This is a genomic window from Deltaproteobacteria bacterium HGW-Deltaproteobacteria-18 (assembly GCA_002841885.1).
Lineage (GTDB): Bacteria > Desulfobacterota > Desulfovibrionia > Desulfovibrionales > Desulfomicrobiaceae > Desulfomicrobium.
Genome location: PHBE01000013.1, coordinates 1 through 57,413 on the forward strand (window position 1 = coordinate 1; position 57,413 = coordinate 57,413).

Annotated in this window: 50 protein-coding genes (1 of these 50 running past the window's edge); 36 read left to right on the top strand and 14 right to left on the bottom strand. The window is 60.0% G+C overall.

The window, feature by feature from the left end:
• Positions 1–375 precede the first annotated feature (375 nt).
• On the top strand, positions 376–870 hold the full coding sequence (locus CVU60_12550) for a rubrerythrin (protein PKN41032.1): 495 nt from the start codon (positions 376–378) through the stop codon (positions 868–870).
• Positions 871–991: 121 nt separating this feature from the next.
• Here the strand turns inward: CVU60_12550 and CVU60_12555 are convergent, their stop codons facing one another.
• Together CVU60_12555 and CVU60_12560 are read right to left on the bottom strand one after the other, a co-directional pair.
• The gene (locus CVU60_12555; GenBank protein ID PKN41033.1) at positions 992–2,584 is read right to left on the bottom strand and encodes an RNA helicase; all 1,593 of its coding nucleotides are present in this window, start codon (positions 2,582–2,584) and stop codon (positions 992–994) included.
• A 295-nt stretch (positions 2,585–2,879) separates the two neighbouring features.
• Positions 2,880–3,911, bottom strand: coding sequence for a tRNA (N6-threonylcarbamoyladenosine(37)-N6)-methyltransferase TrmO (locus CVU60_12560; protein PKN41034.1), 1,032 nt, complete (start codon positions 3,909–3,911; stop codon positions 2,880–2,882).
• Positions 3,912–4,080: 169 nt separating this feature from the next.
• Here CVU60_12560 and CVU60_12565 point away from each other — a divergent pair, with 169 nt between their 5' ends.
• Both CVU60_12565 and CVU60_12570 read left to right on the top strand, forming a co-directional pair.
• Positions 4,081–4,932, top strand: a complete 852-nt coding sequence (locus CVU60_12565) for a universal stress protein (protein ID PKN41035.1) — start codon at positions 4,081–4,083, stop codon at positions 4,930–4,932.
• A 344-nt stretch (positions 4,933–5,276) separates the two neighbouring features.
• Positions 5,277–7,397 carry a sodium-independent anion transporter gene (locus CVU60_12570; GenBank protein ID PKN41036.1) on the top strand — a complete coding sequence of 707 codons (2,121 nt, stop codon included), beginning with the start codon at positions 5,277–5,279 and terminating at the stop codon, positions 7,395–7,397.
• A 66-nt stretch (positions 7,398–7,463) separates the two neighbouring features.
• Here CVU60_12570 and CVU60_12575 read toward each other — a convergent pair whose 3' ends face one another.
• Positions 7,464–9,638 (bottom strand): DNA helicase UvrD, encoded by a 2,175-nt coding sequence (locus tag CVU60_12575; GenBank protein PKN41037.1) that lies wholly within the window; start codon positions 9,636–9,638, stop codon positions 7,464–7,466.
• Positions 9,611–10,951, bottom strand: a complete 1,341-nt coding sequence (locus CVU60_12580) for a phosphodiesterase (GenBank protein ID PKN41038.1) — start codon at positions 10,949–10,951, stop codon at positions 9,611–9,613. The genes CVU60_12575 and CVU60_12580 overlap by 28 nt, the downstream gene beginning before the upstream one ends.
• Positions 10,952–11,208: 257 nt before the next feature.
• Between CVU60_12580 and CVU60_12585 the strand changes: the two genes are divergently transcribed.
• Positions 11,209–12,027 (top strand): hypothetical protein, encoded by an 819-nt coding sequence (locus CVU60_12585; GenBank protein ID PKN41039.1) that lies wholly within the window; start codon positions 11,209–11,211, stop codon positions 12,025–12,027.
• Positions 12,028–12,098: 71 nt separating this feature from the next.
• A complete protein-coding gene (locus CVU60_12590) occupies positions 12,099–15,587 on the top strand; it encodes a hypothetical protein (GenBank protein PKN41040.1) in 3,489 nt (1,162 codons plus the stop codon).
• An 8-nt stretch (positions 15,588–15,595) separates the two neighbouring features.
• Here the strand turns inward: CVU60_12590 and CVU60_12595 are convergent, their stop codons facing one another.
• A complete protein-coding gene (locus CVU60_12595; protein ID PKN41041.1) occupies positions 15,596–16,852 on the bottom strand; it encodes a hypothetical protein in 1,257 nt (418 codons plus the stop codon).
• Positions 16,761–17,258 (bottom strand): Appr-1-p processing protein, encoded by a 498-nt coding sequence (locus tag CVU60_12600; GenBank protein ID PKN41042.1) that lies wholly within the window; start codon positions 17,256–17,258, stop codon positions 16,761–16,763. The genes CVU60_12595 and CVU60_12600 overlap by 92 nt, the downstream gene beginning before the upstream one ends.
• 274 nt (positions 17,259–17,532) lie before the next feature.
• Between CVU60_12600 and CVU60_12605 the strand changes: the two genes are divergently transcribed.
• The 16 genes from CVU60_12605 (at position 17,533) to CVU60_12680 (ending at position 31,990) form a co-directional block, all read left to right on the top strand.
• The gene (locus CVU60_12605) at positions 17,533–18,048 is read left to right on the top strand and encodes a thiol peroxidase (GenBank protein ID PKN41043.1); all 516 of its coding nucleotides are present in this window, start codon (positions 17,533–17,535) and stop codon (positions 18,046–18,048) included.
• A gap of 29 nt (positions 18,049–18,077) precedes the next feature.
• Positions 18,078–18,584 carry a ferritin gene (locus tag CVU60_12610; protein ID PKN41044.1) on the top strand — a complete coding sequence of 169 codons (507 nt, stop codon included), beginning with the start codon at positions 18,078–18,080 and terminating at the stop codon, positions 18,582–18,584.
• Between the two features lie 180 nt (positions 18,585–18,764).
• Complete coding sequence (locus CVU60_12615) at positions 18,765–19,274, top strand: DUF2062 domain-containing protein (protein PKN41045.1); 510 nt, start codon at positions 18,765–18,767, stop codon at positions 19,272–19,274.
• Positions 19,216–20,100, top strand: a complete 885-nt coding sequence (gene rsmA, locus CVU60_12620; GenBank protein ID PKN41046.1) for a ribosomal RNA small subunit methyltransferase A — start codon at positions 19,216–19,218, stop codon at positions 20,098–20,100. The genes CVU60_12615 and rsmA overlap by 59 nt, the downstream gene beginning before the upstream one ends.
• Before the next feature lie 258 nt (positions 20,101–20,358).
• Complete coding sequence (locus CVU60_12625; GenBank protein PKN41047.1) at positions 20,359–20,631, top strand: HU family DNA-binding protein; 273 nt, start codon at positions 20,359–20,361, stop codon at positions 20,629–20,631.
• An 18-nt stretch (positions 20,632–20,649) separates the two neighbouring features.
• Entirely contained in the window at positions 20,650–20,823 is a 174-nt protein-coding gene (locus CVU60_12630; protein PKN41048.1) for a hypothetical protein, read from the top strand.
• Between the two features lie 154 nt (positions 20,824–20,977).
• Positions 20,978–21,178, top strand: a complete 201-nt coding sequence (locus tag CVU60_12635) for a 30S ribosomal protein S21 (GenBank protein PKN41123.1) — start codon at positions 20,978–20,980, stop codon at positions 21,176–21,178.
• Positions 21,178–21,624 (top strand): glutamyl-tRNA amidotransferase, encoded by a 447-nt coding sequence (locus tag CVU60_12640; GenBank protein PKN41049.1) that lies wholly within the window; start codon positions 21,178–21,180, stop codon positions 21,622–21,624. Before CVU60_12635 ends, CVU60_12640 begins: the two co-directional genes overlap by 1 nt.
• 4 nt (positions 21,625–21,628) lie before the next feature.
• Positions 21,629–23,926 (top strand): endonuclease MutS2, encoded by a 2,298-nt coding sequence (locus tag CVU60_12645; GenBank protein PKN41050.1) that lies wholly within the window; start codon positions 21,629–21,631, stop codon positions 23,924–23,926.
• 20 nt (positions 23,927–23,946) lie between these two features.
• Positions 23,947–25,650, top strand: a complete 1,704-nt coding sequence (gene dnaG, locus CVU60_12650) for a DNA primase (protein ID PKN41051.1) — start codon at positions 23,947–23,949, stop codon at positions 25,648–25,650.
• 55 nt (positions 25,651–25,705) lie between these two features.
• Positions 25,706–27,472 carry an RNA polymerase sigma factor RpoD gene (locus CVU60_12655; protein ID PKN41052.1) on the top strand — a complete coding sequence of 589 codons (1,767 nt, stop codon included), beginning with the start codon at positions 25,706–25,708 and terminating at the stop codon, positions 27,470–27,472.
• Positions 27,462–28,184 carry a nuclease gene (locus CVU60_12660; GenBank protein PKN41053.1) on the top strand — a complete coding sequence of 241 codons (723 nt, stop codon included), beginning with the start codon at positions 27,462–27,464 and terminating at the stop codon, positions 28,182–28,184. Before CVU60_12655 ends, CVU60_12660 begins: the two co-directional genes overlap by 11 nt.
• Before the next feature lie 24 nt (positions 28,185–28,208).
• Positions 28,209–29,567 (top strand): Trk system potassium transporter TrkA, encoded by a 1,359-nt coding sequence (locus CVU60_12665; protein ID PKN41054.1) that lies wholly within the window; start codon positions 28,209–28,211, stop codon positions 29,565–29,567.
• Positions 29,567–31,012 (top strand): potassium transporter, encoded by a 1,446-nt coding sequence (locus CVU60_12670; GenBank protein PKN41055.1) that lies wholly within the window; start codon positions 29,567–29,569, stop codon positions 31,010–31,012. The genes CVU60_12665 and CVU60_12670 overlap by 1 nt, the downstream gene beginning before the upstream one ends.
• 19 nt (positions 31,013–31,031) lie before the next feature.
• Positions 31,032–31,223 carry a hypothetical protein gene (locus CVU60_12675; protein PKN41056.1) on the top strand — a complete coding sequence of 64 codons (192 nt, stop codon included), beginning with the start codon at positions 31,032–31,034 and terminating at the stop codon, positions 31,221–31,223.
• Positions 31,223–31,990, top strand: coding sequence for an HD family phosphohydrolase (locus tag CVU60_12680; GenBank protein ID PKN41057.1), 768 nt, complete (start codon positions 31,223–31,225; stop codon positions 31,988–31,990). The genes CVU60_12675 and CVU60_12680 overlap by 1 nt, the downstream gene beginning before the upstream one ends.
• Here CVU60_12680 and CVU60_12685 read toward each other — a convergent pair.
• On the bottom strand, positions 31,956–33,200 hold the full coding sequence (locus CVU60_12685; GenBank protein ID PKN41058.1) for a biotin--protein ligase: 1,245 nt from the start codon (positions 33,198–33,200) through the stop codon (positions 31,956–31,958). The genes CVU60_12680 and CVU60_12685 overlap by 35 nt on opposite strands.
• Before the next feature lie 144 nt (positions 33,201–33,344).
• On the opposite strand from CVU60_12685, the gene CVU60_12690 reads away from it, so the two are divergent.
• From CVU60_12690 to CVU60_12710, 5 genes are all read left to right on the top strand, one after another.
• Entirely contained in the window at positions 33,345–36,008 is a 2,664-nt protein-coding gene (locus CVU60_12690; protein ID PKN41059.1) for a valine--tRNA ligase, read from the top strand.
• 210 nt (positions 36,009–36,218) lie between these two features.
• Entirely contained in the window at positions 36,219–37,727 is a 1,509-nt protein-coding gene (cobA, locus tag CVU60_12695; protein ID PKN41060.1) for a uroporphyrinogen-III C-methyltransferase, read from the top strand.
• A 4-nt stretch (positions 37,728–37,731) separates the two neighbouring features.
• The gene (locus tag CVU60_12700; GenBank protein ID PKN41061.1) at positions 37,732–38,400 is read left to right on the top strand and encodes a phosphoribosylglycinamide formyltransferase; all 669 of its coding nucleotides are present in this window, start codon (positions 37,732–37,734) and stop codon (positions 38,398–38,400) included.
• A 12-nt stretch (positions 38,401–38,412) separates the two neighbouring features.
• Positions 38,413–38,964, top strand: coding sequence for an AmmeMemoRadiSam system protein A (locus CVU60_12705; GenBank protein ID PKN41062.1), 552 nt, complete (start codon positions 38,413–38,415; stop codon positions 38,962–38,964).
• An 84-nt stretch (positions 38,965–39,048) separates the two neighbouring features.
• Positions 39,049–39,531: a peptidylprolyl isomerase A gene (locus CVU60_12710; protein ID PKN41124.1), complete on the top strand. Its 483-nt coding sequence runs from the start codon at positions 39,049–39,051 to the stop codon at positions 39,529–39,531.
• A 74-nt stretch (positions 39,532–39,605) separates the two neighbouring features.
• On the opposite strand, the gene CVU60_12715 is transcribed toward CVU60_12710, so the two are convergent.
• The 3 genes from CVU60_12715 to CVU60_12725 form a co-directional block, all read right to left on the bottom strand.
• A complete protein-coding gene (locus CVU60_12715; GenBank protein PKN41063.1) occupies positions 39,606–40,880 on the bottom strand; it encodes a C4-dicarboxylate ABC transporter permease in 1,275 nt (424 codons plus the stop codon).
• Positions 40,881–40,882: 2 nt separating this feature from the next.
• Positions 40,883–41,377, bottom strand: a complete 495-nt coding sequence (locus tag CVU60_12720; protein ID PKN41064.1) for a TRAP transporter small permease — start codon at positions 41,375–41,377, stop codon at positions 40,883–40,885.
• Positions 41,378–41,446: 69 nt separating this feature from the next.
• Positions 41,447–42,418, bottom strand: coding sequence for a C4-dicarboxylate ABC transporter substrate-binding protein (locus tag CVU60_12725; GenBank protein PKN41065.1), 972 nt, complete (start codon positions 42,416–42,418; stop codon positions 41,447–41,449).
• Here CVU60_12725 and CVU60_12730 point away from each other — a divergent pair.
• On the top strand, positions 42,417–42,620 hold the full coding sequence (locus CVU60_12730) for a hypothetical protein (GenBank protein PKN41066.1): 204 nt from the start codon (positions 42,417–42,419) through the stop codon (positions 42,618–42,620). The genes CVU60_12725 and CVU60_12730 overlap by 2 nt on opposite strands.
• A gap of 8 nt (positions 42,621–42,628) precedes the next feature.
• On the opposite strand, the gene CVU60_12735 is transcribed toward CVU60_12730, so the two are convergent.
• Both CVU60_12735 and CVU60_12740 read right to left on the bottom strand, forming a co-directional pair.
• Positions 42,629–43,312, bottom strand: coding sequence for a two-component system response regulator (locus CVU60_12735; GenBank protein PKN41067.1), 684 nt, complete (start codon positions 43,310–43,312; stop codon positions 42,629–42,631).
• Positions 43,309–44,931 carry a sensor histidine kinase gene (locus CVU60_12740; GenBank protein PKN41068.1) on the bottom strand — a complete coding sequence of 541 codons (1,623 nt, stop codon included), beginning with the start codon at positions 44,929–44,931 and terminating at the stop codon, positions 43,309–43,311. The genes CVU60_12735 and CVU60_12740 overlap by 4 nt, the downstream gene beginning before the upstream one ends.
• A 259-nt stretch (positions 44,932–45,190) precedes the next feature.
• On the opposite strand from CVU60_12740, the gene CVU60_12745 reads away from it, so the two are divergent.
• The 8 genes from CVU60_12745 (at position 45,191) to CVU60_12780 (ending at position 55,125) form a co-directional block, all read left to right on the top strand.
• Positions 45,191–45,571: a hypothetical protein gene (locus CVU60_12745; GenBank protein PKN41069.1), complete on the top strand. Its 381-nt coding sequence runs from the start codon at positions 45,191–45,193 to the stop codon at positions 45,569–45,571.
• Positions 45,572–45,760: 189 nt separating this feature from the next.
• On the top strand, positions 45,761–46,168 hold the full coding sequence (locus CVU60_12750) for a DUF2177 domain-containing protein (protein PKN41125.1): 408 nt from the start codon (positions 45,761–45,763) through the stop codon (positions 46,166–46,168).
• Between the two features lie 23 nt (positions 46,169–46,191).
• The gene (locus CVU60_12755; GenBank protein PKN41070.1) at positions 46,192–47,004 is read left to right on the top strand and encodes a steroid 5-alpha reductase; all 813 of its coding nucleotides are present in this window, start codon (positions 46,192–46,194) and stop codon (positions 47,002–47,004) included.
• Complete coding sequence (locus CVU60_12760; GenBank protein ID PKN41071.1) at positions 47,001–48,275, top strand: amine oxidase; 1,275 nt, start codon at positions 47,001–47,003, stop codon at positions 48,273–48,275. The genes CVU60_12755 and CVU60_12760 overlap by 4 nt, the downstream gene beginning before the upstream one ends.
• Positions 48,272–50,248, top strand: a complete 1,977-nt coding sequence (locus CVU60_12765) for a DUF1365 domain-containing protein (protein PKN41072.1) — start codon at positions 48,272–48,274, stop codon at positions 50,246–50,248. Before CVU60_12760 ends, CVU60_12765 begins: the two co-directional genes overlap by 4 nt.
• 407 nt (positions 50,249–50,655) lie before the next feature.
• Positions 50,656–52,701: a hypothetical protein gene (locus tag CVU60_12770; protein PKN41073.1), complete on the top strand. Its 2,046-nt coding sequence runs from the start codon at positions 50,656–50,658 to the stop codon at positions 52,699–52,701.
• A gap of 12 nt (positions 52,702–52,713) precedes the next feature.
• Entirely contained in the window at positions 52,714–53,394 is a 681-nt protein-coding gene (locus tag CVU60_12775; protein PKN41074.1) for a flagellar hook capping protein, read from the top strand.
• A gap of 42 nt (positions 53,395–53,436) precedes the next feature.
• On the top strand, positions 53,437–55,125 hold the full coding sequence (locus CVU60_12780) for a flagellar biosynthesis protein FlgE (protein ID PKN41075.1): 1,689 nt from the start codon (positions 53,437–53,439) through the stop codon (positions 55,123–55,125).
• A gap of 75 nt (positions 55,126–55,200) precedes the next feature.
• Here CVU60_12780 and CVU60_12785 read toward each other — a convergent pair whose 3' ends face one another.
• A complete protein-coding gene (locus tag CVU60_12785; protein PKN41076.1) occupies positions 55,201–55,584 on the bottom strand; it encodes a hypothetical protein in 384 nt (127 codons plus the stop codon).
• A gap of 201 nt (positions 55,585–55,785) precedes the next feature.
• On the opposite strand from CVU60_12785, the gene CVU60_12790 reads away from it, so the two are divergent.
• Positions 55,786–56,712, top strand: a complete 927-nt coding sequence (locus CVU60_12790; GenBank protein ID PKN41077.1) for a flagellin — start codon at positions 55,786–55,788, stop codon at positions 56,710–56,712.
• A gap of 97 nt (positions 56,713–56,809) precedes the next feature.
• On the opposite strand, the gene rnc is transcribed toward CVU60_12790, so the two are convergent.
• Positions 56,810–57,413, bottom strand: partial view of a ribonuclease III gene (gene rnc, locus CVU60_12795; protein PKN41078.1) — the 3' portion only. The gene runs 125 nt beyond the window's last position; only the last 604 of its 729 coding nucleotides appear in the window; its start codon lies off the right edge, out of view; the stop codon is at positions 56,810–56,812.

Here is a 57,413-nt window from a genome sequence, read left to right on the forward strand (position 1 = left end):
GGCCCGCTGTCGTCATGGCCTTGAGACCCGCCGGAACTCCTTCGCTGGCCTCGTAGAGTTGAGTCGTTGCGTGCAGGGCGGATACTTCAGGCAGCGCACGGGCAACGACTCAACAAACGATGCCTGGCTCAGTCAGACAGCCGACGCGCCTCAAGACCATGCCGACAGCGGGCCTTGAGATCTGCCGAAATGCTCTCAGAATTCTTATTGGCTTGAGTCTCTATGGATAAAGTGCAATAGGCAAGTCGCGGGGAATTAAAGCGTAAAACCTAACACTTAAAACCTAAAACAAAAAAAGTGCTTGCACTTTGAGCCTTCATTTATTAGCAAGATGAGAATTATTCCTGATAACAAAAACATCAAAGGAGAATACCGATGAGCAAGACAACTGATAATTTGAAAGAGGCTTTTGCCGGAGAGTCCCAGGCCAACCGCAAGTATCTGGCTTTCGCCAAGAAGGCTGAAGAAGAGGGACTGCCCCAGGTTGCCAGATTGTTTCGGGCTGCGGCTCACGCCGAGACCATCCATGCCCATGCGCACCTGCGTCTCATGAAGGGCATCGGTTCCACGGCCGAGAATCTCAAAGAGGCCGTGGCTGGTGAAACGCATGAATTCAAGTCCATGTATCCGGGCATGATCGCCGACGCCCAGGCCGAAGGTGAAAAGGCTGCCGAAAAATATTTCGTTTTCGCCAACCAGGCCGAGGAATGCCATGCGAACCTCTACTCCAAGGCCGCGGATCAGATGGGCGAGCTGGCGGCAGTGGATTACTATGTCTGCAGCATCTGCGGTCATATCCACGAAGGCGAGCCCACCGAAAAGTGTCCGATCTGCGGAGCAATGCCCAAGGCATACGGCGTTGTAGCCTAGGGGATTTGAGCCCTGCCGATACTGATGGAAAAAGCCGCGCTCCCTTTTTAGGAAGTGCGGCTTTTCAAATGAAAAAGGCCATGCATCGCTGCACGGCCTTTTTTGCGTATTTTTTCCGGCGCTATCTTCTGGGAGCCGGGGCGCTCGGACGGGCCTTGGCCTTGGTGAAGGCCAGTTCCGTGCCTTTGCCCTTGTTGAACATGGCCAGGACCCTCTCGGCATCATGGAAAGGCAAGGAAACAAAGGCGAAGGTTTCCATGATCTGGATGTCCCAGATTTTCTTGGGCGGAATGTTGCACTTGTCGCCAAGGAAGGTCAGCAGGCGCTTGGGCGTCATGCCATCCTTGCGGCCTTGGGTTACGAAAAGTCGGGACTTGCCCGTCTTGTCGACCACAAAGGCGTCTCCGATTTCCTTGTAGTTGGAGGCGTCCAGCTCTTCCTGAAACATGTACTGGAGCAGGGCGGCCAGGGTTTCGCGGGGCTTGCTCTGGTCGAGGAGTTCCTGCGCCATGCCCATGAACTCGAGCTCCGGCTCCGTGGTCATGATCTCCTGCAGCTCCGCCCGGATGCGTCCCTTCTTCATGTCGATGACATCGGAGACCTTGGGCAGCCGCGCCTTGCGAATGTCCGTGCGGGCGTGCTTGCTGATGAACTGCAGGCGGCGATACTCGGATGGCGTGATGAACGTGATTGCGATGCCCTGCTTGCCGGCCCGGCCGGTGCGGCCGACACGGTGCACGTAGGCTTCCGGATCGTGGGGCAGATCGAAGTTGATGACGTGGGTCAGGTCGTGCACGTCGATGCCGCGCGCGGCCACGTCGGTGGCGACCAGGATCGTGACCAGCTTCTTCTTGAACTTGATCAGGATTTTTTCGCGCAGGCTCTGGGACATGTCGCCATGCAGGGTGTCGGCGTCGTAGCCGCGCTCCATGAGACGCTGGGACACGGCGTCGGCGTCGACCTTGGTGCGGGTGAAGACCAGTCCGTAGAAGTCCGACTCCATGTCGATGATCCGGCACAGGGCCTCGAATTTGTCGCTCATGGCGACTTCGAAGTAGATCTGGTCTGTCTGGGGGGCGGTCAACTGGTTGGATTCGGCCCTGATGACCTGATAGTCGCCCATGTATTTCTTGGCGATGCGCAGGATTTCAGGCGGCATGGTCGCGGAAAAGAGCATGGTGCGCTTTTCGGTGGCCGTCTGCTCCATGATCTCCAGCACGTCGTCCAGAAAACCCATGTTCAGCATCTCGTCGGCCTCGTCGAGGATCAGAAAGCGGATGCCCGAGAGATTGAGGCTGCCCCGGCGCAGATGGTCGAGCACGCGGCCCGGTGTGCCGACAACCACGGATACGCCCTTCTTGAGGCTGCGGAGCTGAATTTCCATGGACTGGCCGCCGTAGATGGGGGCGACGTTGATGGTCCGGCCGCCGCGCAGGGAGTTGATCTCCTCAGCCACCTGGATGGCCAGTTCGCGGGTGGGGGCCAATACGAGTGCCTGCACGGTGCGGACGTCCGGGTCCAGCATTTCGAGCAGCGGCAGACCAAAGGCGGCGGTCTTGCCCGTGCCGGTCTGGGCCTGGGCGACGATGTCGTTTTCGCCGGTCATTACGGCCGGAATGGTCTTGATCTGGATGGGGGTCGGCTCTTCGAACCCCTTGCGGGACAGAGCCTGGAGAGTCAGTTCGGATAAGCCTAGATCAGAAAATGTAGTCATTGTAATACCTTGCGGGCAAGGGCCTCGCGGTCAAAAGAATACCCGGCTCTGGAACCGGGCCCTTACCGTGAGGCCGACTGTCCAAGGCGGGAAACAAGCATTTCGAAAACGTGTGGAACCGGATCGAAGAGCGAACATGCTCAAGAAAGGTCGTGCGGAAAAGGAGGGATCTCCCCAAGAAATGCTCGGGGTATATATATTGTAGTTTCGGGCTTGGCAAGAGATTATTTTGAAATATTGGCAGAAATGAAAAAGAGGGGCGAATTTCGACTCGCCCCCGATTCGGACATCTGGCTCAGCGCTGCATCGCGATTCCGGCCAGGCTCTCCAGTTCTTCGGAGAGGCCCAGCGCCTGGATTATGGATTCCCCGCGGCAGACGAGGCCGTGGTTGTCCATGAACACTGCCTCGAATTCCCGGCTGGCCAGTCCTACGGCCTGTCCCAGTTCAGGCGTGCCGGGGTGATGGGCGGGCACGCGGGTCAGCTTGTCGGCGAAGACCCGGCCTTCGAAGAGTGGCAGATCAAGAAGAGGGATCTCGCCGCGCAAAGACAGGGCCAGCAGCTTCGGCGGGTGGGTGTGCACGATGGCCTGCGCCAGGGGCTGATTGCGATACACTTCGAGGTGCACCGCAAGCTCCGAGGATGCCCGCGCCGATGTCAGCGGCGCGCCAGTGGCCAGGTCGACCACTGCCAGATCCCGGGGGGCGAGATGCCCCTTGGCGCTGCCGGTGGCCGTGATCACGACGCGTTCTCCCTGGCGCATGCTCACGTTGCCGTTGAATCCGGCGAAGAGTCCGCGCAGCCAACCGTCGCGCCCGGCGTCGAGAATGGCCTGGCCCGTTTCGGGGTTTACCAGGGACGAGAATTCGGCCTTGGCCGGGGAAGGCGCGTTGTCGGGCTTTATGTCTATGACGGGAGTCCCGTTGATGACCTCAAGAGGATGTACCTTGAGGCGCAGCCCCTCGCGACCGATGATGCGTACCGCATGCAGGCCGATGGGCGTGGGACGATCGGGGGAGCGGGTCGAGAATATGCCGCGCATGGGCAAATCGCGGTTTCCCTGGGGGTGGCAGCGCAGCACGCTCTGGTCGCCCTTGTGCATCCAGGTCAAAACCAGGATGGCGTCTCCGACCTGAAGATCCGTGGCCGCAGGCTCGAAATCCGGGTTCAGCTCGATCCAGACCGGAGGCATGGAGGCGTCACCGTATTTTGGGCATTGATCGCGACTGACGAGATGGGAACGGACGGTGCCGATGACGCGAGGGAGCATGAGAATATCCTTGCTGCGGTTTTTTGACCTTGGAAGAGCATGCTTACCGCCCGTCATTTTGCCCGTCAAATGCAGGGTGTTTCCGAATTATCCGTTCCATGCCTTCTGCTGCTTCTCGGGCAAAAATTTCAGGGATGTTCCCTAGTGAATTTTGGGGCGATGCTTGTATTGAAATTGCGAAAAGGGTAGCACTTGAGACGTTTTCAACCATAACATCGGAGCGCGCATGAACCGCTTCTCCACCAGTCTCCTGGGTGAAGCCAAGACCCTGCTTCTGGCCACGGACGGCTCCATTTTCAGTGATGGGGCGCTGCAGGAGGCCATTTTTTTCGGCCAGGCCTGCGGTGCCCGACTGATCGTCCTGCACGTGGTCAAGATCGATGTCGAATCTCTCAAGTCCGCCAACTCCAAGGTCACCCGCGCCCAGCAGGAGATCGCCCCGTACATGGAGGACGTCCGCAAGATGGCCAGGGACAGCGGAGTGGAATGCGAGACCGTGGTGGTCGGGTCCTCGGTGCCCGAGCACGCCATCGTCGAACAGGCCAGGATGCGCGAGGCCGATGTCATCCTCATGGGTCGACATGGCCGGGCCGGAAGGTTGTTTCTCATGGTGGGCAGCATGACGTCGAAGGTCATCGGACTCGGGTTTCCCATGGTGCTCATGCTCCCCAAGGATTTCACGATGACCGGGGCCCATGTGCTGGTGGCCGTGGATGATTCGGCAAACAGCCGCCTGGCCGTCGAGGAGGCCCTGAGCCTTGGGCTTTGCTGCGTGACCCTGGAGCGGCTGATCTTCGTGGCTGTCGCGCGGCGGGAGAGCGGTCTGGTTGAGGCCAGGAAAATGGTCGAGGACATTTGCGCCCGAGGCCGGGAAAAATGGCCGCACGTTCAGTTCGAGGCCGTGGCCGGAGTCGGGCATGCCTCGAACATCATCGTGCGGGCCGCCGAGGAGCGCCATGTGGATATGATCATGATCGGCGGCATGGTTTCGGGGCCTCTGCCCAGGATGTTCGGAGGCCGGGTGACCAAGGAGGTTTGCGGTTGGGCGCACTGCGCCGTACTGGTAGTCACCGCCTAGGAGCCCGTCCAAAATCCGTTCTGGACTGCGTTGCTCCCCGATTCTGAAGGGCTCATGTAGGCCGCTACACATCGCCCTTCAGAATCGGCTCGCGCCTTGCCAGAACGAATTTTGAACGGACTCCGGCTTCAATGGAAAATTTAACTGAGCGGCAGGTGCTTTCTTTGTTCCTCGCATCTCACCGTTGTGGAACAGCCTGGGCGTTGTAATTATTGAACAGTCAGCCAAGCGTACCTCCCAGGACGAATTTTGAACGGACTCCGGTTTCAATAGGAAAATTTGACTGAGCGGCAGGTACGGCCTTGGGGTTTTCTTTTTCGAATCTTCTGACAAGGAATGGTCTCATGTCGGTCAGGCTTTTGCGATTCTTTCCCTTTCTCGCGTGGTTCCCGTTCGGCGCGCTGGTGGTGCGGGCCGATCTGATGGCCGGGATCACAGGCGCTCTGGTGCTTGTTCCCAAGGCCATGGCCTACGCCCAGCTGTCGGGCCTGCCCCTGTATTTCGGGCTGTACACGGCCTTCGTGCCGGCCATCGTCGGGGCCCTGTGGGGATCGTCCAGACAGCTGGCCACGGGGCCGGTCGCCATCGTCTCGCTCATGACCGCAGCTGCGGTAGCTCCGCTCGCAGTCTCAAACACGCCTGAATACATCGGTTTCGCCCTTCTTCTGACCCTTCTGGTTGGTCTCGTGCAGCTCTTTTTGGGAGTGGTCAAACTCGGGACCATCGTCAATTTCGTGTCCCACCCGGTCATCCTCGGGTTCATGAACGCGGCCGCCATCATCATCGGGCTGTCACAGCTGGACCTGCTGCTGGGCATCCCCAAGGGCCGCAGCGATTTTTTTCTGGGAGATGTCTGGGAGATGCTCCGGCTGATCCCGCAGACCCATTTGCCGACCCTGGCCATGACCTTCTTTGGACTGGCCCTCATTCTCGTTATCAAGAGGATTCCGGCGCTGTCCAAGGCCAGCGTTCTTGTCGCAGTGGTCATCACCATATTGGTCAGTGCTGCCGTCGGTTACGATCAGCGCGGAACCGCCGTGCTGGACGATCTGGCAACTCCCCGGGCCCGGGAGCTGGTGGTCCAGTACGAAGAGAGTCTGCGGCGGATGGAACATCTGGGCGGCGAGGTGACCGATCTTTCCGCGCGGCAGCGGCAGGCGGAAAAGGAAGGCTCCGTGTGGATGGCCGCAGGGCTGCGGCATCAGACCGAGTTGGCCCGTCTGGACATGCGCTCCCTGGAGCGGCGACACAACGAGCTTCTGCGTGGCGTGCGGCAACTGCGCTTCGTGCGCCCCGAGGGCGAGATGACTGGGCGTCTGTACCTGCTGGGCGAAATCCCGGCGGGCATGCGGACCGATGATCGCGCCTGGCACATCAAAAGCGTCGATCATGGCGTCATGAAGCTGATCGGCGGAGGGGATGTTGTCGGACCGGTCCCGGCGGGACTGCCGGCCCTGACCATCCCGACGCTCAGCCTCGACGCCGTGATGCAGCTGCTGCCTTCGGCCCTGATCATCGCACTGGTCGCCTTCATGGAGTCCATCTCCATGGCCAAGGCCCTGGCCAGCAAGGCGCGGCAGCATGTCGACCCCAACCAGGAACTCATCGGTCAGGGCCTGGCCAACATCGGCGGGTCTTTTTTTCAGGCCTATCCTGCCTGCGGATCCTTCACCGGCTCGGCCATCAACATGCAGTCTGGGGCCAAAACGGGACTGGCCATGGTCTTCAACGGCATTTTCGTGGCCGTGACCCTCATGTTCTTCACGCCCCTGCTTTACCATCTGCCCAAGGCCGTGCTGGCCGTGATCATCGTCATGGCGGTCACCAGCCTGATCACGCCCCATGCCTTCATGCACACCTGGAGGGCAAACCGCGGAGACGGAGTTGTCGCCCTGGTGACCTTTGCCGTGACGCTGCTCGCCGCACCGCATCTGGACAAGGGCATCATGGCCGGCGCGGCCCTGTCCATCGGCCTCTATCTCTATCGCACCATGGCTCCGCGCGTGGCGGTGCTCGGGCGCTATACCGACGGAACCCTGCGGGACGTGAGCGTGCACCATGCCCTGGCCACCTCGACCCTGGTCACCGTGATGCGTTTCGACGGCTCCTTGTATTTTGCCAATGTGACGTATTTCGAGGACATGGTGCTGAAGGCCGTGGCCGATCACAAGGAATCGAAATTTCTGCTTGTGGTCGGGGACGCCATCAATTCCATGGATTCATCGGGGGAGGAGATGCTGCAGAATCTTGTGGGGCAACTGCGCGAGACCGGAGTGCAGATCGTCTTTTCGGGGCTCAAGAAGCAGGTTCTCGACGTGATGCGGGCCACCGGGCTTTATGATCGCATCGGGGACGAAAACGTCTTCGCCACGGAATGTCAGGCCCTGAAGGCCATCTTTGCCCGGCTTGGTCAGGAAGTGGAGGACGACGCGCTTTTCGCCTATGTCAAGGTCATGGTCTGCTGACGGGCATCCGAAAGTTCCGGCCACGAGATCAAAGCGGGGCGCATCCGACGGATGCGCCCCACTTTTTTATTCCAGCTCAACAAAATCCTCGATGATCAGCTTGAGCCCGAATCCGGGGAAGTTGATCTTGTATTTGTTGGGCTCCACGCGCTGGACGACCTTGCCGCGGCCGAAGATCTTGTGCCGGCAGTAGGTGCCCTGCACCGGGGTTTGGGTGCTGGATGCGGATCTTGGCGCTGGGGCCGCGAAATCGTCGCCCAGCCCCGGGCGGGAGATCTGGGGCGATGCGCTCTCGGGTGTGCGGCGGGGCGTGGGCAGAGTCTGCAGGCCGACGCCGCCCGTGAACTGCTCGCGGTAGCGGGACAGCAGGTGGGCCGGGATGTCCTGCAGGAAGGGGCTGACCCTGGCCGGGGTGGTGGCCGAAAGCTCACGGCTGTAGAGGGTCTCGGGGGAGAAGAGGGTCAGACTGTCGCGGGCGCGTGTGCAGGCCACGTACAGAAGGCGCCGCTCCTCCTCGAAGTCGTCGTTGTCGTTCATGGCGTGGCGCGAGGGGAAGCGGTCCTCCACCAGATCGATGACCAGCACGGCATCCCACTCCAGGCCCTTGGACGAATGGACCGTGGACAGAGTCACGGCCTGGCCCCGGTCCTCTTCCGCGTCGGGGCTGTCCAGGCTCAGGTCGCCCAAAAACGCCGGGATATCGTCATAGCTCAGGGAAATCTGGGTCAGCTCCTCGAGCCCTGCCTCGCGGCGCGGGTAGTCGTCGGGAAATTTTTCGCGCAGGACCGGCAGATAGTATTCGAGCACGAAGGTGATGGCCGTGGAAGGGCGCATGACCTGGGTGCGCAGGGTGTCGAGCACGCGCAGGAGGTCGTCGAGGGCCGGACGCTTGGTGCGCTGTGCCTTGATAAAGGCCTGGTCGTTGATCATGGCCGCGTGATGGATTTTCTGCGCGCTCTTGGGGCCAATGCCCGGCACATTGCCCAGTATCCGCTGCCAGGCCGGGAGGTCCGAGGTGTTCTGGCTGAGCCTCAGACAGGCCAGGACATCCTTGATGTGCGCGGCGTCCGAGAATTTTATTCCGCCGAATTTGCGAAAGCCGAGCCCGATCTTGTTCAGCTCCACTTCCACATGGTACGATTGATACCCCGCCCGGAAAAGAACGGCGATCTGGTCGAGGGGGTAGATGCGCGAAAGCTCCACCACCTTGGCCGTGACCAGGCGGGCCTGGCTGCGGTCCGAGAAGGGCAGTATGTGTTCGGGCAGGCGGGTGTCGGTGCGCTCGGAGAAGAGGCGCTTGGCGAACTTGTCGCGGAAGCCGTCCAGGATGGCGTTGGTCAGTTCCAGGATGGGCTGGGTGGAGCGGTAGTTCTGCTCCAGCTTGATGACGCGGGTATCCTGAAATATCTTGGGAAAATCGAGAATGTTGCGCACGTTTGCGCCGCGAAAGGCATAGATGGACTGCGCGTCGTCGCCCACGGCCATGACGTTGGGGCTGGTGTCGCCGGGCTTGGTCAGAAGTCGCACCAGCCGCGCCTGTACGAGGTTGGTGTCCTGGTACTCGTCGACCATGATGTGGGAGATGGACGAGGTCACCGCTTCACGGATGTGCGGGTGCTCGGTCAGCAGGCGCTCCAGCAGGAAGAGCAGGTCGTCGTAGTCGAGGAGCCCGCATTCGCGCTTGATGCGCTCGTACTCTTCGAGGAGACGGGTCAGGTCGTCCTCGTAGGCCCCGAGATGATAGGCCTCCTGGCGCAGCACCTGTTCGAGGGTCAGTTCCTTGTTGCGGCTCTTGCTGTAGAGCCCCAGCACCGTGGCCCGCTTGGGAAATTTGCGGTCGCCCTTGCCGATCTTCAGACGGTCTTTGGCCTGGCTCAGTATCTCCTCGCCGTCGGAGCGGTCCATGACCGTGGCTCCGCGTTCGAATCCCAGCAACCCCGCATGCTGCTTGAGCAGGGAATAGGCGAAACCGTGGAAGGTTCCGCCGCGCACGTGCCCCAGACCCTGGTTCCCCAGCAGGCCTTCGGCGCGGTGCAGCATCTCCGAGGAAGCCTTGCGGGTGAAGGTCAGGAGCAGGATCTCGGCCGGGGACACGCCGGATTCGACCAGCCGGGCCAGGCGGTAGACGATGGTGCGGGTCTTGCCCGAGCCGGCTCCGGCGATGACCAGAATCGGTCCGTCCAGGGTGGTCGCGGCTTCGTATTGGGCTGGATTCAGATCGTTTTGATAGTCGATGCGCATGATGTCTTTAAGGCCCCAAAGGTGGCGGCGGGGATGTCGAAGTGGTCCAGAATTGCCTGGCCGACCTCTGTCGGTGTGCGGGCGGATGCGCCCATGGAATCGTAAAAAAACACGTCGTCGGCCGTATGCATGCCCTGGCGGCCGAAATGGCCGAACATGCCGGTGCGGCCGAACTTGCCCTTCAGGTCGAACCCGGGCTCCGGGACCAGCACCAGGTCCGGGGCGAGATGGGCCATTGAGCCATGATAGAGGTCCCGGCCCAGGTGCGCGTGGCGGATGATCTTGCGGCCGTCGTGGGTCAGGCCGGACAGGGCGCGGATCAGGTTCCGGCCGAGTTGGTCCGCCTCGGCGCAGGAGAGGCTGCCGCGGGCAAAACGCTCCTTGGTGTGCAGGTAGATGCGCCCCGGGTCAAGGGCAAAGGCCCGCGTGGAATGGGCCATGGCCTGCGTGTCCCACTCGCTGGCGGGCTGGCGGGAGAGGTGCAGAAGCCCCTGGTCGCGCAACCACACATTGAGGTCCACCTCCTGCGTGAGGGTCGTGAAGCCGTGATCGGCCATGATCAGCAGGCGCTTGGGATCCGGCAGGTCATGATAGCGTTCGAGGAATTTTCCGATGAGGCGGTCCCAGGCGGCCATGAAGCGCAGGGCTTCGGAGCTCCAGGGGTGATAGGGCTCGACCAGGGCGGGAAAGAGAAAATGGCCGAGGCGATCGGTCTCCGTCAGCACGAAGAAGAAGAGATCCCAGGCCAGATCCGGCCACAGGAGGTCAAGGGCCTTTTCGCGGCAGGCCAGGGAGCGATGCAGGTCCTTGAGCAGAAAGCCCGGGTCCGTGGCCCCGCGCACGGTGTCGGCCTCGATGGTGTATTCGTGGTCGGCCAGGATGCCCGCCAGGGCTTGGGGATGCACGGAAGTTTGCAGGTCCTGCGCGGGGAACCCTGCCACGAGCATGGCCCGCATGGGGCGCACCGGAGCCAGGTTGGGCATGTTAACGGCCTTGGCGAAGAGGCCTTTGTCCGCCAGTCGCTCGAAGATCGTGGCCCCGTGCACATGGGTGAAGTCCGTAAACTGAAGTTCATAGCTTTGAGGGTCCATGTGCGTGAACCCGAAAACCCCGTGTTCGCCGGGGCTTGAGGCGGTGAAGAGGCTGGTCCAGTTCACGGGCGAGAGTTCGGGCAGCTCGGCCCGGATGGCCCGGCACCCGGAAGATCCCGCGATGGTGGCGAGGCTCGGAAGCAGGCCTTGGGCGCAGAGATTTTGGGCCAGCGACCACGGCAGGCCGTCAAGGCCGAGAAAAACCAGTCGGGGAGCGTGCATGGGGGGCGGTGTAGCAGGGAGCGTGCCGGTTGGCCAGCAGGCCGTGGCAGGTGGAGACTGGCCTGAGGATAACCTTGCCAGCGTCTTGAAAAGTCATGTACAGAACATGACAAATCCAGACATATATTGGACGCTTCGACCTGTGGAAATAAAGCATCGCCTTGGACAAAGTCCATGCTTGCTGCAAAAGGCCGTCGCTTATGATTTATGCGTTGCAATGAAAGGTCCCAGCACCGGGCAAGGGTCGGAGGAGAAAGATGAAAATCAAATCGTGCGAATGGCTTGTTTTCGTGTCTTTCTTTTTTTTCTTGGCTACAGCCCGGCCTGCCCAAGCATTGGAGTTCTTGGGAGAGGAGTTTCCGTCCGACGAGGTTGATGCCGTGGTCGTGGAGGTCGGTGCTGCCCATGTGGTGGGAATTGAAGTTTCCAGGACGGATTTTCTGCATCCCGGAGATCGGGTCGAGATTATGTATCAGGCCGATCTTATGCCCATGATCCTTGGAGTCTACGAAGTCGTAACCGTGCAGGGGAAAAGAATCACCGCCCGGCCGCTGACCCTGACTTCCGAACCGATGCGGGGCATGCAAGTGCGTGTGGCGCGGAAGGGGGACGGACAAGATCGTCCCTCGGATGCGGCTTCCGTAAAGACGCACGAGGATCATGTTTATGGTCATGGTGACGAAGCTAGCCAGGCCGGGTTGATTTTCAACGACACTCCCGCGCCGGAGATTCTGACCGGAATCGTGGACGAAGTGCGGGGCCAGGAAATTGTCGTCGCTCTGCCGCAGGGGGAGGGCGTTCACGCCCGCCCCGGCCAGACGGTGGAGGCATTTCTGGTGCTGAGTTCGGGCAAGGAACTTGGGGCTGGAAAATGGAAAGTGTCGGCGGTGGAGGGAGACCGCACGATCTGCGCACCGGATGGGCCGGTGCGTCCGCGCAAGGGGCTCAAGGCCGTCATCAGGACCGTCGGACCGGCATCGTCCCTGCCTCCGGATCTCGAAGGCGCGGCGAGATTTCTTGAGACATTCGATCGCTCCGGGTCGCTCTTTGACCCGGACATGAAGGTTGCCCCATGACGCGGTGCAGCGAGGCCGGAGACATGCCATTTGGAAGCACAGGGGACAGGTGTTTTTGTCGAAAGCAGAGGTTGGTAGCGATCCTGTTTTTTTATTTCCTGTTTTTTGCGGCGGGATCCGTTACCGTTTTTTGTGCCCAAAAGTCGGAGCAGGAAGACGGCTTATGGTGGGAGACGCTGCGTTTTACCGCGCGAGGCAGCGATCAGGCGACCTCTCCGGCTCCGGACCTGCTTCCGTACAAATGGGTCAAGGAACGGGCCGGCGAGCTGCTGAGCGGTATTTCAAAGTTTTCGCGGCTGGGCGCTATTGACGCTGCTCCTTCGCTCGGTACGTCCGGGTGGACGTATCGTCAGGTCGACAACTCCTTGATCAACGTCTGGCGCGATAGAAATGTCCAAGGCGTGCGTGATTATGTCCGCAGAAATTATCCTCGAACACCGACTGAGCTTGGAGCCCTGGAGAATCGGGGTGGGCCCCCGGGCGGAAGGGATGTCGCTGTCGTGCAGGGGCAGCTGAAGCCGATCAGGGCTCCCCGGCTGACTTTTGCTCAGGTTGCGGAGCCGGTGCTTAAAAAACAGCTCGACCCGAACGACCATGTTGGCAAACTCAAGCTCTTGAATACGTTGCAGGCATTGCAACATTTGATCAACTGTCAGGCGCAAGGTCAGGCTGTGACCCAATGCGCCAAGGATTACGGCCTGAGTTTCGCCATGTCCAAGGCCGTGATGGAATTGCTGGCGACCATGGGACAACAGCTCGGATGGCATTTTCTGAAGGATGCGGCTCTGGGGGAATTGATCGTGGGCAGTACGGCCACGATCGGATATCTGGCCTATGCCGACTACGTGGCAATCCAGGAAATACACGCTCTTTTGCAAGAGCTTTCGAAATCACATGAGGACGCTCTGAGCAACCAACGCATGGCAGAGCACAATGCCGTCGCCGGAAGGGAAAATTGGGACGGCTCCATGAGAGGGCTGCAGATACGGCTTGATCTCTTCAGGCAGCAGTTTGACAAGCAACTCTTGGTGGCCGGAGAAGACCTGTTCCAGGCCTGGGGGGACGCCGACGAGTCCTATCTGAAGGCGCGAAGCAGCAGGGAAGCGCTGGGCAAGGCCCTGGATTCCTTTCTGGCCCCCGCCTGGGTCCAGCAAAGGCTGGCCGAATTCTGCAGGAATGCAGGGGAGGCGGGGGCCCGGAATGGTGAAGCAGCTTTGCGGGATGAATTGAGGCAAGCACTGATGCGCGCCAGCCAATGCGGTTCATTGCGGGAGGCTGGCGACCTTTGGAGCGTGTATGTCCAGCTGGATACGAAATTGCGTTTGCTCCCGTCGTATGGGCCGTGGCTCGCCCTGCTTGATGATGCACGACAGGCCAGGGAGCTTCAAACACTGTATGGCTCTTTTGATGACACGTATCAGGATGCTGTCATGAGCGCCTGGGCGGCAAGGATGGCCTACGAGGATTATCGGAAGACCTTGCAGGTATTCATGGCCCGTTGGCGACGATTCGAGCTTTTTTTGCGAGAAAGGGCGCAGGACGGGCTTCCTCAGGATGCCCGGGACAAAGCCTTGGAGATGATTTCTTCCGTTGGGCAGTACATTGCCGCCTTCCAGCCTCGGCGGATGCCGGGCAATCATCCGGGTGATTACGAAGACCGCCTCGGAGCCATTGAACGGGAACTCATGTACATGGATGGCGTCGGGCAAAAGCTCGGTGATGAGATTTCCCGCCGGCTTGCCGGATTGGCGGAGATCAGGCTGGATTGTCCCGTCGATGCCGGTCGGGGCGGGGGGCAGACATCCCTTGTGGCGCAGTTGTTTCAGTTGCGAGGGCTGGTGGAGACCTGCGCCTTGCATGGCCTCCCGTCACATGAGGAGGAAGCCCGCCGATTGGCGGTCGAAGTCCAGGCTCGATGCCGGGAGGGGCTGGCCTTGATTGGTGAACTGGAGCGACTGCTCGGAGCGGATGAGCAGGTGCTTGATCAGTGGGAACAGCCGGGCTCGCGGCCGGTCGGTGATGACGTAATGCCGACCATGCAGATTCTGCAATCCGCTCACAACAAGGCCGAAATCATCACCGTGCGCGTGGGCGACTCCAGTGTCGAAGCCAAGAACCGGGCCGCGGCGTTGTGTCAGCGCCTCCTTGGGCTGAAAGCGCAGGTGTCCGGGGAAGACGTGAACCGCGTTACGAAGGAGATAAACCGCGATTTTGAACAGCTTGCGGGCCTGATTGCGGATTCGGATGCGGATATGGACAGAATGGATTCCCTTGTGCGCGAGGCCAGGGAAGCCTGGACCGGCCTTGAAAAGAGCAACGCTCAGGGCAAGCCTGATGCGCGGCCCAAGCCTCCTCTGGTCGAAGCGCGCCGTCAGGAGGTACTTGCCCGACTTGCCGGCATTGTCGGGGTTGTCCGGCTAACGTTGGATCAACTCTGGGAGATGGTATATGAGGTCGAGGATATTGCAGATGCCCTGTTCATAAGCGCGAATGAGGCCGATGAGGGTCTCGCCAAAGCGGAAGCTCTGGTGGAGCGGATCGAGGAGCATCTGGCCGATGCGTCCGCTTGTCCTGATGTCATCGCGAACAGGCTTGAGGAGCTTCGCCGGCGCGATGCTGCGCTCAGAGCCCGCTTCACGGGAGAGCCTGCGGCTGTACCCACGGAATCACCGGCGCTTGATGAGGCGCGCGAAAAGCTGGAACTGATCATGTTTCTCCTGGAACTGGCCGAGACATACAGGGGCCGAATTCAGGAGGCTGTGAACGATGCAGGCGTCTGCCGCAACCAGGCCGCCGAGTTTGCGGCTTCAAGAAATTGCAATTTGCTGCGTGCCCGATATCAGCAAGCCCTGCAGCAGGGCGGCATTGAACAGGCCCGCGAAATAGTCCGACAGGCTGCAAATTGCGGCTGGGCTGCAGAGGCCGGAAGAGAAATCGAGACGGCGCGCTGTCAGCGGTTGGGGCAGGCGCTCTTTGACGCGTGCCAGGGCAACAACGTGGAGCGGGTTCGCGCCCTGCTCGGACAGTTCGAATCTTCCTCATGTAGGATCAACGCTGATCTCATGACTCGTGCGCGCGCCCTGGCCAGTGGAAATGCGACGCCGGATGCTCCAGCGCCTGAAATGCTGCGCGGCAATCTGGACCCGGAGGCGAGGTCCAGCCTTCTGGACAAGCACCTGAGGAGCAAAAAACTGCAGTCGATCTCCTTCGATAGCTCCGATGTGGCGGTGGCCCGAGGCGCGAGCGGGCAGTGGGAACTGACTGGTCCGGTCCAGTGCGTGATCAGGCTTGACTGGGGCGCAGGGTATGTTCAGGGGCTTGCCTCGTACAGCAAGATATATACGCTGAATTTCAGGCCTGTCCGAGGTCTGGAAGCCTTGCTTGAAATCGGCACGCTCACGGAATCCGTGAGCGTGAGCGGTTCGCGCAAGCAGACCCGCCAGACGTCCAAGGCGAAGACGGTGCAGGGAGCCCTTTCGCAACAGGGCGATGGCTGGGTGCTGGGACTTCCCAACGGCATCGCCGGGGTTATCGGCGACGTGCCTTACCGTTTGCGGTAAGCCTCTGCTTACTTTTCCAGCAGGGCCTCGACCTCGTGTGATCCCCTTTTTCGGGCGATGGCCAGCGGAGTGTCTCCGTCAGCATTGGGGAGATCCCTGCGCGCGCCCAGGGCGAGCACGGCCCGGGCCAGCGGGGCGTTGTCGTTGCCTGCCGCGTCGTGCAGCAGGCCGTAGCCCTGGTTGTCCCGCGCGTCGATGTCTGCTCCCGCGCGGACCAGCATGCCCAGAAGTTTTCGTCCCTGTTCATAATCCCGGAATTCGATGAATACGACCTTGAGGAGGTTCAGCATCGTCTGTCCGTCGGCGTTTCGGGCCTGTACATCGGACCCGCCCGCCAGGAGAATCGGGACGATCTCCACGGCGCGGTCATGGGTCACGGCGTGGTGCAGGGCCGTGAAGCCCTGGCTGTCGGCGGCATCGGGATGCGCTCCTGCGGTCAGGAGCATTTTCGCAGCTTCGGGGCTCTGGACCTGCATGAGAGGCGTGAGCCCCTGTCCGAGATCCAAGTCTGCAGCGAAACCCTCGGCTCGGCCTTGGGGACCCAGGAAGCGGGCCAGGGTCTCAAGGTCGTCCTGGCCCAGGGCCTGGGACATGATCCCGGCGATGCGCTGGCCGGGGTCAAGGAGGGAATCCGGTTCCTTGCTTCTCAGTTGCGGCGTGCCGTTGCCGGCCTGATTGAGTATCGAGAACAGGCTGGGGTCGGTGGCGCCGCCGACAGGCGTTTTGGGGCTGGTGACGACGAGGTCCGAGGCCGCGCAGGGACATGCCGCGATCAGGGCCATGATCATGCCGAGAAATACTGTGGAAAAGCGGCGCATGGGCTTCATGGTGCCTCCTAGTCGATGAAGTGGATATCGATGGTAAACGGCGCGAGCCATGCGGCGGCCTGCCACATGCTGCAGGACAGCAGCCAGCCGAACTGCAGGACCGCGGCCAGAACGGCGGTATCCGCCTTCTGGCGGGTGCTGATGACGCCCGTGACCAGGAGGCCCGGCACGACGGTTGAGATCTGCAAGGCCAGGGGCGCTCTCCAGAACAGGGCCGTGAGGGCCGGAAGGCTCGGGTCCGGGGGCAGCAACGCATTCAGGATGCCTGCCGCCATGCCGGTCAGGATGACATGGCCCGCCGTCGCGGCTATGACGGTAGCGGCCAGCAGGACGCGGGGGACGATGTTCATGGCCTGCCTCCCTGTCGGTTCGCTCTGGTGGACTTCTCGAATCGTACGATGCGTACCTCTCCCTCGAATTCGCATCGGCCCAGTTCATCCAGCATGATCGCTTCGATCTCGGTCGCGTTCCCGCTGCCGGACCCGGCGCCGATCAGGGGCATGGCCACGGAGAAATAACCCTTGTCCCGGGCGATGGCCAAGGCGTTGCGGACGCTGTCTCGGACGGATTTCGGCGAGGAGCGCCACCACATGTTGATGCCCGCGACGTGGATGATCGCACGGAAGGGCAGGCGGCCGGCCGAGGTGGCCACTGCGGAGCCCAGTGGCATGGCCCCGTGGCGCGCGAGTTCGCGGAAAGGGCCGGTCCCGGCGCGGCGCTTGATGGCGCCGGACACGCCCTGGGGCAGGAGCAGCCACCACGGGATGATGTTGCGGTTCCACGCGTTGACGATGACCTCGACATCCTGGTCGAGGAGGTCTCCGGCGACAATCTTGAGATGCATGTACAGTAACCTTCCCGTGGAAAGAACTTCCGGGTTGCGGACCTGGATGAACTGGGCTGCCCTTGCGCTGCATGCTTTTCAAGTTGAATCTCATGCACGATTGCCATGCAAAAGCAAGAACGCGCTCGGAGGGCGCAATATTTGGAAAAAATGTCTCCTGCCCCTTGCGTGAATGGATGCGAATCTTAGATTGCAAACTGCTACCGATAAACCGGCCGGATCGGTCTCGCCGTGGAGGGCCACGGCGCCGAGGCCTCAAACAATGGAGCTCGCAATGAACAAAAGAGATAACGTAGTGACGATGAAGGCGAATCCCCTGACCCTGCTCGGCCCGGAGATCGCTCCCGGCATGGCTGCTCCCGATTTTACCGTGGTCAACAATGATCTTGGCCCCGTGTCCCTTTTCGATTTCAAGGGCAAGGTAGTGGTTATTTCCGCAGTTCCTTCGCTGGACACTCCGGTCTGCGACATGGAGACCCGGCGTTTCAATCAGGAAGCCCAGAATCTTGGCGACAAGGTCAAGATCCTGACCGTGAGTATGGACCTGCCTTTTGCCCAGAAACGCTGGTGCGGCAGCGCGGGCGTTACGAACGTGCAGACTGTTTCCGATTATCAGACCGCGTCCTTTGGTCAGGCATACGGCGTGCTCATCGACGGCTTGCGCCTGCTGGCCCGGGCGATCTTCGTGGTCGATGCAGGCGGCAAGGTGGCCTACGTCCAGGTCGTGCCCGAACTGACGAACGAGCCCGACTATGCGGCGGTGCTCGAAGCGGTCAAAAAGCTGGTCTAATTTCAAACAGTCTTCAAGGAGAGTTCCCGATGATTAGTGCCAATATGGAAAAAGCGATCAACGATCAGATCAACGCGGAAATGTTTTCCGCCTATCTCTACCTGGCCATGGTGGCCTATTTCAAGGACAAGAACCTGAGCGGCTTCGCCAACTGGATGACGGTTCAGAACCAGGAAGAGACCTTCCACGCCATGAAGTTCTTCGATTACTTGAGCGAGCGAGGCGGACGGGTTACCCTCCAGCCCATCGAGAAGCCTCAGTTCGAGTGGGAGAGCCCTCTGGCGGCAATGGAAGCCGCCCGTCAGCACGAAGCATACATCACGAGCCGCATCAACGACCTGATGAATCTGGCCATCGAGGAAAAGGATCACGCTACGGCCAGTTTTCTGGGATGGTTCGTGGCAGAGCAGGTCGAGGAAGAGGACAGCGTGAACGAAGTGGTGCAGAAGCTGCGCCTTCTGGGTTCCGACGGCGGCGGCCTCTTTATGATGGACAGGGACATGGCCACCAGAGTGTTCACTCCTCCTGTGGCATGAGGTTGGGGGCAGGTCGGTCCTGCCCCTTCTTTTGCGCCACCGTCGGGGCCGGGCGCGGCGCGGATTGAAATGAATTGACAATCCGCACGGACGGGCAATACATCGACGACGAAGGTTACTTGCATACGCCGAAAACCAAGGCAGGTTGGATGTTCCAACTGCCTTTTTTTATGTGGATTCATGGAAAGACTCTGGGTTAAAATTGCGCGCCTCGGCCGCTACACATACCTGCGCGTCGTGCGCATCAAGGCCCCCGCCGAGTCCATCGCGCTGGGGCTGGCCCTGGGCGTGTTCGCCGGCGCACTGCCGTTCCTGTCCCTGCAGATGGCCATAGCCGTGGCCCTGGCCCTTGTTCTGCGCGGCAACGTCATCGCCGCCGCCCTGGGCACCTGGTGGAGCAATCCCTTCAACTGGGCCTTGATTTTTCCATTGCTGTACATGCTGGGCAAGGTTTTCGTGCCGATGGACGTTGCGCATCTGAGCATCCACGAGTTCGTGAACCTTCCGCTTCTGGAGCTTCTGCAGCGTAGCTGGAAGTGGTTGCTCATCACTACCCTCGGCGGATTCATCGCCGGCATCCCGCTGGCCATGGTCACGTACTTCGTCACGCTGCGCGCGGTGCTAATCTATCATGACCGCCGCGCCAAGCGTCGGCTCGAACGGCAACGACGGATGCCCCGCCGTGGATAGATCATCCTTTTTCGCCCCCAAGCGCTCCCTTGGACAGAATTTTCTCTCCGATCCCAACATCTGCAGGCGCATTGTCGCCAGCCTTGAGCTCGCACCGGGAGACCCGGTGCTGGAAATCGGCCCGGGCAGAGGGGCCCTGACGCGCATTCTGGCCGGCCACGACGGCCCGGTCATGGCACTTGAAAAGGATTCGGAGCTGGTGAGCTGGATCAAATCGGAGTTCCCCGGCGTTGGCGTGGTTCATGCCGACGGACTGGATTTTTGCTGGGAAGGAACACGACATCTGCCCGGTCTGTCCCTGATTGGAAATCTGCCCTACAACGTGGCCTCGCCCATGATCTGGGAGATGGTCAGCCGTTGCCGGTCCTGGAGAAGCATGCTCTTCATGGTTCAAAAGGAGGTCGCCCTGCGCCTGACGGCCAGGGAGGGGAGCCGGACGTACGGGGCTCTTTCGGCATGGGTTGGAAACTTCGTGCGGGGCGAATACGTGTTCACGGTTCCGCCCCACGTCTTTCGCCCGCAGCCCAGGGTCGATTCGGCCATTGTGCGCTTTTTGCCCAGGCCCGATCCGGCCTGGGAAGACGCTGCAGCCCTGTCCTGGACGGTGAAGATTCTTTTCCAGCAGCGCCGCAAGCAGCTGGGCACAATCCTGAAGGCCCATTGGTCCGAGGCGGTCGAGGCGTGGTGCGGGGAACTGGGCGTTGACAGGCGAATCCGCCCCGAAGAATTGGGCCCGGATGCGTTGCGATCCCTGGCGCGAGTTCTAGACCCCAAAAAAGAGTGGCCAAGAAGCCCGAAACGCCCGTCAGAGCAGGGTTTCCCGTAGTATTTTTGAAAATAAGCTTGACTTTGCATCTGAAATTCTGTTTGCCTGCCGACTGAGCGTTTGCGCCGGAAAGGGCGGTGGGCCAAGTGTTAAAGCCCTATGGACATGTTTCTATCCTTCCAGTAGGAAGTGTCGCAGCCGTTGTCCGGGAAATTTCAAGATCAGGCTGAATGTGCCAAGTGTTGACGGCTGTGAGCCATGAGACTTCTGGAGAGTTTCACGCACCCGTTGGTAATTTACTGCAAAGGAGGAAGACTGATGACGAAAGCTGAATTGGTTGCAAAGATGGCGGAAAAGGCTGGATTGACCAAAGCGAATGCCGAGCGCGCCTTGACCGAATTTCTGAAGGCCGTCCAGGAAACCCTGGTGACCGAAAAGAAGATGACCCTTACCGGCTTTGGAACGTTCGTGGTTGAAGAGCGTCAGGCTCGCACCGGACGTAATCCCCGCACCGGCGAAGAACTGAAGATTCCCGCTTGCAAGGTTGTCAAGTTCCGGCCCGGCAAGGAACTCAAAGACGCAATCAAGTAATTACCGCGAGGGGGACCTATGCTGCATGGGGAAACTGTTCAGAGCCCGCTGCCCCAGGATTTGCCTTGGTGGCAGCCTGATCATGCCATTTTTTTCGGAGTGCTCTACGCTGTGCTGCTCATCATAGGCAGCGGAGTTGGCGTGGTTATCCTGAAGTCTCTGGCCGACACCGTTAAGGAAAAGCTTTCCTAGCCTGATTTTCATGATGCTTTGAAAAGGGGTTGCATGAGCGCCCCTTTTTTTTGCCCTGATTTTTCTTGCCATGCCTTCAAGGTTTGCATAAAAGACTAAGTTTCCTGCTCGCCGCCAGGTGGCAGGACCAGATCGAGAACGGGAGGTGATCCGTTTGCCAGGTGTATACATGGGTGACAGCGATACTTTTGACTACTCCCTGCGTAAGTTCAAGAAGCAGGTAGAGAAGGCCGGTATCCTTTCCGAGTTGAAGAAGCGTCAGCATTTCGAAAAACCCAGCATCCAGAAGAAGAAGAAGGAAGCTGCGGCCAAGAAAAGACTGCTGAAGAAGATTCGTAAAATGCAGGTGATGTAATGAGTCTTTCTGTTCGTCTTGAAAAGGACTATGTGACCGCATTCAAGGCCAAAAAGACTGAAGAGGTGGCTGTCTTGAGAATGCTCAAGGCAGCCGTCAAAAACAAGCAGGTCGATCTCCGTCGCGAGTTGACCGATGGCGAGATTCTGGACGTAGTGGCCAAACAGGTCAAGCAGCGTCAGGAATCCATCGACCAGTTCCGCGCCGCGGGACGGATCGATCTTGCTGAAATCGAGGAGCGCGAGCACCTCATTTTGCGCGCCTACCTCCCCACGGCCCTTTCCGTGCAGGAATTGGAAGAGGCTGTGACCATGACCATCCAGAACATCGGTGCTTCCGGCATGAAAGACATGGGCAAGGTCATGAACGCCATCCTGGGCGAACATGCCGGCCGTGTTGACGGGAAGGAACTCAGCGCGCTGGTGCGCGCCAAGCTTTCGTCGTAATCCTATGGATTCAAGAACATTGCAGCTGCTGGAATATCCAAAGGTCCTGCAGCATCTTTCGCACTTCGCGGTCAGTGAGGCGGGCAGGGATGCCTGCCTTTCGCTTTTGCCAGAAACCGATCCTGTCCGCATCGTCGAGCGTTCGGCCCTGGTGCGGGAGGCTATTCATTTTTCCGCCAGCAAGGATGTGCGCCTGTCGGTTTTTCCCGATGTGGCCGGGGTATTCGCGTATCTCGCCAACCCGCTGGCCTTTCTGGACGTGGACGGCCTGATCGGACTCTGGGAGATGCTTAAAGCGGCCGCCGCCCTTGTGGAGCGCCTCGGTCCCGCCGACGCGGAGCGCTATCCTGGCCTGGCTGCCCTGGCTGCGGGGCTGACCCTGCCTCCCAAGACCTGGTCCGGACTGTCGCGCTGTCTCGCCCCTGACGGGACGATTCGTGACGAAGCCTCGCCTGAGCTCTATTCCGTGCGTCAGGAGATCCGACGCGTGCACCAGATGTGCACCCGCAAAGTTCAGGATTTCTTTCAGAACAAGGATCTGCAGTTCATCTTGCAGGATGAATTCCTGACCATCTCCTCGGACCGCTATGTCCTTGCTCTCAAAAACAATTTCAAAGGGCGCCTCAAGGGCATCGTACACGACTATTCCCAGACAGGGGAAACCTGTTATTTCGAGCCGCTTTTTCTGGTCGAACTCAACAACGACCTGCAGGAATACAAGCAGGAGGAGCGCGCCGAAGAGCAAAAGGTCCTGCGCTTTTTGAGCGAACTTGTCCGCGCCGAACAGGCCGCCATCGAACGCACCTTCGACGGGCTGATACGCTTTGACCAGCTGCTGGCCATTTGCCAATTTGCCCGCCACACCGATGCTCATGTCGTCGATATCGCCCCCGACGCGCCGTTGGCCCTGAACCAGGCAAGGCACCCACTCCTGGTTTTCGGGCAGGACAATGTCGTGCCTGTTGATCTTGAGTTGCAGCAGGGGCAGCGAGTGCTCATCATCACCGGCGGCAACGCGGGCGGCAAGACGGTCTGTCTGAAGACTCTCGGGCTGCTCGGCCTCATGGCCCATGCCGGACTGCCCGTCACCGCGGCAGAGGGCAGCACACTGCCGCTGTGGGACAAATTTGTGGTATCCATGGGCGATGAGCAGTCCATCGAACAGAGCCTGTCCACCTTTACGGCTCAGATTCGTCATTTCAGCGAGGTCTGGCCGAAGATCGACGAGCGTACTCTGGTCATTCTTGACGAATTCGGAGTCGGCACCGATCCCAGTCAGGGCGCAGCCCTGGCTCAGGCCGTGGTCGACGGGTTGCTCGAGCGTCAGGCCTGGGTCGGCGCGGCGACGCATTTTCCCGCGCTCAAGGCTTACGGGCTTTCCAAGGACGGGGTTCGCGCGGCTTCGGTCATTTTTTCGCCGGACACCAGAAAGCCGCTCTTCAAGCTCGGCTACGATCAGGTTGGCGCCAGCCGGGCCCTTGATGTGGCCCGGGAGCAGGGGTTGCCCGAGTCCATTTTGGCGCGGGCCCAGGATTACCTGTATCTGGATGCGGGCGACGCCGAAGAGATTTTCGAGCGCCTCAACCGCCTTGCGGCAGCCAAGGAAGAAGAACTGGACAAAGCCAGGGCCCGTACCCGGGATCTTGAACTCAGGTTTGCCCGCAAGCTGGAGAAGCTCGATCAAGAGAAAAGTCGCATGCAAAAGGAACTGCGCGAGGCCTCTCAGGAGATCATGCGTCAGTGGCGTGAAGGCCGCTTGGGCCGCAAGGAGGCCCTGAAAGAGGTCGCCAGGTTGCGTGACAGTGTGGCTCAAACGTCGCAAACGGACGAGACGATCCATAAACTTTCCATCCAGGCCATTGCCCAAGGGCAGGTCCTGCTTTATCTGCCCTGGAACAAAACGGGCCTGGTGCGGGAAATCGACGGCAAGAAAGAGCGAGTGCGCCTTGATGTGGGCGGTGTTTCGCTGTGGGTTGGCCTTGCTGATGTGCAGGTTGCGGCGAAGGACAAGTCCGATGGCGGAAAGGTCGTGCTGAGGAGCGCGCCTGCACCGGTGCCCCCCCTGCGACTCGATCTGCGGGGAATGAGAGCCGATGAGGCCGAATCGGAGCTGTCCCGGTTTCTGGACAAGGCGCTGCTTGCAGGCCGGACCGAAGTCGAGATCATACACGGGATGGGCACGGGAGCCATGCGCCGGATGGTGCACGAGCACCTCAAAAGGTCCAGGGCTGTCGGCGATTTTCGTCTGGGCAACGCGGATGAGGGTGGTGACGGCGTAACCAAGGTGGCCCTGGCAGATTAAATTTTTTTCATCGGAGCCGGATGAGCACGTTCGACCAAGGACTGATCGCCCAGATTAAGGCCCGCCTGCGGATCGAGGACGTGATCGGAAGACACGTGGAGCTCAGGCCCTCCGGCACCAGACTGGTCGCTCCGTGTCCGTTCCACCAGGAAACCAAGCCGTCCTTTTCGGTCAATCCGGAAGGGGGCTTTTATTATTGTTTCGGATGCCAGGCCTCCGGCGACATCATCGAGTTCTACCGCGCCATAAATGGCCTGGAATTCGGCGAAGCTGTGGAGGCGCTTGCGCGAGAAGCGGGCCTGGAGGTTCGCAAACGCCCCGAATACCGGGCGCCGGGAGAAATTTCCCGCTCCGAGTGTCTGGATATGCATGCCCTGGCGGCGGTCTTCTACAAGGAGATGCTGGGGCGCGGACCGGGCAAGACCGCACGCGAGTATATCGAGGCGCGTGGCCTGGCTTCGGGGATCGTGGATCGTTTCTGTCTTGGCTGGGCTCCGGCCGCATGGAACGAGCTGCGCGACCATTTGCGCGGGCGCGGGTTTTCCGAGATCCTTGCCGAAAAGGCGGGTCTGGTCAGCAAGTCGGCCAAGGGTTCCTATTACGACCGGTTCCGCGAGCGGCTCATTTTTCCGATCATGAACCTGTCGGCCCAGACCGTGGCCTTTGGCGGTCGCAGCCTGGTGGACGGGGACGGACCGAAATACCTGAATTCGAGCGAGACGCCCATCTACACCAAGGGTGAGCATCTCTACGGACTGTATCAGGCCCGACGCGCCATGTCGCACTCCAAGAGCGTGCTCCTGACGGAAGGGTACGTGGACGTTCTGAGCCTGCATCAGTTCGGCTTCGAAAACAGCTGCGGGGTGCTCGGCACGGCGCTCACTCCCGAGCAGGTGCACCGTCTTTCAGGCCTGGTCGGGCAGGTCGACCTTGTTTTCGACGGGGACAATGCGGGCCGCAAGGCAGCCTTGCGCAGTGCGGAGATGATCCTGGCGCAGGGACTCAAATGCCGGGTGCTGTGTCTGCCCGATGGTGAGGACGTTGACTCCGTGTTGCAGAAGAACGGTAGGGAGAGCCTGCTGGAGCTTTCATCCCAGGCCGCGGACGGACTTGATTACTGCCTGCGGCAGCTGTCCGCCAATCACTCTCCCAAGGACGTGCTGAACTGGGCCGTCGGTTTCATGTCCCGGCTTGGCAAGCTGGACTGGAAGTCCTTTTATCTGCCCAAATTGGCTGCGGGTCTGGGACTGTCGGAAACCGAATTGCGTCGCACGCTGGAAGAAAAAGGCCCGGGAACGGCCACGTCCGTTCCGGCACGGCTGGAGCAGTGCAAGCCCTCCCAGCTCGACAGGAATCTGTTGGCCTTTGCCGTGCGTTTTCCCGAATATCACGGGCAGTTGCACGAGCTTGGGCTTGGCGAGGCCCTGGCCACGGAACGGGGAAAAATTTTCTGGAAAAAGATTTTCGGGGTCAGCCCGCATGAAGTCCTGAACCGTATGGATCAGGGCGAGAAGCAGTTTTATGTTCAGTGCCAGATGCGTACCGACGTCACGGTTGATGACGGCAGGAGCGAATGGGACGAGGTTCAGGATTTCTTGCGTCAGACCTGCCAGCGCCGTGAGTTGGAGAGTCTCAACTTTGGGTTGCGCAAGGCCCGGCAGAGCGGGGATTTCCAGGAAGAGCTTCGTCTTTTGGCCTTGATACAGGCCAAGACACAGTGCTGAGAAAGGATTTTCACGTCGGCGGGCGAAAAGTTTTTATCAACTTTGGGGGGAACGGATGAGCAATATCAAGGACGTTCAGCAAATTCAGGCACTTATTGCCGAAGGAAAGAAGAAGGGATTTCTGACCTTCGATGAACTCAACAAGGCCCTGCCTTCCGAAGTGAACACTCCGGAACAGATAGAAGAAATCATTGTCATTTTTGATCAGCTGGACATTGATATAGTCGATGAGAAGCTTACTCACGGGATCGAGATCGCCGAGGATGACGGCGAGGAGCCCAAGGAAGAGGAGAAGCTCGAGCTGGCCGAGGACGAGGACGGCGCGGATTATTCCTCCCGCAGCAACGACCCGGTGCGCATGTACCTGCGCGAAATGGGCGCCGTGGGCCTTCTGGACCGCGACGGCGAGGTCTATATCGCCAAGAAGATCGAGGCCGGCGAGCTTGAGGTCATGTATGCGCTGGTCGAGGTGCCCGTGGCCGTGGAAGAGCTCGTGCGCGTGGGTGAGGACCTCAAAAAGGGTCGCATGAAGCTTAAAGACGTGGTCAAGACCATCGAGGAAGACGACCCGTCCGAAGAGGAGATGAACCAGCGCGAGCGCGTCATCAAGCTTCTTGAGGATGTGAAGAACATCTACCGCAAGAAGAAGCCTCTCTACACTCGTCTCGACGAGTGTGCGACTCTCGATAAGCGCGTTTTCGGCGTGCAGAAGAAGATCATGGATTTCAAGGAAGGCGTGGTCCAGTGCCTGCGGGACATCAAGCTCGAGAAAACGCTCATCGACCGCATCATCGAGACCGTGGGCGACTACGTGCGCCAGATGCACAACTGCCGCCGCGATCTCTCGGCATATATCCTGTCGCTGGGCAAATCCCAGGACGAGATTTTCGGCATCTTCAAGCAGCTCGATGAGCGCACCATCAACCCCGTGGCCGCCGCCGACCAGCTCGGCATGACCATGGAGGAGCTTTTCTCCTTCAAGGAAATGGTCAACGGCAAGATCGAGATCCTGGGCAAGCTGCAGGAAAACGCCATGCACGACGTGGAGCAGCTCGAAGAGATCCTGTGGCGCATCCGCAAAGGCAACACCGACGCACTCGACGCCAAGCAGGAACTCATCCGCGCCAACCTGCGCCTGGTCGTGTCCATCGCCAAGAAGTACACCAACCGCGGCCTGCAGTTCCTGGACCTCATCCAGGAAGGCAATATCGGCCTCATGAAGGCCGTGGACAAGTTCGAATACCAGCGCGGCTACAAGTTCTCGACCTACGCCACATGGTGGATCAGGCAGGCCATCACCCGCGCCATCGCGGACCAGGCCCGCACCATCCGCATCCCGGTGCACATGATCGAGACCATCAACAAGCTGGTGCGTACTTCGCGCTACCTGGTCCAGGAACTGGGCCGCGATCCCTCCCCCGAGGAGATCGCCGAGCGCATGGACTACCCGCTTGAGAAGGTCAAGAAGGTCCTCAAGATCGCCAAGGAACCCATCTCCCTGGAGACGCCCATCGGCGACGAGGAGGATTCGAGCCTGGGTGATTTCATCGAGGACAAGAAGGCCGTGGCTCCGGCCGACGAGGTGGTCAACACCAAGCTGGCCGAGCAGATCGCCCAGGTCCTGTCCGACCTCACGCCCCGTGAGGAGCAGGTCCTGCGCAAGCGTTTCGGCATCGGCGAGAAGAGCGACCATACCCTCGAGGAGGTCGGCAAACTTTTCAACGTCACCCGCGAACGCATCCGTCAGATCGAAGCCAAGGCCCTGCGCAAGCTGCGCCACCCCGTGCGCAGCCAGCAGCTTCGCTCGTACTATGAGTCCTAGGCTGAACGCGATCAAAAATCCCAAGGCAACCTCCAGGGTTGCCTTCTTTTTTTGGCCGGCGGTTCGGATGTTTGTTGTCGCCCTGGCGCTGCTCTTTTCGGCACAGGCCGCTCTGGCCCAGTCGTGGCGCGTCGGGGTTACAGCTGTTCTTGACGGTGACACTGTGATTCTTGACGGCGGTGAGCGCCTGCGGCTGCGCGGCATCGATGCGCCCGAGGTTTCGCACAGATACAAGCCCGGGCAACGTTACGGTCGGCAGTCCCGAGACAAGCTTTTTTCCCTGGTTTCCGGCCGGATTCTCGAACTGGACAAAAAGGAGCTGGGCCGGGACCGTTATGGACGCTTGGTCGGACTCGCGCGGCTTGCCGACGGGCGGGTGGTCAACCTGCTCATGATTGAAGAAGGTGCGGCTTTCGTCTATCCTCACCCGTCGGACAAGGACAGGGCGCTGTTCACCAGGATGCTCGCCGCCCAGAACGTGGCCATGGAGCAGGGCAAGGGCTTTTGGCCCGTGGTCCTGAATGGCTCCGCTGCGAAGGCCCGCTATGTGGGCACGAAGAGCAGCAAACGTTTTCATACCCTGTCCTGCGCGCAGGGGCAAAAGGTCGGCGCCTCCAACCGGGTATATTTTTCCTTCTTGCGGGAAGCTTTCTCGGCCGGTTATGCACCGGCTCGGGAATGCACTCCCTGGCCCGTGAAGACGGACCGCTAGCTTACCAAAACCGGAGCGATTTGCTTGAAAGCCATTATTGTCGGAGCAGGGGAAGTCGGATTTCACATTGCCAAACGACTGGCCGCCGAAAACAAGGATGTTGTGGTCATCGACCGCAACCCTGCCGTTCTGCAGCGCATTCTCGAACACATGGACGTGCAGGTGCTTGAAGGCTCCGGCTGCAGTCCGCTTGTGCTTGGCGAAGCCGGCATCACCAAGGCCGACATGTTGCTGGCCGTGACCGACAGCGACGAGATAAACCTCATGGCCTGCACTTTTGCCAACATGCTTGCCCCGGGGCTGACCAAGCTGGCCCGAATCCGCAACGACGAGTACACGGCCTATGGGCAGCAGCTGGCCAAAGGCATCGGTATCGGGATTATCATCAACCCGGAGGTCGAGGTGGTGCGGACCATCGAGCACATGCTGCGCGCCCCCGGAGCCGTCGATATCTGCGACCTTGCTGGCGGACGGATCAAGATCGTCGGAACCTGGATTACTTCCGGCAATCCGATGGCCGGGACCAGCCTCATGGAATTGCGCCGCAAAGCCGGAGACATGCAGCTTATCGTCGCAACGATCGTACGTGACGACAAGGTCATTGTGCCTACGGGCTCCGATGAGATTCTTGAAGGGGATCTGGTCTATTTTGTCTGTGAGGACAGCCAGTTGCAGTCGGTGTTTTCTTTTCTGGGCAACCGCTCCGGCAAAAAGAGCAGTGTGCTGATCATCGGAGGCGGTAACATCGGCCTGCGTCTGGCTCGCGCCCTGGAAAAAAAGCCCATCCACGTCAAGCTGATGGACAAAGACCCCGAGCGATGCGCGGTGCTGGCCGGAGAGTTGGACCGGACCGTGGTCCTGGTCGGTGACGGCACTGACCAGGAGGCTCTGCTTGAAGAAAACATTGGCGCCATGGATGTGGTGGTGACCATGACAGGCAACGAGGAGAGCAATATTCTGGCCTCGCTTTTGGCCAAGAAGCTTGGCACGCCCATGGCCATCACCCGGCTGAACAAGATCGAGTACATGCCGCTGGTGCGGGCCATAGGCCTTGAGCATATCGTAAGTCCCCGGCTTTCGGCGGTGAACAGTATCTTCAAGCATGTGCGCAAAGGCGGCGTGCTCTCGGCCGTGGCCATCAAGGACGGGGCGGAAGCCCTGGAAGCGCTGGTCGGCCCTGAGTCAGATCTTGTGGGCAGGGCTTTGAAAGACCTCACTTTTCCCAAGGGCGTCCTTGTCCTTTGCATCATGCGCGCCGACACGGTGCTCATCCCGTCCGGATTTGACGTGATCCAGCGCGGCGACCGGCTCTTCATTCTGAGCGTGACCGAGTCCATTCCCGGAGTCGAGCGGATGCTGTCCCGAGGACAGGAGAAGGGCTGATGCGCTGGACCATCGCCCTGCACGTAACCGGGCTCATTCTGCTTTGCGTGGGCCTGTGCATGTTTCTCCCCCTTGCTTGCGGCTGGTACTACCACGACACCTCCGTCGCACCGCTTTTTTTGTCCCTGTGCGCGACGGTCCTGGCCGGGGCCTTTCTCATGTTTTCCTTCAAGCGTCCGAAGCCCTTGGTGATCAACCACCGTGAGGGAATGGTCATAGTCTCTCTTGGGTGGGCCGCGTGCGCCTTTTTTGGCGCCCTGCCTTTTGCACTGGGCGGATTTCCATCCTTCACAGACGCATTTTTTGAATCCGTCTCAGGTTTTACCACCACGGGCGCGTCCATCCTGACCAACATCGAAGCCCTGCCAAAGGGGCTCCTCTTCTGGCGCAGTCTGACGCACTGGCTGGGCGGCATGGGGATCATCGTCCTGACCATCGCCATCCTGCCTTTTCTGGGTGTGGGCGGCATGCAGCTCTACAAGGCCGAGGTGCCGGGTCCCGTGGCCGACAAGCTCCAGCCCCGGATCAAGGATACGGCCATGAGCCTTTGGAAGGTTTACGTGTTCTTCACCGTAGCCCAGGTCATGCTCCTGATGTTTGGCGGAATGGATCTCTTCGAAAGCATCTGCCACGCTTTCGGGACCATGGCCACGGGCGGTTTCTCGACGCGCAACACCTCCATCGCGGCCTACGACTCCGCATACATCGATGGCGTGATCACGTTTTTCATGCTTGTGGCCGGAGTCAATTTCGCCCTTCATTTCCAGCTTTTTCGCGGCAGGCCCCTGGCCATCTGGCGGGATCCGGAATTTCGTTTTTTTGCGATTTTTTTCCTGCTGCTGACCGCCGTAGTGACCTTTTCCATCCACAACTCAAGTTACTCCTCCTGGCCTGAAGCCCTGCGCTTCGGATCGTTCCAGGTCGCCTCCATCCTCACCACCACCGGCTACGCCACGGCAGACTACGAACTCTGGCTGCCCCTGTCGCAGGGGGTGCTGCTCCTGTGCATGTTCATCGGCGGCTGTGCCGGTTCCACGGCGGGCGGGATCAAGTGCATGCGGGTCATGCTGCTCTTCAAACATGCCTACCGCGAACTTTTCCGGCTTGTGCATCCCCGGGCCGTGCTCCCGCTGAAGTTCGGCCCCAAGCTGGTCAAGGAAGAGGTGCTGACGAGTATCTGGGGTTTTTTCGTTCTTTTCATCGTCCTTTTTGTTCTCTCGGGGCTGGCCCTGGCCGCAATGGGGGTGGACGTGCTGACCTCTTTCGCGGCAGTGGTGGCCTGCATCGGCAATATCGGTCCCGGTCTTGGCGAGGTCGGCCCTGTGGACAATTATGCGGCGATCCCGACCCTGGGCAAATGGGTGCTGAGTTTTTGCATGCTGCTTGGGCGTCTTGAGATTTATACGGTATTGGTGTTGTTCGTGCCTGAATTCTGGCGAAAATAGACATCCCTGGGAGAAAATCATGACCGAATGGGTAGAGGTGGGAAAATTTGCCGAGCTTGATGAAGCTGCGCAGAAAGAGGCTGGCCGACTGGCGGAATACGCGCTGGATGTGGCCCTGGATCCAGCCAAGGTGATTCGTTTCGAGGAGACCGACAACGGCTTCAGGCTTCTCATCGACGAAGATCTGTACAAGTTTTATCAGGGTCTTTGATGGATCAGGCCGTGTTGCGGGGGATGCGCGCCCGTTTTGTCAGGATGGCCGGCGAGTATGCCGAGCGTCTGGGTGAACGGCGTGAGCACATCATCCTGAAGCGCGACCATTCCCTGCGAGTGCACGCCCTGGCCGCGAAGATCGTGGCCAGGGAGAGCATCGCTCCGGCCGCACCGTATCTGGCAGCGGCGCTCGTGCATGATATCGGGCGGTTTTCGCAGTTCGAGAGGTTTGGCACCTACCGCGATGATCAGTCCGTCGATCACGGCGAGGAGGGGGCCGATCTTCTGCGCGGCGGAGACTTTCTGTCGGCTTTCGAGCCGCAGGTCCGGGATTGCATCACCCTAGCGGTGCGGCTGCACAACAAGCGTGAAGTGCCGAACGACATGGATCCGCTGAGCAGAGCGCTGTGCATCGTGGTCCGGGATGCGGACAAGCTCGATATCGTGCCCGTGGTGCTGGCCAAGCTCAGGGCGTCCGGGCCGCGCGATCCGGTGGTCACCCTTGGACTCAAGGACGAGCCGGAGGCCTGGACCGAGTCCATCGCCGAAGCCGTGGCCAGGGGCGAGAGCCCTGCTTACGGGGACCTTCGCTATATAAACGATTTCAAGCTGCTGCTGGCCTCATGGGGCCCGAAACTGGCCCACGGCGCAAGCCGGTGCATTTTTTCCAGGCGCGGCTATCTGGACAGCCTCTTCGCCCTGCTTCCGCAAACCGCCGGTTTCCTGAAGCTCAAGAGCTGCCTTGCCGGTCATCTTGAGCGCTGAACTGCAACCATAGCAATTCGTCCAGGGTGCGCAGAATCTCTCCGTACAGCCCTCCGTATCCGGGAAACTTTCCGAAAAGCTCCTGCTTGCGGCGTTGCAGGCCAGGCGAGGCGCTGGCTTCAGGCGAGGATGGAGACGTGGCCAGGATGCGGCGCTCCTGCAGCAGGTAGCCGCGGGTCTGCGTGCAAAAATCCCGACATATTTGGCTGCATTTGGCTCCGTGATCGGCCCAGTATTCCCTGGCCGGTGCGGTGGCCACGCTGTGTCTGGCCTGCCAGACCATGGCCAAAAGGAAATTGATGGGCGAGCCGGGAACCCCGCGCCTCCAGCCCAGCAGCCAGGGGTTGCGCCAGGAGAGCAGAAAATGACCCTGTCCGAAAGCTACGAGATCGGCCAGGTCTGCGTGGATGTCGCGCAGTGTTTCGTCATCCCACAGCGGTTCTTCCTTGCACAGGTCCCAGCTTGGCACCGGGGCCTGCGTCCCGATTCCGAGCAGATTTGAGAGCAGGGCGTTGGCCTGGGGCGAGGCCGGTGTCTCCAGATGGACATAGCTGAGTATGAAGGAGCCCTGGCCATATTCGCCCCTGACGATGCAGGGTTCGTGGCGGAGCCGCTGCGGATCAAGGTTGATGCCATAAAGCTCTTCCCATTGTCCGACTTCCGAGGCCGCGATGCTGGACCAATCCAGGTCGGCTGACCAGAAATCAGGCCCTGGGGTTTCGTAGCGGGCCAGCACTTCGAGGTTCTCCTCGCCAGGCTCGAATTGCGATGGCCACCAGACCGGCAGGGCTGCCTCGTAATTCGTTCCGCCCTCGCTTACGAGGCACTGCAGATGTCCGCTGAAATTGGGCAGGCGTTTTTTCGCCGCCTTGCGCGACCAGGAGCACAGATCCAGAAAGGGCGCGCCGCGTTCCGAACCAAGCGCCAGGCCCGCGCCTCCGCAGAAACCCAGATACTTGCCGCCGCCGCGCACATGCTGGCGGATTTCCCGGCGTCCGTCCTCGCCCAGGGCCAGGGATTTGAGCCTGGCCCAGCCTCCAGGGACGAGCAATGTCGACGGGCCGATGGCACGCAAGGCTCCGGTGCGAACCTGTTCGGCTTTGAGCAGGGTCACAGGGACGCGCAGGGCGTTCAGGGCGCGCAGGAGCAGTAATACCCACAGGTGCGATTCGTCCCACAGCAGGACCAGAGGCGGGAGGTGTCTGTGCATGACCGACGGCCTAGCAGGAAGCACGCTGACGGGCAAGTCGGGCTTGATTTTTGGGGTGTGCCCCAGTAGTCATTTTTGTTTCCGCAGCGCCGGGCATCCCGGCGCTTTTTTGCCGCAAACAGCTCATTATCCGGAGTTCATCATATGGCCAACGAGACGCTTTCCAAGGGATACGAACCAGCCGACGTGGAAGAACGGTGGCTTGAGTACTGGAAGACGCACCAGAGCTTCACCCCCGACGCGGCCAAGGCCGCGACTCACGTCAAGGACAACTACTCCATCGTCATCCCGCCGCCCAACGTCACGGGGGCCCTGCACATGGGGCATGCCCTCAACCTCACCCTGCAGGACATCATGTGCCGTTACATGCGCCAGCAGGGAAAGACCGTACTCTGGGTGCCGGGCACGGACCATGCGGGCATCGCCACCCAGAACGTGGTCGAGCGCAAGCTCCTGACCGAAGGCAAGAAACGGGAGGACCTGGGCCGCGAAGAGTTCACAAATCGCGTCTGGGAATGGAAAGAGGACTATGGCGGGCGCATCCTGAACCAGATCCGGCGCATGGGCGCCAGCGTGGACTGGACCCGGGAGCGTTTCACCATGGACGAGGGCCTGTCCAAGGCCGTGCGCGAGGTTTTCGTCACCCTGTACGAGCAGGGGCTTGTCTATCGCGGCAAGTACATCATCAACTGGTGCACCCGCTGCCACACGGCTCTGGCCGATGACGAGGTCGAATACGCCCCGGCCAAATCCACCCTCTACCATCTGAGCTATCCCCTGGAGGACGGTTCGGGCTCCCTGACCGTGGCCACGGTGCGCCCTGAAACCATGCTCGGCGACACGGCCGTGGCCGTGCACCCCGAGGACGAACGCTATCAGTCCATGATCGGCAAGCACGTCATTCTGCCGCTGGTGGGCCGCCGCATCCCGGTCATCGCCGACGCCTACGTGGATCGGGAATTCGGCACCGGATGCCTCAAAATCACTCCGGCCCATGACATGAACGACTGGGAACTGGGCCGCAAATACGGTCTGGAGGCGGTCAGCGTCATCAATGACAAGGGCTGCATGAACGACAACGCGCCCGAGGCGTATCGTGGTCTGAGCGCCGCCGACTGCCGCACGCTCATCGTCCAGGATCTGCGCGCCTGCGGGGCGCTCACAGCCGAGGAACCCTACGAGAACAAGGTCAACCAGTGCTATCGCTGCAAGACCACCATCGAGCCTTTCGTGTCCGAGCAGTGGTTCGTTTCCGTCAAGCCTCTGGCCGAAAAGGCCCGCCTTGCCGTGGAGGACGGACGCACGACCATCTGGCCCGCGCAGTGGAACAAGACCTATTTCAATTGGCTCGACAATATCCGCGACTGGTGTATTTCGCGCCAGCTGTGGTGGGGGCACCGCATCCCGGTGTGGACCTGCCAGGACTGCGGCGAGCTTATCGTCGCCCGCCAGGACCCCTCGGCCTGCAAGTGCGGGAGCGCGAATCTGGTGCAGGACGAGGACGTGCTCGACACCTGGTTCTCTTCGGCCCTGTGGCCGTTCTCGACCATGGGCTGGCCGGAGCAGACCAACGAGCTCAAGGCGTTCTACCCGACATCGCTGCTGGTCACGGGTTTTGACATCCTCTTTTTCTGGGTCGCCCGCATGATGATGATGGGGCTGCAGTTCATGGACAACGTGCCCTTCAAGGATGTCTACATCCACGCGCTGGTCCGCGACGAGCACGGCAAGAAGATGTCCAAATCCACGGGCAACGTCATCGACCCCCTGGAAATGATCGACAAGTACGGCTGTGATTCGCTGCGTTTCACCCTGACCTCGTTTGCGGCCATGGGCCGGGACATCAAGCTGTCCGAGGCACGCATCGAGGGATATCGGCATTTCATCAACAAGATCTGGAACGCGGCCCGTTTCGCCCTCATGCATGTGGACGGCAGCGAGCCGGAGTTCGACCCCACAAGACTGTCCGGGCTGCACCATCGCTGGATTCTGCATCGTCTGGAGACGCTCAAGAAAGAGCACGCCGCCCAGATCGAGGGCTACCGCTTCAACGAGGCGGCCCAGGGCCTCTACGGATTCGTCTGGCGCGAGTTCTGCGACTGGTATCTGGAGCTGATCAAGCCCGAGCTCTATGGCGAGGACGAGGCGGCCAAGGCTGCGGCTCGTTCGTGTCTGAAGCATGTGCTGTCCGAGATCATGGTCATCGCCCATCCGGTCATCCCCTTTGTCACTCAGGAGATCTGGTCCTGCATCCCCTCGCTGGACGCCGAGAGCCTGGCCGTGCGTCCCTATCCCAAGGTCCGCCCCGAGTGCGAGGACGAGGCGTCCGTGCGCGACATGGAGTTCCTGCAGGGCGTCATCGTGGCCGTGCGCAACATCCGCTCCGAACTGGGCGTTGCGCCGGGCGTGCCCCTGACGGTCATGGTCCGCGCAGGCGGCGAGGATCAGCGGTTCCTGCAGGCGCACGAAACGGAGATAGCGGCCCTGGCCCGGGTCGGGACCCTGACGGTGGGCGCGGACATCGAGCCGCCCCGGGGCTGCGCCTCGGCCGTGGTGCGCGGGTGCGAACTCTTCGTGCCCCTTGAGGGCGTGGTTGACTTCGTGGCCGAACTGGCCCGCCTGGACAAGGAACTGGGCAAGATCAGCAAGGAACTCGATTTTGTGACCAAGAAGCTTGGCAACGAGAGTTTTGTCAGCAAGGCTCCCGAGGACGTGGTGGCCAAGGAAAAGGCCAAGGCGGAGAGCTTCGCCGAGAAGAAGGCCACCCTGGAACAGCTGCGGGCCAGGATGCAGGAATTTGTTGGCTGAGGCCTTTCGCTTTTGAGGGCGAGGGCAAAGGCATGGATTGCCACGTCGAAGACTCCCACGCAGAGCCTGGCTTCTCGCAATGACGCACTGCCAAATCCGTCATTGCGAGCGCAGCGCGGCCAAATCAGGCTCCGCGTGAAATCCATCTTCGTACCGAATTGCTGCGACGGGCGTAAACTATCTCGGAATATGTAAACCAAAGGATAAATCATGGCCAAAGCATATCTCATCGGCGCGGGTCCCGGCGACCCGGGCCTCATCACGGTCAAGGGGCAGCGTCTCATGCAGGAATGCGAGGTCGTCATCTACGATTACCTTGCCAGCAAGAGCTTTCTGTCCCTGTGCCGTCCCGACGCCGAGATCATTTATGTCGGCAAGAAGGGCGGCGACCACACCCTGCCTCAGGATCAGATTAACGACCTGATCGTGGCCAAGGTCAGGGAAGGCAAGAACGTGGCCCGCTTGAAGGGCGGCGATCCCTACATTTTCGGACGCGGAGCCGAAGAGGCCGAAGAGCTGCTCGAAGCCGGGCTCGAATTCGAGGTCGTGCCCGGCGTGACCTCGGCCGTGGCGGGCGCTGCCTACGCGGGCATTCCGCTCACGCATCGCAAGTACGCTTCTTCCGTATCGCTGATCACCGGCCACGAGGATCCGACCAAGCCCGATTCCGCCCACAACTGGCCGGCCCTGGCCACCGCGGCCAGCACCCTGTGCTTCTACATGGGCGTGAAGAATCTGCCCTACATCTCGGCCAAGCTGATGGAAAACGGGATGCGCGCGGACATGCCCGCCGCCCTGGTGCGTTGGGGCACGACAAGCGAGCACCAGTCCTGGGTCTCGACCATCGGCGAGATCGCGGCCATGGCCGAGCGCGAAGGGGTCAAGGCCCCGTCCATGCTGGTCGTGGGCGAGGTGGTGCAGCTGCACGACACCCTGAACTGGTTCGAGAAGCTGCCCTTGCACGGCAAGGGCGTGGTCGTGACCCGGGCCCGGGAGCAGGCCAGCGGTCTCAAAGACACCCTGGAACGTCTGGGCGCCGCCTGCTACGAGTTTCCGACCATCACCATCGTGCCCCTTGAAGACTACGCCCCGGTTCGCGAGGCCATAGACAGGCTGCCGGACTACGACTGGGCCATTTTCACTTCCGTCAACGGCGTGCGCCACTTCTGGAACCAGCTCGAACTCGTGGGCAAGGACGCCCGGGCTTTCGGCGTCATGCAGATCGCGGCCATCGGTCCGGCCACGGCCGAGGCGCTCCTGGAGCGCGGCATCCGCCCCGATTTCATTCCGCCCAAGTACGTGGCCGAGTCCGTGGTCGAGGGGCTGCTTGAGCGCGGCATCGCCGGCAAGCGCGTGCTCATCCCCCGCGCCAGGGTCGCCCGCGAAGTGCTGCCCGAGGAGCTGGCCAAGGTCGCGGCCCGGGTGGACGTGCTTCCGGTTTACGAGACGCAGCTGACCCAGGAGGACGGAGCCGAGATCATCGATCTTCTCGAAAAGGGCAGGCTCCATTACCTGACCTTTTCCAGTTCTTCCACGGTGGAGAACTTCTTCGCCCTGGTCCCGGCGGACACCCTGCGCCCCTATGTCGGCCATGGGCTGAAGATCTGCTGCATCGGACCCGTGACGGCAGGCACCTTGAAGGATTACGGGTTCACTCCCGACATCATGCCCGAAGACTACACCATCCCGGCCCTGGTTGAAGCATTGGTGAAGGGTTAAGTCCATGACCATCGCGCTGGGCGTCCTCGTTTCCGGATCCGGGTCCAACCTGCAGGCCATACTGGACCGGGTGGCTGACGGCAGCCTCGACGCCGACATCCGCGTCGTCATCGCCAACAAGCCCGATGCAAAGGGGCTTGAGCGGGCTCGGGAGGCGGGCATCGCCACTGCCTGCGTGCGCCATGAGGCGTTTCCCGAGCGTGTGGCCTTCGATGGGGAGCTGGTCCGGCTGCTGCAGGAGGCGGGTGTAGAGCTGGTGGCCCTGGCCGGGTTCATGCGCATTCTGACGCCTGCGTTCTTGACGCCCTTTGCCGGGCGCGTGGTCAACATCCATCCCGCCCTGCTCCCGGCCTGTCCCGGCCTTGGCGCACAGGGGCAGCAGGCGCAGCACGGGGTGCGTCTGGCCGGGTGCACCGTGCATTTCGTGGACGAAAAGATGGACCATGGCCCGATCATCATCCAGGCCGCCGTGCCCGCCTATCCGGACGACGACGAGACCACGCTGGGCGAACGTATCCTGGCGATGGAGCATCGCGTCTATCCACAGGCCCTGCACTGGATTGCCCAAGGCCGTGTGCAGGTCACGGGCCGGCAGGTCGTGGTCCGGGACGCGTCCAGAGCCATGGGCCCGCTATGGACCAACCCGCCTTTGGAACCGCCTTTTGATTCTTGAAGGAGGCAACGCATGAATACATTCGAGCTGTTTCTGACCGCTGAGGAGAAGCGTTTCTGCAAGGACCTCGTGGTCTGGGTCATCCGGGATCATCTCGGCCTGGCATCCGAACCGCGGCCGATTCTCGAGTCCAGGACCTTGGGCGAGGAATTGGGCGCTTTTGTGACTTTGAAGCGCGAGGGACGCCTGCGCGGCTGCATCGGCAACATCGTCGGCAACGGTCCGCTGGTCGCCACCATCGAGCGCATGGCCGGTGCGGCGGCCTTCGAAGATCCGCGGTTCCCTCCCCTTACGGCAGAGGAGCTTGCCGATCTGGACATCGAAGTTTCGGTCATGGGACCGCTGACTCCCTGCCCCGACCCGGAGCTGGTCGAGGTAGGACGGCACGGGCTCTATATCCGCAAATCCATGCATTCCGGCCTGCTGTTGCCGCAGGTGGCCACGGAGTGGGGCTGGGACCGGGAAACCTTTCTCGACCAGACCTGTGTCAAGGCCGGGCTGCCCAAAGGCTCCTGGCGCAAACCCAAGACGGAGATCTGGTGGTTTGAAGCCGTCATTTTTTAAAGGAAGGAAAGTATGCGTAAGATTTTTTTCACTTTGATTCTGGTTTGCCTGTTTTCGTCCACAGCCCTTGCGGATGGGGCAAAAGTGTCCCTGACCACCAATAAGGGCATCATCGTCATTGAACTCGACGAGGCCAGGGCCCCGATCTCGGCACAGAATTTTTTGACCTATGTGAACGAGGGCTTTTATGACGGGACGGTATTTCACCGCGTCATCAAGGGGTTCATGATCCAGGGCGGCGGCATGGATACGGCCATGAACCAGAAGCGCGGCCACGCACCCATCAAGAACGAGGCCGACAACGGGCTCAAAAACGACAAGTACACAGTCGCCATGGCCCGCACGGGCGAGGTTGATTCCGCCACGTCCCAGTTTTTCATCAACACGGCGGACAACACATTCCTGAATCACGGTACACGTGATTTCGGGTACGCCGTTTTCGGCAGGATCGTCGCGGGCAAACGCGTGGTGGACCTGATCGAGGCCGTGAACACGGGCTCCAAAGGCATGCACGGTGATGTTCCGGTCGAGCCTGTCATCATTGAAAAGGCTGAATTGATGCAGTAAGACTCTCGCAGAGTTCGCAAAAAAAGGGGCGGTCCGGTCAGGATCGCCCCTTTTTTTTGGTGCTTCGTTGTACTCTAGCGCAGCAGGCTGGGCAGGATGGTGGTGATGATCGGGAACAGGGTCAGGATCAGCAGCGTGACCAGCAGCGCGAGCAGGTAGGGCACGGCGGCCTTCATGACCTTTTCAAGGGGCACCTTGGTGATGGCGCTGGCCACGAAGAGGTCCAGGCCCACCGGCGGGGTGATGCAGCCGATGGCCAGGTTGCAGACCATGAGCACGCCGAAGAAGAGCGGGTCGATTCCGAGGCTCTTGGCCACAGGCAGGAAGATGGGCGTGAGGATGACCACGGCGGCCGAGGCGTTGACCATGGTTCCGATGAACAGCAGCAGCACGTTCATGGCCAGCAGGAAAAGGACCGGGGACGAGGTCAGGCTGGCCACGAAGGCGCCGACATGGTGGGGGATCTGCAGGTTGGTCAGGAGCCAGCCGAAGACGTTGGCCGCGCCCACCAGGAACATGATGATGGTCGTGCCGATGACGGCCTGGAAGATGATCTTGGGGAAGTCCCTGAACTTGAGTTCCTTGTAGATGAAAAGGCCCACCAGGATGCCGTAGACGGCGGCCACTGCCGCGGCCTCGGTAGGGGTGAAGATGCCGCCGTAGATGCCGCCGATGATGATGACCGGGGTCATGAGGGCGAAAAAGGAGTCCTTGAAGGACGTCCACAGCGCCGAGGTGGAGAATGTGCCCTCGGGCTTCAGCCCGCGTTTCTTGGCCAGATACCAGCTCACCAGCATCATGGACAGGCCCATGAGGATGCCAGGCAAAAAGCCGCCCACGAACAGGTCGCCGATGGAGGTGTCGGCGATGACGCCGTACACGACCAGGGTGATGGATGGCGGAATGACGATGCCCACGGTGCCGCCGGCGGCGACGATGCCCGTGGCCCATTCGCGCGTGTAGCCCTTTTTCTCCATCTCGTTGACCATGGTCGAGCCCAGCGCGGCAGTGGTGGCGGCTGACGACCCGGAGATGGCGGCGAAGAACATGCCCGAAACGGCCACGGCCTGGGCCAGTCCGCCGGTGAAGGAACCGACCAGGGCCTGGGAGAAGTTGACCAGCCTGCCGGTCACGCCGCCTGCGGACATGAACGATCCGGCGAGCATGAAAAAGGGCACGGCCATGAAGGAAAACGAGTCGATGCCCGAGTACATCATCTGGGAAACCATGACGAGGGGCATGTTCATGAAAAAATGCAGGACGGTGGCGGCGGCCAGACACAGGGCAAAGGCCACGGGCACGCCAAGGGCGGTCAGGCCCAGAAAGACGAAGAGAAGTACGTATTCCATGGCTATCCCTCCTGCCTGGCGCGAGATTTGGAAATGTCCCTGACGATGCGCAGGGTCTCCCTGAACAGGTACATGAGCATGAGCACGCAGCTGACGGGGATGATGACATAGACCCAACTCATGGGGATATCGAGACCCGGCGCGCGCTGGAAGGTCATGATGGAGGTCATTTTCCAGCCCTGGGTCAGGAGCAGGATGATGAACACGTATCCGCAGGCGTTGATGATGATGTCCAGAAAGGTGCCGAAACGGGTGCCCTTGAATTTGTCCGGCAGAAACTGCACGGCCAGATGTCCGGTTTCTCCCATGATCAGCGCCGAGCCCAGGAAAACGACCCAGACAAAGAGGAAACGTGCCAGCTCCTCGGACCATTCAGGGGTATATCCGAACATGTAGCGGGTCACGACCTGGGCAAAGATGATCAGGAGCATGATCGACATGGCGACGACGGAAAATCCGTACAGTACCGAGCGCACGCCCTTGAGGAGCTTGTCCATGGAATCCTCCTAGAAATGTGATGATAAAAAAACCCGCCCGGGCTAATCGGGCGGGTTTGCGGGAATGAGCTATTTGCCGAGGGCCAGCACCTTGTCGATGTTGTCCTGCCCGACTGTGGGGGCGAATTCCTTCCACACGGGCTGGGTCGCTTCCATGAACGGAGCGCGGTCGACTTCGATGACCTCGATCTTGCCTGTGGCCTTGATCTTGTCCCAGTACTCGTTGTCCTGCTGGGTGGAGAGTTCGCGCTGCCAGGCGACGGCCTCGGTGGCGGCTTCCTGGATGATGGCCTTTTCGGCGTCGTTGAGCTTGCTCCAGGTGATCATGGAGATGAGTACCGGTTCCGGGGCGTAGGCGTGGGCGGTCATGGATGCGTACTTCTGCACTTCAAAGAAGCGTTTGGTGTAGATGTGGGCACTGGGGTTTTCCTGTCCGTCGACAGTGCCCTGCTGCATGGCGGAATAGAGTTCGCCAAATGCCATGGGCGTGGGGGAGCCGCCCAGGGACTTGATGGTCTCGATGTAGATCTTGTTGGACATGACGCGGATCTTGAGACCGGCCATGTCGGCCGGAGTGGCCACGGGACGGACGTTGTTGGTCAAGTGGCGGATGCCGTTCTCCATGTAGCCCAGCAGCTTCAGGCCACGGGGCTCAAGCTCCTTGCCCAGTTCCATGCCCACGGTGTCCAGGGCCTTGTAGGCATGGGCGCGGTCCTTGAACAGGAAGGGCAGGTCGAAAAGGGACATCTTGGGCTGGAACTGCCCCAGGTCGGCGGTGCCGGTCAGGACCATGTCGATGGTGCCGTAGATGAGGCCTTCGGTCATGTCCTTCTGGCTGCCGAGCTGGGAGGACGGGAAGACCTGGACTTCCATTTCCCCGCCGGATTTTTCCGCGACCAGCTTGGCGAAATGGTCGGCGCCCTTGGCGTAGGGATGGCTGACTTCGGCGATATGGCCGAGCTTGAGCACTGTTTTGGCAAAGGCCGGGATGGTCAGGGCTACGGCGATCACAATGACTGCACACATGAAGAAACGTTTCATGACTCCTCCGTCAACAAAAAACGTTATGGGCGCGGACGCGCGGGGAAGGGACCTCAAGTTTTACTTAGGCCAGGATATGACGGGGAGAGAAAAAAATACGGTTTGGAACGTAAAAAGAGAAAGCGCCATTCTGCGAATTAAGCGCATTTTGTTCACGGCGTCCGAGATGACATCTTGGAAGGGTCTTATGAGCGGGGCATGAAGCCCGCTTTAGCGGCCGAAATAGCGGCGCTCGGGCCTGCCTACACTGCCGTAGACCACATCGGCGTAGAGCGTACCTTCGGAGATGAGGAATTCAAGATACCTGCGCGCTGTCGATCGGCTGATGCCAATCAGTTCGGCCACATCCTCCGCGCTGCGTCCGGCAGGTTCGGGTTGCTCGAAAACGCTGCGGACCTTGGCCAGGGTAAGCCCGTCGATGCCTTTGGGCAGGCAGCCGCTGCCCATGGGCGGACAGGGATTGCCCGGATGCAGCAGCGTGTCCACGTCGCGTTGTTCGATGGCGCTTCCAAGGCCCAGGCGCTCACGGTAGGCACAGAATTTTGTCAGGCATTCATGGAAGCGTTCGGCGGAGACGGGCTTTATCAGATAGTCGAAAACTCCGCCGCGCAGGGCCTCTTTCAAGGTCCCGATCTCGCGCGCGGCGGTGATCAGGATGACGTCGATCTCCAGGTTTTTGGCCCGGATTTCGCGCAGGAGATCCGTGCCCGGGCCTTCGGGAAAATAGAGGTCCAGCAGGATGAGATGCGGTTCCAGGGCCTCGGCCATGTCCCGCGCGTCAGCCAGGCGATGGGCGATGCCGACGACCTCGCAGCCCTGGACCCGTTCGGTGAAGCGGCGGTGCAGATCCGCGATGCGTACGTCATCTTCGACAATAAGTACTCTGGTAATCATGCCTGCTCCTTGGGAATGACCACGGTAAAAAGGGCACCGTCCAGGCTGCCGCGGCTGACCATGACCTGGCCGCCAAGCTCGTCCAAACGCTGACGGACCAGATACAGTCCGACTCCGCGCCGTCCCCGGCCTTTGGATGAAACCCCTTTCTCGAAAATCCGCTCGTACTGGTCCACGGGAACTCCCGGTCCGGCATCCTCGATCTCGAAAACGATGTCGTTGCCAAGATCCGTGAAGGACATTTCGACCATGCGCAGGTGCTGCGGCTGCTTCATGACGGCGTCGAAGGCGTTGTCCAGGAGGTTGCCGACAATGGTCACGATTTTTTCCTGGCGAATCCATTTGGGCACGTCGGCCATGGTGCTGTCCCGGTCGATGGCGAAATTGATCCGCAGCTCCTTGGCCCTGTTGTACTTGCCGAGGATGATGGCGGCAATGACCGGATGAGGGACGGATTCACCGAGGAAGCGTATGAATTCCTCGTAGCCCGTGGATTCGGTGACTACCAGTTCCAGGGCTTCGCGGTAGGCTTCGATCTGGATCAGCCCGGCGATGGTATGCAGCTTGTTCGAATATTCGTGGGTCTGAACGCGCAGCAGTTCGGAGTATTCCTGCACTCTTGAGAGCTCCGCCGCCAGGAGGTCAAGCTCGTCCTTGCGCCTGAAACTGGCTACGACGCCCTGAATTTTCTGGTTCTGGAAGACGGGTACGATGTTGAAGATGAGTTCCTGGCCATTGACAGTCCGTTCCTGGTCAAACTCGGAGAGTCCCGTGTGCAGGGCATGTCCAAGTCCCGCTTCCGGGATGATGGCGGATGCGGGCTTGCCTGCAAAGTGTTCGTCGAGGCTCAGACCCGCGTAACGCCGGGCAGCCTGGTTGGCCATGCGGATGTTTCCGTGATGGTCAATGGCCAGGACTCCCTCGCGGATCGTTTGCAGGACCGCGACGCGTTCCAGATAAAGGTTGGTGATTTCCGAAGGCTCAAGCCCCAGGGTCAGCTTCTTGAGCCGACCGGCGATGACCACGGCGCTGAGGATGCCGACCACGCTCATGCCGAGGATGTACATGAGCGGCTTGTCCAGATGTGCAGAGATGGATTGATGAATGCTTTCGGAAAGATAGCCGACGGATACGAAGCCGATGATGGCATTGTCCTCGTCCAGGATAGGGGTCATTCCGCGCAGGGATCTGCCCAGGGTGCCCACGGCTTCGGAGACATAGGACTTGCCTTCCAGCAGGGCCGGTCCCGTGTCTCCCCCGACAAAGGTTTGGCCTATGCGTTCGGGCACCGGGTGCGAATAGCGCTTCTGGGCGCTGTCGCCGATGACCACGAAGGATGCGCCGGTCTGGGTGCGGATGTTCTCGGCCAGAGTCTGAATTTCCCCTTGCGGGTCGCCTTCAAGCAGCGCCTGCCGGATGCGCGGAATCTGGGCGATGGTTCTGGCCGTCTGCAGGGCCGTCTGGCCGATTTGCTCGTGCAGCATCTCCTCGGTCAGTCCGGAGATGACGTGCCAGCTGACGGCGATCTGGATGACGACCAGCGCCAGCACCATGTGGATCAGGTGTGCCTGGATGGTGGCGGGCCGCAGACGGCTGATTATGTGGAGCCAGGGTCGCATTTGTTTACCTCCGCGCTTGCGTCTTGGTCATCGCGGATTGCGGATGCCATGGCAAGGCGCTTCGTGCGGGTCATGCATGCGCAAGGAGCGTGAAAACGCCATTCGGCGTTGCCCCGGCTTCTCCTCCCGAGACAGAAATGAGTCATACATCTTGCCGGATTTGCGTACGGCATTAATTACACAATAACAGTTTTCATTGACGATATCGGATTTTGGCGTATATTTTATCCCAAACATCAAACTCTTATTGGAGGCACTTATGGTAAACATGGATTATCCGGGACCTTGCCTTTCCTGTTCCGCTATTGAAAATTGTGCGACTGAAGAAGCAAAAAAATTGGCCGTCAAAGGCTATTGTAAAGGTGTTGAGCGAGAGCTGAATGCATGGAAAGCCACACTTTATGACGTCATGGTCGGCTTTCTGGACCTCGGAGACAAGGATCGAGGCGCTTTGGTTGACGCTGTCGCCGAGATAAAGGCACTGGTACGCGAGATTGAAGCGAAAACAGCCCAGCTTGAAGCGGAGTGTCCGCTGGAGATGGGACCGGTCGAGAAGGATCTGGGCGACAAGATGGGGCAGCTTCGTGTGCACTACAGCAAGGCCATGGAAGTGATCGGGGCTGGTTCGTTCGGAGGCTGAAAAGAGTCCTGCTTTTTGATAACAAAATGATAGCGCCCGGTGTTTGGCACCGGGCGTTTTTGTTCTCGGGGCCCGTCAGAGGGCGGGAGTTTCTTGTGGAGATGGATACGGCGCCTATGCGTAATACCTAGTCAAAGGGCGCGGCAGGCTCCGGAGGGCAAGATCTGCAATCAGGAAGGAGGTATGGGCATGAATCCGTTTTTTTGGTTCAAACTCTATCTTTTCACCATCCCTGTCTTTTTCGCCATCGACATGGTCTGGCTGGGTTTCGTGGCCAGAAATTTTTACAAGACCAACTTGAGCCACCTTCTGAGCCCCGAGGTCAATTGGCCTGCCGCGTTCATTTTTTATTTCATTTACATCGCGGGAATCCTTCTTTTTGCCGTCCGTCCCGGCCTGGAAGCGCAGTCTCTGGCCCGGGCCTGCATGTTTGGGGCGCTCTTCGGTTTTTTCACCTATGCGACGTATGATCTGACCAACCTTGCGACCTTGCGGGACTGGCCGGTTTTGGTCGTGGTGGTCGACATAGCCTGGGGCACGATCCTGTGCACCCTGGTCGCCGGAGGCAGTTATCTCATCGGGGTGCGGCTGAGCTAAAAACCCCAGGGAGGCGAAAGCCCATGACAGTCGTATTGCTTGGTGCAGCCGTGGCGCTGTTTTTGACCATGAACACAATGTTCGTCATCGGGACAAGAGCTCACGACAACAGTCTCATCGACATCGCCTATGGCCCGGCCTTTGTGCTGGCCTGTCTTGGGGGCTGGCTCGCAGGGGGGATGGAAATGCATTTCAGGCCGCTGCTCATGTTTGGCCTGCTTTGTCTTTGGGCCGTGCGGCTGGCGGTGCACATAGGCGTGCGTCATCGGGGGCGCGGCGAGGATTTCCGCTACAGAAATTTTCGCGAACAGTGGGGAGAGGCCTTTGTCTGGCGCAGTTTCCTGCAGATCTACATGCTGCAGGGGCTGGTCGTGTTTCTGGTCGCCATGCCCGTTCTTATGACCATGGCCAAACCCGGCCCCGGACTTGTCTGGACCGATCTTTTGGGCGTGTTCCTTTTTGCGGTGGGCTTTTTCTTCGAGGCGGTGGGCGACTGGCAACTGACCCGTTTCAAAAGGAGCCCGGCCGCCAAGGGCAGAATTATGACCACGGGCCTGTGGCGTTACACCCGTCATCCCAATTATTTTGGCGAAGCCGTGCTGTGGTGGGGCTTTTTTTTCCTGGGCCTTGGTTCCGCGTACGGCTGGTATGGTCTGGTCAGCCCCGTGCTCATCGGGTTTTTGCTGCTTAAAGTCTCAGGCATTCCCATGCTGGAGGAGAAGTACAAGGGGCAACCTGAGTTCGAGGCCTATAAAAATGCCACCAGCGCCTTTTTTCCCTGGCCTCCGCGTTCCATGAAAACCCGCCCAAGCGGCGACGATTCGGAGTTTGCATGAATACAGAAAGGGCGAACACCCAAAAGACGGTAGCCGTAATCGGCGGAGGCGTGGCCGGTATCGTGGCTGCGCATCTCCTGCAGGACAGCCGCGCAGTGACCATCTTCGAGAAGGAAAATTATCTGGGCGGTCACACCCACACCGTCTCGGTTCCGGACGGCCCGGACGAAGGGACGCCAGTTGACACGGGTTTCATCGTCTTCAACGAGGCCACCTATCCTCTGTTCATCAAATTTCTGGAAGAGCTTGAAGTCCCGTCCAGGGAAACGCAGATGTCGTTTGGATTTCATTGCGAGCGCACCGGACTTACCTATGCCGGGACGGACCTGGCCGGTCTTTTCGCCCAGCGCTCCAATTGGTTTTCGGTGCGCTACTACCGTTTTCTGTTCGAGGTTGCCCGTTTTTGCCATCAGGGCAAGGCGGATCTGCAGGACGGGCAGGAGCTTGGCACTCTTGATGATTACGTACGTCGCCGCGGCTTTTCGCCCTTCATGGTCGAGAACTATCTTCTGCCCATGGCTGCGGCCATCTGGTCGACTCCGGCCGGGCAGGTGGGGCAGTTCCCGGCCCTGTCCTTTCTGCGATTTTTCAACAATCACGGACTCCTCTCCCTCCTTGACCGTCCGAGTTGGAGAACTGTTTCAGGCGGTAGCTGCAGCTACGTCCGGGCATTTCTGCGCCGTTTTCGCGGGGAGGTGAGGCTTGAAGCGCCCATTGAGGAGATCCGACGTACGTCTTCCGGGGTCAGCGTGAAGGTTGCCGGCGAGGAACCGCGCATTTTTGATGACGTGTTCATCGCGGCCCATGCCGATCAGGCCCTGCGTCTCTTGGGCGACCCTTCGCCGGATGAGACGCGGCTTCTCGGCGCCTGGCGTTACGAGGAAAACATGACCGTCCTGCACACCGATGTCTCGGTGTTGCCGCCCAAGCCCACGGCCTGGGCCTGCTGGAATTTTCGGAGGGAGGCCGAGGAAGGCGCGCGGGTTTTTGTCACCTATGCCATGAATCTTCTGCAGGGCCTGGCCGCAAGAAAGCAGTATCTGGTCACCCTCAATCGACCGACTCCCCATGACGAGGCCAAGATCCTGGCCAGCCTCGTTTACCATCATCCGGTGTACACCAGGGAATCCATGGAAACGCAGGGCTCTCTTGCGTCTTTGAACGGGCACCGGAACACGTATTTCTGCGGCAGCTATTTTGGATTCGGATTTCACGAAGACGCGGTTCGCTCCAGTCACGAGGCCGTGCGTAAATTCAGGAGGGAGGAATGAATTCGCGGATTTATGTCGGAACTCTGAGCCATGAGCGTACTCATGAGGTTAAGCATGGCTTTGATTACGATCTGCATCTGTATGCTTTGGATATTGACGAACTTGATCAATTGGAGCGCGATACCATCTGGTTCGGACACAACCGGCTGCGTCCCCTGGCACTGCATGATCGCGACTATCTGCATCACGGAGACGCGGGACTGCGGGACAAGGTGCTGCGGGCCCTGCGGGAGAGCGGGGTGGACCTCGTGCCTTCGCGTATCGTGCTGATCACCGCTCTGCGTCAATTTCATTACATCTTCAATCCGGCCAGCTTTTTTTACTGTTACGACGCGTCGGACCGCCTTGCGTGCGTTCTGGTGCAGGTCAACAACACCTTTGGCGAGACCCACCTCTACGTGCTCACTCCCGGGGGAGAGCAGAGGAGTTTTGGCGCGGGAAAGGCTTTTCACGTCTCTCCGTTCTTTCCGCGTCGTGGACGCTACGAATTCATGTTCTCCGAACCCGGCGAAGAGCTTGCCGTCTCCATCACGTATTTTCTCGACGAACAGCCGGCTCTCAAGGCTTCGTTCACTGGCGTGGCACAGCTCATGACCGGGCGCAATCTGGCGCGGATGCTTATCAGGCATCCCCTGCGGGCGGTCCTGACTGTCCCGCGTATCGTGGCCCAGGCGGCGCGGCTGTATTTCCACAGGAAGCTTGCAGTCCATCCCAAGCCTGAACCCGTCTCGTCCATGACGATCCGTCAGGCTCCGCCCACGATGCTCGACAAGCTTGGCAAATGGGCGCTGGGGCGCTTCTTGCGACAACTGGATCATGGGCAGCTGACCCTTGGCCTTCCGGATGGCGGCGAAGAAGTTTTCGGTCTGCCCGGAACGAAGCCCACGGCCGAACTTGTGGTACACAGACCGCGTTTTTTCAGCCGCGTGATGCTGGCCGGGGACATCGGCTTTGGTGAAGCCTACGTCGACGGAGATTGGAGCAGCCCGGGGCTGGTCCGTCTGCTCTGCCTGCTGGCGCAGCGGGAGGATGTCCTGAACGACCGGCGTTTCTGGCCAGCCCTGGCGGGCAGAGCGCTCAATTTCGTGACGCATCTGCGCCGCCCCAACACGGTCGCCGGGAGTCGACGCAACATCGGCGAACATTACGATCTGGGAAATGATTTTTATCGGCTCTTTTTGGATTCGACCATGTCCTATTCTGGAGGCATCTTCAAAGACGTGGAGGATTCACTTGAAGATTCCCAGCTTGCCAAGATGCACGCCATCATCGACATGGCAGGCCTTGGTCCGGATGATGAGGTGCTCGAGATCGGCTGCGGCTGGGGCGGTTTCGCCTTGGAGGCCGTGCGGCGCACTGGGTGCCGGGTGACGGGCATCACCATCTCCAAAGAGCAGTTCGAGTGGGCCACGCGCAGGGTGCAGGAAGAGGGCATGGAGAAAAGCATCAGCATTCTGCTGACCGATTATCGGCACGTGCAGGGCAGTTTCAGCGCCATCGTTTCCATAGAGATGCTCGAGGCCGTGGGGCACCGCAATCTGCCGTTGTATTTTCAGACCCTTGACCGTCTGCTCGCTGCGGACGGACGGGCCGTGCTGCAGGTCATCACCATGCCTGACCAGAAATACCAGGCCTACCGTCTGGGCGCGGACTGGATCCGCAAGCACATATTTCCCGGAGGCCATTTGCCGTCCGTCGGGGCCATGTCCCGGGCCATGGGTACACGGAGCCGGCTTGGCATCACGCGCATGGACGACATCGGCCTGCATTACGCTCGCACCCTTGAGCTGTGGCGGCTTGCGCTCATTTCGCGGGGTGAAGAAGCCATGAAGCTGGGCTTTGATCGGAGGTTTTTGCGCAAGTGGGAATACTATTTCAGCTATTGCGAGGCAGGTTTTCGCAGCCGAACGGTGCGAAATTACCAGCTTCTGCTTTCTCGCATGGGTGAATCGAACGGGGTTTGCCGCACCTGAGGCGAGAGCTGGCCGGACGACGTGCGGGAAGGAAACGGACCGCACCGGATTATCGGGCCGCGCAAGCTGTAAATGCCTAGTCTGCCGGGGGATAATAAAAGAAACGCCCAGCGGGAAGCCGCTGGGCGTTTGTCGTGTGCTTCCCATTTTCGGGGAAGCGAAGGATTTTCGGAGAAGCCAGCTCCGAAAATCCCGCACTGTCCATGACGCGATAGTCGATTTTTTTTAACATGGGCTGAAGAAAAAAGTAAATCAGAAAGGCGTTGTAAGACAGAAGTCGCGGTTTTTGTAGGACGCGTGGTGCGTGTTTTTTCTCTGGGGAAAAGTCCCCTTCCCGGGATGAGGGTTTGTCGTCGTGTCCGGTTTGGCCCGTCTTTTGATCTATTGCCTCCAGCAGGAGGTGAAGAATGCAGTTTTTTCCCGCATCCATGTCTGGTGGGGCCCAGCCCTTTCGGGCGAACAGTCCGTTTGAATTGATGGGCAATCGGTCCGGTCAGGACTTTCATGACCTTTTTTCGGCGCACCTGGATCAGCCGGATGCTGCCTGTACACAGCCGCAAGCCGCCCAGCCCCAGCCTTCCGGCAATCATGAGCAGGCTTTTGCGGATGATCACGCCTTTGTCGAAGACGGAAGGGGCAAAGATTACTGCGAGTCATCTCCGAGTGAAGTAGAGAATGTTTCCGCAAGTCCGGACGCTGCCGACCATGAAGACGGCCGTGTGGAAGAAAACGCAGGAGGAGCGGCAAAAGCTGCCGTGCAGGAACCTGGCGCCTCGGGCGCTTCCGGGCATGCTGATTTGGCCGGAGAGGCCGGCGCCCGGGACGTGGATAATGCGGAGGAATCTACCGCTGTCGCGGTGCAGGAGCTGCTGGACAGTCTGGCCGATGAGGTCAAGGCGCGGGCCGCGGATCACGAGGGGTCCGCCATTTCCGAGAAAATCGCGGCCCTGCACGAACTTCTTCGACAATTTCAAAAGAGCGATCCCGCGGTCCGCAGCGAGCTTGCCGTGACCCTGGGCGAGCAGATGAGGAGCCTGAAAGCGGAGCTTGCGGCGACGGGAAAGCGGGCCGAAGGCGACAAAGACCTGGAACACACGAAGGGGAACGCCAAGAACGCCTCCTCCGGTGTTACTCAGAAGATCGATGCCCTGTTGATCCGTCTGGAGGCGTATCGGATGGCGGGGCATGAAAACGTTAAGGCCGAGAAGGCGTCAGCCGGTACCGGTTCATCCCTTGCCGCCAAGGCAGAGGGCAAGGCGGGAGAGGAGGGCGGGCGATCGCGTGCCGCAGGTTCCTCGCTCTTGCTGAAGGAAATGGCGCAGAAAGCCGCTGGCAAAGAAGCATTGTCCGGCAAGCCGGGCTCGGGCTTGGAAGCCGAAGTTACGGTCGCGGCAGAGAGCGGCAAGGGCTCAAAGATTAGCGCCCGTTCGGTCCGGCGCGAGGGTGAAGCACCGAACGTGCCTCAAGGTCAATCCGGGAATCGGGTGGCGTCGTCCGAAAATTCCGGCGGAAAAAGCTCCCTGACGCTTGAAGTCCAGGAAGATGCGCCTTCGCCGCAGGATCGGCAGAATGAGTCCGTGCTCACCGATGCGGATCGAAAACATGCCGCCGCCAAGGATCAGGACGGCGCCGCTCGAAACGTTAGCTCCATGACGCGCAACGGCCTGCCTGCGGCTGCGGACAAGGCCGCCATGGCAAAGGACGCTTCCGGTCAGCCCGTATCACAGGATGCCGCCTCCCTGGCGCGTGAGAGCGAAGCCGCTTCAGCCGCGAGTACGGTAGCCGCGGATTCCAAGGGTGAAAAAAAACAGCCTGATGCCCGTCAGGGTTTCTTCGGTACTCCGGACAGGGAAAAATCGTCCTCATCCGCCTCCCGCGCCGCCCAGACCGCCGGGAACACGAAGAACTCCTCGGAATCCCAGACCTTGACCCAGACCGCCGCCCAGACTGCCCAGAACCAGTTTCAGCAGAGGATGGAGGCCCCCGTCAGTGGGCGCAACGCCGAAGTCTACCAGCAGGTCGAGAACGGAGCTTTCCGGAATCTTGGGCAGGGCGTGAAGCAACTGGTCATCCGTCTTGATCCGGCCGACCTGGGTCAGGTCAGCGTCATCCTGCAGGTACGGGGCAAGGAAGTGCAGGCCGTGCTCAGGTCCAGCAACCAGGAGACCTCCCTGGCCTTGAACGAGCAGCTGGGGCAGCTGCGCACGCAGCTCGAAGCACAGGGGCTGAAAGTCGGTAAACTCGAAGTGCAGACGCAGCTGGCCGACTCCCAGAGCCAGTCGCAGTGGCAGGGCGCCGAGAATCACAACCGCTATCAGGAGAACCAGGAATTGGCCATGTCGGCCAAGCGCTGGCGCACTCTTGAAAGGGTGGCCCCCGGTCTGGTCCAGGATGTGCACAATAGCGGGCACAGGGAAAAAGTTTCCCAAAGCGGCCTGGATATTTTTGCCTGAGAGGAGACGGCCATGATTGATCAGATTTTGCAGCAGCAGGGCGGTTTTTACGGCGCGGACACGGCATCGAAGAACGATGTCCTCGGCAAGGACGCCTTTTTGAAGCTTCTTGTGACCCAGTTGCAGAATCAGGATCCCCTGAATCCTCTGGACGACAAGGAATTCATTGCCCAGTTGGCGCAGTTCTCGAGCCTGGAGCAGATGACCAACATTTCCGAGGGCATCACCTCTTTGACAAACAAGACCGCCCAGCAGGACATGCTCAGCGCCGTCAACTACATCGGCAAGGACGTCACGGCCTCCGGAGATGGGATCACCAAGAGCGGAAACTACGTGACCCCAGTCTACTTCACCTTGGGTGGCGCCGCCGCACAGGTTTTTGCCAATGTGTACGACGAGAACAACAACATCGTGCGCACCGAGAAGTTCACTTCCATGCAGGCCGGAGAGTTTGCATTCACCTGGGACGGTCTGGACTACAATGGGAATACGGCCAACAGCGGCCAGTACAACGTATATTTTTCAGCGGAAAGCCCAACCGGGGCAACGGTTTTTGTTGATACGGAAGTCTCCGGCACCGTGACCGCCCTGGAACAGGGCGACGGGGAGACGTTCTTCCGCCTGAGCGACGGGCGCAAGATCAGTTTCAGCGACATCAAGAAGGTCATCCAGCCGGTTGTGGCTGAAGAATAAGCATTTCACAGGTCACTGCGGTGAATCAAGAAGGGGGTAGTTATGGGTTTGTCAGCATCACTGTACTCCGGGACCAGCGGTCTCAAGGCTCATGGCGAGGATATGACCGTCATCGGCAACAACATCTCCAACGTCTCGACCATAGGGTTCAAGGGCTCGCGCATGTATTTCGAGGATGCGCTGAGCCAGCAGATCACCACCGCTTCAGGTAGCGGCCAGGTGGGACGTGGCGTGGCCGTGGGAACGGTCATGGGTGATTTTTCCCAGGGCTCCCTGGAGAGCACCACGGAAGCCACGGACCTGGCCATAGGCGGCAACGGGTTCTTCATGGTTTCGCCGGCCGGCCAGGAGGTCAACTACTATACCCGCGCCGGAAACTTCCGTTTCGACGAGGAAGGCTATCTGGTCGATCCCCGTGGTTACCGCCTGCAGGGGTGGGAAGTGCAGCAGGCAAACACGAGTGCGGCGGCCAGCGGGGACACGACCGCACAGACCTCGACCGGCGTACAGATTCTGGGTGTGCCCCAGGACGTGAAGCTGGAGAATTTTCAGTCGCCGCCGCAGGCCACGAGCCGGGTCGATTTGATCCTGAACGTGGATTCCAGCTCCGAGGACAAGTCGGTAAGTCCGACGGATCCGTTCACCGCCCTCTTCGACACCTATGACGCCACGGCTGTGGAGCCGATCGGAGAGGCGAGCTACGCTTATCAGACGACGATAAAGGTGTACGACGAAAACGGTTCTTCGCATAACATGACGGTCTACATGGACCCCATCGCAAATGTAGAGGTTACCGGCGCAGCCGCGGGCAAGCGGTACTGGGAATACATAATTGCCGTGCCGCCCGGTGAGGACAACCGTGAGTTCTGGGGCGCGGGAGACGAGAAGCGCGGAATCCTCATGAGTGGCACCTTGACCTTCAACGCGGCCGGTGAACTTGAGAACATGTCTGCGTTTACGGTGAATGATCCTGCAGCCGATCCGGAGCTGGCCGCGTCCTGGGTTCCGGCAAACTTCTCGCAAAATGGCTATCCGATTTGCACCGCCAACTTTCTGGGAACCGCCAATGGCAGTACCACGGGTTCGGGAACACTCTCCGAGAGTGAAAACACAAAAAATATTGAGATTAACTTTGGTGTGCGAAACAAGACTTCTTCGTGGGAACCGGGGCCCGCTATTCCCCCTGCCGCGGCAACCGGTCAAGACAATTTGGGGGACTATCCGACAATCGATACGTCAGGCGCTACGCCTGTACTGGTAGGTAGTCTCGATGCAATAAATGGTTTCGCGTCGACGGAGCTCAGCGCGCTCTCGTCCACCAACTACAGCACAGGTTCCACGACCATCTTCCAGGCGCAGGACGGTTACACCGCAGGCTTTCTGCAGAACCTCTCCGTCGACCGTGACGGGGTCATCACCGGCCGATACTCCAACGGTCAGGTCCTGCAGCTCTTCGCCGTGACCCTGGCCACTTTCAACAACAACTACGCCCTGTTCCGCGAGGGCGGCAACCTCTTCTCCGAGACCCGCTCTTCGGGGCCGCCCATCACCGGGCTGGCCAACACAGGAGGCAAGGGCAGCATCGCCTCCAACTCCCTGGAGCAGTCCAACGTGGACCTGGCCACGGAATTCGTAAAGATGATCACCACGGAAAAGGGCTTTCAGGCCAACTCCAAGACCATCACCACCGTCGATCAGATGCTGACCGTACTCATACAGCTCAAGCGTTAATCTTCTGAACTCGCACAACAAAAAACCCGCGACGGTAATTCCGGAGCGGGTTTTTTGTTGTGCAGGAGAAAGTGGCTAGAGCGCTCTATCCAGAAAAAGGCCAACCATCTTTTCTATGGATGCCGCCAGATCAAGCATTTCGTCGGCGGGGATCTTGCGGATCAGCTTTTGCGTTTCGGGGTCACGCACTTCCACCTGAACCTTGTCGGTTTTCTCGTCGATGTTAAACTTCAGGTTCACGCCCAGGGAAGACATGTACGAGTCTACCGCATCGGTCAGGTTTTGCAGCTTCTGCAAGGAAATTTCTTCCGACTCGTCAGGCGTGGTGCCTTGCGGCCGACCCGGAAGGACGCCCGATTCGGCGCGCTCCGCGTATTCGAAATCGGATTTGAGTTGCGTGGTTTGCTCAACGGGCGCCAGCAGGTCCTGGGGCTCGTAGGAGAGAGAGGTGATTTTCATGGCCGAGGCCTCCTCTTGATAGATGGATTCATCTTTCTAATCGTCCAGAGAGGAGAAAACTTTAGGCGTGAGAGGCAATTTTGACCTCTTTGGTGGAATGCCGCTGGCGATCAATTTCTAACCTGCTGAAAATAAAGGCCAAGCTTTAAATGGCATTCTGCGTGCAATGTCGCGTGCATACCAGCGTAAGGAGGATCTCACATGTCTTTGGTCATAAATCACAACTTGATGGCGATGAACTCCGCCAGGAACCTGTCCAATTCGTACAGCAATTTAGCAACCTCGACCCGGCGCCTATCCTCCGGATTGCGCGTTGGCACCGCCGCCGACGACGCGGCAGGCCTCGCCATCCGGGAGTTGATGCGCGCCGATATTGCGTCCCTCAATCAAGGTGTCCGCAACGCCAACGATGCCATCTCCATGATTCAGACGGCCGACGGTGCCCTGCAGGTCATCGATGAAAAATTGATCCGCATGAAAGAATTGGCCACCCAGGCAGCTACCGGCACCTATGGTTCGGATCAGCGCCTGATCATCGATTCGGAGTACCAGGCCATGGCCTCGGAAATTACCCGAATCGCCAATGCGACAGATTTCAACGGAATTTATCTGCTCAACGGCAATCTTTCATCCTCGTATCAGAATGCCGCCGAATGGAGGCTCGATCACAGCGGTGCCGGCCTGCAGTCCAGAGGGGCACTGAAGATCCATTTCGGCACCGGCAATGACAGCAGCGAAGACTACTACTACATCGCCATCGGCAATTCCACCGCTTCGGCCCTGGGTGTAGGAAACCAATCCGACCGCAGTATCTCGAGCGCGGGATTCAGCATCTCCACCCAGCAGGGAGCCCAGGAAGCGCTCGACGCCATCAACACCGCCATTATTTCCAAGGACAAGATCCGGGCCAGTCTTGGTTCGCTGCAGAACCGGCTGGAGAATACCATCACCAACCTGACCATCCAGGCCGAGAATCTGCAGGCCGCGGAGTCCCGCATCTCCGACGTGGATGTGGCTCAGGAAATGACGGAATTCGTGCGCAACCAGATCCTGACCCAATCTGCCGTGGCCATGCTGGCTCAGGCCAACCAGCTGCCGCAGATGGCCATGCAGCTCATGCAGGGCTAATCAGGGAATTATCGGCAAAGGCAATGATCAAAGACAAAGCCGGGGCTTTTGGCCCCGGCTTGTTTTCTTGCCATGCCTCTTGCGGGTGAAGATGGTCTTACGCTTCAGGCCCGGAAAGATCGGGAAAGCGTTTCCGCAGCAGCAGCAGAGCCTGTTCGGCCGCGCCCTGTTCAGCCTTGCGCATGCTGCGCTCCTCCCATTCCACTTCGGTTTTATCCGGCATGGTTACGACGACGGTGTACTGCTTGGCGTGTTCCGGGCCGTGACTGTCGCGCAACGCGTATGAAGGCCGGGCCTTCCAGATGCGCTGGGTGGCTTCCTGCAACAGGCTTTTGAAGTCACGCGGGCGGAAGGTCTCCGGAGGCGCGGGCCACTGCCCCTCAAACAAAAAATTGACACATGTGATCGCGGACGCAAGGCCACCATCAAGGTAGACGGCTCCCAGCACCGCTTCCAGGGCATCGCTCAGCACGGAATTTTTTTCTCTTCCGCCCTGCACATCCTCCCCGCGGCCCAGGAGCAGGCATTCGCCGAGGCGAATCTTTCTGGCCGCCTGCGCCAGCGCGCCCTCACTGACCAGCGCGGAACGCATTTTGGTAAGATGGCCTTCCTGCACTTCCGGGAATTTGCGAAATAATTCCTGGGATACAGCCAACTCCAGAACAGCATCACCAAGAAATTCGAGCCGTTCGTTATGCGGA

What these genes read in the sequence shown, in the direction of transcription:
- CVU60_12550 (PKN41032.1), top strand. Translation starts at nt 376, where the DNA reads ATGAGCAAGACAACTGATAATTTGAAAGAGGCTTTTGCCGGAGAGTCC.
- CVU60_12555 (PKN41033.1), bottom strand. Translation starts at nt 2,584, where the DNA reads ATGACTACATTTTCTGATCTAGGCTTATCCGAACTGACTCTCCAGGCT.
- CVU60_12560 (PKN41034.1), bottom strand. Translation starts at nt 3,911, where the DNA reads ATGACGGGCGGTAAGCATGCTCTTCCAAGGTCAAAAAACCGCAGCAAG.
- CVU60_12565 (PKN41035.1), top strand. Translation starts at nt 4,081, where the DNA reads ATGAACCGCTTCTCCACCAGTCTCCTGGGTGAAGCCAAGACCCTGCTT.
- CVU60_12570 (PKN41036.1), top strand. Translation starts at nt 5,277, where the DNA reads ATGTCGGTCAGGCTTTTGCGATTCTTTCCCTTTCTCGCGTGGTTCCCG.
- CVU60_12575 (PKN41037.1), bottom strand. Translation starts at nt 9,638, where the DNA reads ATGCGCATCGACTATCAAAACGATCTGAATCCAGCCCAATACGAAGCC.
- CVU60_12580 (PKN41038.1), bottom strand. Translation starts at nt 10,951, where the DNA reads ATGCACGCTCCCCGACTGGTTTTTCTCGGCCTTGACGGCCTGCCGTGG.
- CVU60_12585 (PKN41039.1), top strand. Translation starts at nt 11,209, where the DNA reads ATGAAAATCAAATCGTGCGAATGGCTTGTTTTCGTGTCTTTCTTTTTT.
- CVU60_12595 (PKN41041.1), bottom strand. Translation starts at nt 16,852, where the DNA reads ATGAACTGGGCCGATGCGAATTCGAGGGAGAGGTACGCATCGTACGAT.
- CVU60_12600 (PKN41042.1), bottom strand. Translation starts at nt 17,258, where the DNA reads ATGCATCTCAAGATTGTCGCCGGAGACCTCCTCGACCAGGATGTCGAG.
- CVU60_12605 (PKN41043.1), top strand. Translation starts at nt 17,533, where the DNA reads ATGAACAAAAGAGATAACGTAGTGACGATGAAGGCGAATCCCCTGACC.
- CVU60_12610 (PKN41044.1), top strand. Translation starts at nt 18,078, where the DNA reads ATGATTAGTGCCAATATGGAAAAAGCGATCAACGATCAGATCAACGCG.
- CVU60_12615 (PKN41045.1), top strand. Translation starts at nt 18,765, where the DNA reads ATGGAAAGACTCTGGGTTAAAATTGCGCGCCTCGGCCGCTACACATAC.
- rsmA (PKN41046.1), top strand. Translation starts at nt 19,216, where the DNA reads ATGACCGCCGCGCCAAGCGTCGGCTCGAACGGCAACGACGGATGCCCC.
- CVU60_12625 (PKN41047.1), top strand. Translation starts at nt 20,359, where the DNA reads ATGACGAAAGCTGAATTGGTTGCAAAGATGGCGGAAAAGGCTGGATTG.
- CVU60_12630 (PKN41048.1), top strand. Translation starts at nt 20,650, where the DNA reads ATGCTGCATGGGGAAACTGTTCAGAGCCCGCTGCCCCAGGATTTGCCT.
- CVU60_12640 (PKN41049.1), top strand. Translation starts at nt 21,178, where the DNA reads ATGAGTCTTTCTGTTCGTCTTGAAAAGGACTATGTGACCGCATTCAAG.
- CVU60_12645 (PKN41050.1), top strand. Translation starts at nt 21,629, where the DNA reads ATGGATTCAAGAACATTGCAGCTGCTGGAATATCCAAAGGTCCTGCAG.
- dnaG (PKN41051.1), top strand. Translation starts at nt 23,947, where the DNA reads ATGAGCACGTTCGACCAAGGACTGATCGCCCAGATTAAGGCCCGCCTG.
- CVU60_12655 (PKN41052.1), top strand. Translation starts at nt 25,706, where the DNA reads ATGAGCAATATCAAGGACGTTCAGCAAATTCAGGCACTTATTGCCGAA.
- CVU60_12660 (PKN41053.1), top strand. Translation starts at nt 27,462, where the DNA reads ATGAGTCCTAGGCTGAACGCGATCAAAAATCCCAAGGCAACCTCCAGG.
- CVU60_12670 (PKN41055.1), top strand. Translation starts at nt 29,567, where the DNA reads ATGCGCTGGACCATCGCCCTGCACGTAACCGGGCTCATTCTGCTTTGC.
- CVU60_12675 (PKN41056.1), top strand. Translation starts at nt 31,032, where the DNA reads ATGACCGAATGGGTAGAGGTGGGAAAATTTGCCGAGCTTGATGAAGCT.
- CVU60_12680 (PKN41057.1), top strand. Translation starts at nt 31,223, where the DNA reads ATGGATCAGGCCGTGTTGCGGGGGATGCGCGCCCGTTTTGTCAGGATG.
- CVU60_12685 (PKN41058.1), bottom strand. Translation starts at nt 33,200, where the DNA reads ATGCACAGACACCTCCCGCCTCTGGTCCTGCTGTGGGACGAATCGCAC.
- CVU60_12690 (PKN41059.1), top strand. Translation starts at nt 33,345, where the DNA reads ATGGCCAACGAGACGCTTTCCAAGGGATACGAACCAGCCGACGTGGAA.
- cobA (PKN41060.1), top strand. Translation starts at nt 36,219, where the DNA reads ATGGCCAAAGCATATCTCATCGGCGCGGGTCCCGGCGACCCGGGCCTC.
- CVU60_12700 (PKN41061.1), top strand. Translation starts at nt 37,732, where the DNA reads ATGACCATCGCGCTGGGCGTCCTCGTTTCCGGATCCGGGTCCAACCTG.
- CVU60_12705 (PKN41062.1), top strand. Translation starts at nt 38,413, where the DNA reads ATGAATACATTCGAGCTGTTTCTGACCGCTGAGGAGAAGCGTTTCTGC.
- CVU60_12715 (PKN41063.1), bottom strand. Translation starts at nt 40,880, where the DNA reads ATGGAATACGTACTTCTCTTCGTCTTTCTGGGCCTGACCGCCCTTGGC.
- CVU60_12720 (PKN41064.1), bottom strand. Translation starts at nt 41,377, where the DNA reads ATGGACAAGCTCCTCAAGGGCGTGCGCTCGGTACTGTACGGATTTTCC.
- CVU60_12730 (PKN41066.1), top strand. Translation starts at nt 42,417, where the DNA reads ATGACTCCTCCGTCAACAAAAAACGTTATGGGCGCGGACGCGCGGGGA.
- CVU60_12725 (PKN41065.1), bottom strand. Translation starts at nt 42,418, where the DNA reads ATGAAACGTTTCTTCATGTGTGCAGTCATTGTGATCGCCGTAGCCCTG.
- CVU60_12735 (PKN41067.1), bottom strand. Translation starts at nt 43,312, where the DNA reads ATGATTACCAGAGTACTTATTGTCGAAGATGACGTACGCATCGCGGAT.
- CVU60_12740 (PKN41068.1), bottom strand. Translation starts at nt 44,931, where the DNA reads ATGCGACCCTGGCTCCACATAATCAGCCGTCTGCGGCCCGCCACCATC.
- CVU60_12745 (PKN41069.1), top strand. Translation starts at nt 45,191, where the DNA reads ATGGTAAACATGGATTATCCGGGACCTTGCCTTTCCTGTTCCGCTATT.
- CVU60_12750 (PKN41125.1), top strand. Translation starts at nt 45,761, where the DNA reads ATGAATCCGTTTTTTTGGTTCAAACTCTATCTTTTCACCATCCCTGTC.
- CVU60_12755 (PKN41070.1), top strand. Translation starts at nt 46,192, where the DNA reads ATGACAGTCGTATTGCTTGGTGCAGCCGTGGCGCTGTTTTTGACCATG.
- CVU60_12760 (PKN41071.1), top strand. Translation starts at nt 47,001, where the DNA reads ATGAATACAGAAAGGGCGAACACCCAAAAGACGGTAGCCGTAATCGGC.
- CVU60_12765 (PKN41072.1), top strand. Translation starts at nt 48,272, where the DNA reads ATGAATTCGCGGATTTATGTCGGAACTCTGAGCCATGAGCGTACTCAT.
- CVU60_12770 (PKN41073.1), top strand. Translation starts at nt 50,656, where the DNA reads ATGCAGTTTTTTCCCGCATCCATGTCTGGTGGGGCCCAGCCCTTTCGG.
- CVU60_12775 (PKN41074.1), top strand. Translation starts at nt 52,714, where the DNA reads ATGATTGATCAGATTTTGCAGCAGCAGGGCGGTTTTTACGGCGCGGAC.
- CVU60_12780 (PKN41075.1), top strand. Translation starts at nt 53,437, where the DNA reads ATGGGTTTGTCAGCATCACTGTACTCCGGGACCAGCGGTCTCAAGGCT.
- CVU60_12785 (PKN41076.1), bottom strand. Translation starts at nt 55,584, where the DNA reads ATGAAAATCACCTCTCTCTCCTACGAGCCCCAGGACCTGCTGGCGCCC.
- CVU60_12790 (PKN41077.1), top strand. Translation starts at nt 55,786, where the DNA reads ATGTCTTTGGTCATAAATCACAACTTGATGGCGATGAACTCCGCCAGG.